This is a genomic window from Rhizobium sp. WYCCWR 11152 (genome assembly GCF_013087615.1).
GTDB lineage: Bacteria > Pseudomonadota > Alphaproteobacteria > Rhizobiales > Rhizobiaceae > Rhizobium > Rhizobium indicum.
Window position 1 is genome coordinate 230,686 of record NZ_JABFCP010000010.1, and the last position, 52,410, is coordinate 283,095.

The 52,410-nt window shown below is 61.5% G+C and carries 55 protein-coding genes and 1 pseudogene (1 of these 56 only partly in view); 21 read left to right on the forward strand and 35 right to left on the reverse strand.

The features are described from left to right. Positions 1 to 520: pseudogene (locus G9X67_RS21250) on the forward strand (protein-L-isoaspartate(D-aspartate) O-methyltransferase) (its annotated part extends 245 nt beyond the left edge of the window); the annotation flags it as partial. Positions 521 to 632: 112 nt separating this feature from the next. On the opposite strand, the gene G9X67_RS21255 reads toward G9X67_RS21250, so the two are convergent. The 7 genes from G9X67_RS21255 to G9X67_RS21285 all read right to left on the reverse strand — a co-directional run bounded on the left by G9X67_RS21255 (position 633) and on the right by G9X67_RS21285 (position 8,159). Further along, positions 633 to 1,397 carry a FadR/GntR family transcriptional regulator gene (locus G9X67_RS21255; RefSeq protein ID WP_027687225.1) on the reverse strand — a complete coding sequence of 255 codons (765 nt, stop codon included), beginning with the start codon at positions 1,395 to 1,397 and terminating at the stop codon, positions 633 to 635. 24 nt (positions 1,398 to 1,421) lie between these two features. Next, positions 1,422 to 2,486 (reverse strand): four-carbon acid sugar kinase family protein, encoded by a 1,065-nt coding sequence (locus G9X67_RS21260; RefSeq protein WP_171599602.1) that lies wholly within the window; start codon positions 2,484 to 2,486, stop codon positions 1,422 to 1,424. Next, complete coding sequence (locus G9X67_RS21265; protein ID WP_025398453.1) at positions 2,483 to 3,475, reverse strand: oligopeptide/dipeptide ABC transporter ATP-binding protein; 993 nt, start codon at positions 3,473 to 3,475, stop codon at positions 2,483 to 2,485. The genes G9X67_RS21260 and G9X67_RS21265 overlap by 4 nt, the downstream gene beginning before the upstream one ends. Continuing rightward, positions 3,475 to 4,482, reverse strand: coding sequence for an ABC transporter ATP-binding protein (locus G9X67_RS21270; protein ID WP_171599603.1), 1,008 nt, complete (start codon positions 4,480 to 4,482; stop codon positions 3,475 to 3,477). Before G9X67_RS21270 ends, G9X67_RS21265 begins: the two co-directional genes overlap by 1 nt. Beyond that, the gene (locus G9X67_RS21275; RefSeq protein WP_129416889.1) at positions 4,479 to 5,435 is read right to left on the reverse strand and encodes an ABC transporter permease; all 957 of its coding nucleotides are present in this window, start codon (positions 5,433 to 5,435) and stop codon (positions 4,479 to 4,481) included. Before G9X67_RS21275 ends, G9X67_RS21270 begins: the two co-directional genes overlap by 4 nt. Positions 5,436 to 5,437: 2 nt before the next feature. Next, entirely contained in the window at positions 5,438 to 6,394 is a 957-nt protein-coding gene (locus G9X67_RS21280) for an ABC transporter permease (protein WP_003549486.1), read from the reverse strand. A gap of 130 nt (positions 6,395 to 6,524) precedes the next feature. Further along, positions 6,525 to 8,159: an ABC transporter substrate-binding protein gene (locus G9X67_RS21285; RefSeq protein ID WP_138334256.1), complete on the reverse strand. Its 1,635-nt coding sequence runs from the start codon at positions 8,157 to 8,159 to the stop codon at positions 6,525 to 6,527. 327 nt (positions 8,160 to 8,486) lie between these two features. Here G9X67_RS21285 and G9X67_RS21290 point away from each other — a divergent pair, with 327 nt between their 5' ends. Together G9X67_RS21290 and G9X67_RS21295 are read left to right on the forward strand one after the other, a co-directional pair. Continuing rightward, positions 8,487 to 9,392 carry a dihydrodipicolinate synthase family protein gene (locus G9X67_RS21290; RefSeq protein WP_171599604.1) on the forward strand — a complete coding sequence of 302 codons (906 nt, stop codon included), beginning with the start codon at positions 8,487 to 8,489 and terminating at the stop codon, positions 9,390 to 9,392. 11 nt (positions 9,393 to 9,403) lie between these two features. Further along, entirely contained in the window at positions 9,404 to 10,591 is a 1,188-nt protein-coding gene (locus tag G9X67_RS21295; protein WP_171599605.1) for an exo-alpha-sialidase, read from the forward strand. Here G9X67_RS21295 and G9X67_RS21300 read toward each other — a convergent pair. Next, complete coding sequence (locus G9X67_RS21300; RefSeq protein ID WP_171599606.1) at positions 10,554 to 10,757, reverse strand: hypothetical protein; 204 nt, start codon at positions 10,755 to 10,757, stop codon at positions 10,554 to 10,556. The genes G9X67_RS21295 and G9X67_RS21300 overlap by 38 nt on opposite strands. Before the next feature lie 192 nt (positions 10,758 to 10,949). Here G9X67_RS21300 and G9X67_RS21305 point away from each other — a divergent pair, with 192 nt between their 5' ends. From G9X67_RS21305 to G9X67_RS21320, 4 genes are all read left to right on the forward strand, one after another. Next, entirely contained in the window at positions 10,950 to 12,083 is a 1,134-nt protein-coding gene (locus G9X67_RS21305; RefSeq protein WP_171599607.1) for an iron-containing alcohol dehydrogenase, read from the forward strand. Positions 12,084 to 12,114: 31 nt separating this feature from the next. After that, the gene (pdxA, locus tag G9X67_RS21310; protein ID WP_171599608.1) at positions 12,115 to 13,101 is read left to right on the forward strand and encodes a 4-hydroxythreonine-4-phosphate dehydrogenase PdxA; all 987 of its coding nucleotides are present in this window, start codon (positions 12,115 to 12,117) and stop codon (positions 13,099 to 13,101) included. Between the two features lie 169 nt (positions 13,102 to 13,270). Further along, a complete protein-coding gene (locus tag G9X67_RS21315) occupies positions 13,271 to 13,525 on the forward strand; it encodes a type II toxin-antitoxin system Phd/YefM family antitoxin (protein ID WP_171599609.1) in 255 nt (84 codons plus the stop codon). Next, positions 13,525 to 13,932 carry a type II toxin-antitoxin system VapC family toxin gene (locus G9X67_RS21320; RefSeq protein ID WP_171599610.1) on the forward strand — a complete coding sequence of 136 codons (408 nt, stop codon included), beginning with the start codon at positions 13,525 to 13,527 and terminating at the stop codon, positions 13,930 to 13,932. Before G9X67_RS21315 ends, G9X67_RS21320 begins: the two co-directional genes overlap by 1 nt. A 187-nt stretch (positions 13,933 to 14,119) precedes the next feature. On the opposite strand, the gene G9X67_RS21325 is transcribed toward G9X67_RS21320, so the two are convergent. Together G9X67_RS21325 and G9X67_RS21330 are read right to left on the reverse strand one after the other, a co-directional pair. Continuing rightward, on the reverse strand, positions 14,120 to 14,602 hold the full coding sequence (locus tag G9X67_RS21325; protein WP_171599611.1) for an RES family NAD+ phosphorylase: 483 nt from the start codon (positions 14,600 to 14,602) through the stop codon (positions 14,120 to 14,122). Further along, positions 14,599 to 15,030 carry an antitoxin Xre-like helix-turn-helix domain-containing protein gene (locus G9X67_RS21330; RefSeq protein ID WP_003552236.1) on the reverse strand — a complete coding sequence of 144 codons (432 nt, stop codon included), beginning with the start codon at positions 15,028 to 15,030 and terminating at the stop codon, positions 14,599 to 14,601. Before G9X67_RS21330 ends, G9X67_RS21325 begins: the two co-directional genes overlap by 4 nt. Positions 15,031 to 15,154: 124 nt before the next feature. On the opposite strand from G9X67_RS21330, the gene G9X67_RS21335 reads away from it, so the two are divergent. Next, positions 15,155 to 16,057: an alanine--tRNA ligase-related protein gene (locus tag G9X67_RS21335; RefSeq protein WP_171599630.1), complete on the forward strand. Its 903-nt coding sequence runs from the start codon at positions 15,155 to 15,157 to the stop codon at positions 16,055 to 16,057. An 88-nt stretch (positions 16,058 to 16,145) separates the two neighbouring features. Here the strand turns inward: G9X67_RS21335 and G9X67_RS21340 are convergent, their stop codons facing one another. The 5 genes from G9X67_RS21340 to G9X67_RS21360 form a co-directional block, all read right to left on the reverse strand. Further along, complete coding sequence (locus tag G9X67_RS21340; protein WP_138334270.1) at positions 16,146 to 16,916, reverse strand: ABC transporter permease; 771 nt, start codon at positions 16,914 to 16,916, stop codon at positions 16,146 to 16,148. Then, the gene (locus G9X67_RS21345; protein WP_138334271.1) at positions 16,913 to 17,701 is read right to left on the reverse strand and encodes an ABC transporter ATP-binding protein; all 789 of its coding nucleotides are present in this window, start codon (positions 17,699 to 17,701) and stop codon (positions 16,913 to 16,915) included. The genes G9X67_RS21340 and G9X67_RS21345 overlap by 4 nt, the downstream gene beginning before the upstream one ends. An 8-nt stretch (positions 17,702 to 17,709) precedes the next feature. Next, on the reverse strand, positions 17,710 to 18,756 hold the full coding sequence (locus G9X67_RS21350) for an ABC transporter substrate-binding protein (protein WP_171599612.1): 1,047 nt from the start codon (positions 18,754 to 18,756) through the stop codon (positions 17,710 to 17,712). A gap of 53 nt (positions 18,757 to 18,809) precedes the next feature. After that, entirely contained in the window at positions 18,810 to 19,247 is a 438-nt protein-coding gene (locus G9X67_RS21355; RefSeq protein ID WP_171599613.1) for a VOC family protein, read from the reverse strand. A gap of 107 nt (positions 19,248 to 19,354) precedes the next feature. After that, the gene (locus tag G9X67_RS21360; RefSeq protein ID WP_171599614.1) at positions 19,355 to 20,218 is read right to left on the reverse strand and encodes an AraC family transcriptional regulator; all 864 of its coding nucleotides are present in this window, start codon (positions 20,216 to 20,218) and stop codon (positions 19,355 to 19,357) included. Positions 20,219 to 20,638: 420 nt separating this feature from the next. Between G9X67_RS21360 and G9X67_RS21365 the strand changes: the two genes are divergently transcribed. The 4 genes from G9X67_RS21365 (at position 20,639) to G9X67_RS21380 (ending at position 25,280) form a co-directional block, all read left to right on the forward strand. Beyond that, complete coding sequence (locus G9X67_RS21365; protein ID WP_171599615.1) at positions 20,639 to 21,652, forward strand: sugar ABC transporter substrate-binding protein; 1,014 nt, start codon at positions 20,639 to 20,641, stop codon at positions 21,650 to 21,652. A gap of 65 nt (positions 21,653 to 21,717) precedes the next feature. Further along, entirely contained in the window at positions 21,718 to 23,268 is a 1,551-nt protein-coding gene (locus G9X67_RS21370) for a sugar ABC transporter ATP-binding protein (RefSeq protein WP_171599616.1), read from the forward strand. Next, entirely contained in the window at positions 23,258 to 24,277 is a 1,020-nt protein-coding gene (locus G9X67_RS21375; RefSeq protein WP_171599617.1) for an ABC transporter permease, read from the forward strand. The genes G9X67_RS21370 and G9X67_RS21375 overlap by 11 nt, the downstream gene beginning before the upstream one ends. 1 nt (position 24,278) lies before the next feature. Continuing rightward, positions 24,279 to 25,280 (forward strand): ABC transporter permease, encoded by a 1,002-nt coding sequence (locus tag G9X67_RS21380; RefSeq protein ID WP_138334278.1) that lies wholly within the window; start codon positions 24,279 to 24,281, stop codon positions 25,278 to 25,280. A 38-nt stretch (positions 25,281 to 25,318) separates the two neighbouring features. On the opposite strand, the gene glpK is transcribed toward G9X67_RS21380, so the two are convergent. From glpK to G9X67_RS21430, 10 genes are all read right to left on the reverse strand, one after another. Continuing rightward, complete coding sequence (gene glpK / locus G9X67_RS21385) at positions 25,319 to 26,821, reverse strand: glycerol kinase GlpK (RefSeq protein WP_171599618.1); 1,503 nt, start codon at positions 26,819 to 26,821, stop codon at positions 25,319 to 25,321. A gap of 150 nt (positions 26,822 to 26,971) precedes the next feature. After that, positions 26,972 to 28,696, reverse strand: coding sequence for an ABC transporter substrate-binding protein (locus G9X67_RS21390; protein ID WP_011649612.1), 1,725 nt, complete (start codon positions 28,694 to 28,696; stop codon positions 26,972 to 26,974). Positions 28,697 to 28,773: 77 nt separating this feature from the next. Next, positions 28,774 to 29,055 carry a DUF2160 domain-containing protein gene (locus G9X67_RS21395; protein ID WP_003549529.1) on the reverse strand — a complete coding sequence of 94 codons (282 nt, stop codon included), beginning with the start codon at positions 29,053 to 29,055 and terminating at the stop codon, positions 28,774 to 28,776. Between the two features lie 13 nt (positions 29,056 to 29,068). Next, a complete protein-coding gene (locus G9X67_RS21400; protein ID WP_138334280.1) occupies positions 29,069 to 29,890 on the reverse strand; it encodes a carbohydrate ABC transporter permease in 822 nt (273 codons plus the stop codon). A gap of 14 nt (positions 29,891 to 29,904) precedes the next feature. Beyond that, a complete protein-coding gene (locus G9X67_RS21405) occupies positions 29,905 to 30,771 on the reverse strand; it encodes a sugar ABC transporter permease (RefSeq protein WP_138334281.1) in 867 nt (288 codons plus the stop codon). A 3-nt stretch (positions 30,772 to 30,774) separates the two neighbouring features. Next, complete coding sequence (locus tag G9X67_RS21410) at positions 30,775 to 31,845, reverse strand: ABC transporter ATP-binding protein (RefSeq protein ID WP_171599619.1); 1,071 nt, start codon at positions 31,843 to 31,845, stop codon at positions 30,775 to 30,777. A gap of 9 nt (positions 31,846 to 31,854) precedes the next feature. Beyond that, positions 31,855 to 32,931, reverse strand: coding sequence for an ABC transporter ATP-binding protein (locus G9X67_RS21415; RefSeq protein WP_171599620.1), 1,077 nt, complete (start codon positions 32,929 to 32,931; stop codon positions 31,855 to 31,857). A gap of 41 nt (positions 32,932 to 32,972) precedes the next feature. After that, the gene (gene glpD, locus G9X67_RS21420) at positions 32,973 to 34,487 is read right to left on the reverse strand and encodes a glycerol-3-phosphate dehydrogenase (protein ID WP_171599621.1); all 1,515 of its coding nucleotides are present in this window, start codon (positions 34,485 to 34,487) and stop codon (positions 32,973 to 32,975) included. A 120-nt stretch (positions 34,488 to 34,607) separates the two neighbouring features. Next, positions 34,608 to 35,381, reverse strand: coding sequence for a DeoR/GlpR family DNA-binding transcription regulator (locus G9X67_RS21425; RefSeq protein ID WP_003549541.1), 774 nt, complete (start codon positions 35,379 to 35,381; stop codon positions 34,608 to 34,610). A gap of 97 nt (positions 35,382 to 35,478) precedes the next feature. Further along, positions 35,479 to 36,396: a DMT family transporter gene (locus G9X67_RS21430; protein ID WP_171599622.1), complete on the reverse strand. Its 918-nt coding sequence runs from the start codon at positions 36,394 to 36,396 to the stop codon at positions 35,479 to 35,481. Between the two features lie 72 nt (positions 36,397 to 36,468). Between G9X67_RS21430 and G9X67_RS21435 the strand changes: the two genes are divergently transcribed. After that, a complete protein-coding gene (locus G9X67_RS21435; RefSeq protein ID WP_138390069.1) occupies positions 36,469 to 37,398 on the forward strand; it encodes a LysR family transcriptional regulator in 930 nt (309 codons plus the stop codon). Between the two features lie 38 nt (positions 37,399 to 37,436). Here the strand turns inward: G9X67_RS21435 and G9X67_RS21440 are convergent, their stop codons facing one another. Beyond that, positions 37,437 to 37,904, reverse strand: a complete 468-nt coding sequence (locus tag G9X67_RS21440) for a GNAT family N-acetyltransferase (protein ID WP_246705442.1) — start codon at positions 37,902 to 37,904, stop codon at positions 37,437 to 37,439. Between the two features lie 97 nt (positions 37,905 to 38,001). Next, positions 38,002 to 38,523, reverse strand: coding sequence for a DUF992 domain-containing protein (locus tag G9X67_RS21445; protein WP_138334286.1), 522 nt, complete (start codon positions 38,521 to 38,523; stop codon positions 38,002 to 38,004). Positions 38,524 to 39,108: 585 nt separating this feature from the next. On the opposite strand from G9X67_RS21445, the gene G9X67_RS21450 reads away from it, so the two are divergent. Together G9X67_RS21450 and G9X67_RS21455 are read left to right on the forward strand one after the other, a co-directional pair. Continuing rightward, positions 39,109 to 39,357 (forward strand): membrane protein, encoded by a 249-nt coding sequence (locus G9X67_RS21450; protein ID WP_003552191.1) that lies wholly within the window; start codon positions 39,109 to 39,111, stop codon positions 39,355 to 39,357. Positions 39,358 to 39,377: 20 nt separating this feature from the next. Next, a complete protein-coding gene (locus tag G9X67_RS21455) occupies positions 39,378 to 39,737 on the forward strand; it encodes an EF-hand domain-containing protein (RefSeq protein ID WP_138334287.1) in 360 nt (119 codons plus the stop codon). A gap of 82 nt (positions 39,738 to 39,819) precedes the next feature. Here the strand turns inward: G9X67_RS21455 and G9X67_RS21460 are convergent, their stop codons facing one another. The 4 genes from G9X67_RS21460 to G9X67_RS21475 form a co-directional block, all read right to left on the reverse strand. Further along, entirely contained in the window at positions 39,820 to 39,984 is a 165-nt protein-coding gene (locus G9X67_RS21460; RefSeq protein ID WP_003549551.1) for a DUF1328 domain-containing protein, read from the reverse strand. Between the two features lie 99 nt (positions 39,985 to 40,083). Next, complete coding sequence (locus tag G9X67_RS21465; RefSeq protein WP_138334288.1) at positions 40,084 to 40,674, reverse strand: hypothetical protein; 591 nt, start codon at positions 40,672 to 40,674, stop codon at positions 40,084 to 40,086. Positions 40,675 to 40,755: 81 nt separating this feature from the next. Then, the gene (locus G9X67_RS21470; protein WP_138334289.1) at positions 40,756 to 41,148 is read right to left on the reverse strand and encodes a VOC family protein; all 393 of its coding nucleotides are present in this window, start codon (positions 41,146 to 41,148) and stop codon (positions 40,756 to 40,758) included. A gap of 101 nt (positions 41,149 to 41,249) precedes the next feature. Further along, on the reverse strand, positions 41,250 to 42,872 hold the full coding sequence (locus tag G9X67_RS21475) for an ABC-F family ATP-binding cassette domain-containing protein (protein ID WP_138334290.1): 1,623 nt from the start codon (positions 42,870 to 42,872) through the stop codon (positions 41,250 to 41,252). A gap of 201 nt (positions 42,873 to 43,073) precedes the next feature. Here G9X67_RS21475 and G9X67_RS21480 point away from each other — a divergent pair, with 201 nt between their 5' ends. Further along, on the forward strand, positions 43,074 to 43,403 hold the full coding sequence (locus G9X67_RS21480; RefSeq protein WP_062941809.1) for a DUF6665 family protein: 330 nt from the start codon (positions 43,074 to 43,076) through the stop codon (positions 43,401 to 43,403). A 104-nt stretch (positions 43,404 to 43,507) separates the two neighbouring features. Beyond that, on the forward strand, positions 43,508 to 44,377 hold the full coding sequence (locus tag G9X67_RS21485; protein WP_171599623.1) for an aldose 1-epimerase family protein: 870 nt from the start codon (positions 43,508 to 43,510) through the stop codon (positions 44,375 to 44,377). Between the two features lie 48 nt (positions 44,378 to 44,425). Here the strand turns inward: G9X67_RS21485 and G9X67_RS21490 are convergent, their stop codons facing one another. Both G9X67_RS21490 and G9X67_RS21495 read right to left on the reverse strand, forming a co-directional pair. After that, entirely contained in the window at positions 44,426 to 46,015 is a 1,590-nt protein-coding gene (locus tag G9X67_RS21490; protein WP_138334292.1) for a DHA2 family efflux MFS transporter permease subunit, read from the reverse strand. Between the two features lie 25 nt (positions 46,016 to 46,040). Further along, positions 46,041 to 47,225, reverse strand: coding sequence for an HlyD family secretion protein (locus tag G9X67_RS21495; protein ID WP_138334293.1), 1,185 nt, complete (start codon positions 47,223 to 47,225; stop codon positions 46,041 to 46,043). A gap of 135 nt (positions 47,226 to 47,360) precedes the next feature. Between G9X67_RS21495 and G9X67_RS21500 the strand changes: the two genes are divergently transcribed. After that, positions 47,361 to 48,008, forward strand: a complete 648-nt coding sequence (locus tag G9X67_RS21500) for a TetR/AcrR family transcriptional regulator (RefSeq protein WP_062941813.1) — start codon at positions 47,361 to 47,363, stop codon at positions 48,006 to 48,008. An 82-nt stretch (positions 48,009 to 48,090) separates the two neighbouring features. On the opposite strand, the gene uxuA is transcribed toward G9X67_RS21500, so the two are convergent. Both uxuA and G9X67_RS21510 read right to left on the reverse strand, forming a co-directional pair. Next, on the reverse strand, positions 48,091 to 49,278 hold the full coding sequence (gene uxuA, locus G9X67_RS21505; RefSeq protein ID WP_138334294.1) for a mannonate dehydratase: 1,188 nt from the start codon (positions 49,276 to 49,278) through the stop codon (positions 48,091 to 48,093). A gap of 44 nt (positions 49,279 to 49,322) precedes the next feature. After that, complete coding sequence (locus G9X67_RS21510; protein WP_138334295.1) at positions 49,323 to 50,045, reverse strand: GntR family transcriptional regulator; 723 nt, start codon at positions 50,043 to 50,045, stop codon at positions 49,323 to 49,325. Positions 50,046 to 50,320: 275 nt separating this feature from the next. On the opposite strand from G9X67_RS21510, the gene G9X67_RS21515 reads away from it, so the two are divergent. The 3 genes from G9X67_RS21515 to G9X67_RS21525 form a co-directional block, all read left to right on the forward strand. Continuing rightward, positions 50,321 to 50,575, forward strand: coding sequence for a hypothetical protein (locus tag G9X67_RS21515; RefSeq protein WP_138334296.1), 255 nt, complete (start codon positions 50,321 to 50,323; stop codon positions 50,573 to 50,575). 56 nt (positions 50,576 to 50,631) lie between these two features. Further along, positions 50,632 to 50,883, forward strand: coding sequence for a hypothetical protein (locus G9X67_RS21520; protein WP_138334297.1), 252 nt, complete (start codon positions 50,632 to 50,634; stop codon positions 50,881 to 50,883). 322 nt (positions 50,884 to 51,205) lie between these two features. After that, on the forward strand, positions 51,206 to 52,410 hold a 1,205-nt coding region (locus G9X67_RS21525; protein WP_171599624.1), incomplete at its 3' end, for an O-antigen ligase family protein.

The following is a 52,410-nucleotide window of genomic DNA, read 5'->3' on the forward strand; positions in this document are numbered from 1 at the left end:
CGAGGTCGGAACGGGCTCCGGCTATGCTTCGGCCCTCATCAGCCGGATAGCAAGGCATGTCTACTCCATCGAGCGCCATGAAAAGCTGGCGCTTCAGGCCAGGGAACGGTTCGAGAAGCTGGGATACCGCAACATTGACGTTCGCGTCGGCGATGGCAGCAAGGGCTGGGCGAAAGCCGCCCCGTTCGATGCCATTATCGTTTCCGCGGGCGCACCCGAGGTGCCAACCGCCTTGAAAGTACAGCTGAACCTCGGAGGGCGGCTCATCATCCCGGTCGGCCGCGGTGAAGGGCAGCGCCTGAAACGCCTCACGCGCACCAGCGCCACCGCGTTCGAGGAAGAAGATCTCGGCGGGGTGCGCTTCGTTCCCTTGATCGGCGAAGACGCCTGGACTGCTACCCATCCGATGTATACGGCGACGGCCCCCTCATTGCCGGGAACTAATGCGTCCAAGCCAAGTTCTCCACAAGACGCACAGGGAGGGGGCATGGGAAAGATAGACAAATTGCCCGCGCTGCCGCATCAGCATCATCAAGAAGCAGAAATCCGGCTGACAATTGACGACGAAGGAGACACCTCGAGGGCATGAACTCGCTGCCATTTTTGAGTTGATAGCCGCCTGGGAATGCGCGTCAGAAGGATAGGTCGAGCACCCTGCCCTCGAACAGACGGTCCCGAGAGCCTTCGAGATGCGCCTTCATCAGTCTTTGCGCATCGTCCGGCCGGCCATCGGCGATCGCTTTGTAGATGGCGTTATGCTCTTCATAGACCTGTTCCAGCCCTTGGCGGGGGCCGAGCAAAGAGAGGCCGTGGAGATGCATGCCGACGGCGATATGGGCCTTCAGCGCATCGATCGAGGCCGTGTAATAATGATTGTTGGCAGCCTCCGTCACCGCGCGGTGGAAGAGAAAATCGGCGTCTGTGCGGTGAAGCTGGTGGCTGGTCGCCTCGCGCAGATCCGCAAGCGCGCTGGCGATCTTCTGAATGGCAGATTCATTGCGGCGCTTGGCGGCGAAATAGGCGGCCGCCGGCTCGATCGTCAGGCGGAATTCGTAGCAGCGCTGAATGTCGGCGATCGTCTTGACCGGCGAATAGGCAAGCTGCGTCGTCGGCGACCCATGCGCGCTGACGAAGGTGCCGGCGCCCTGCCGGGCATAGACCATGCCCTGATCGCGCAGGCGCGCCAGCGCATCGCGGACGATCGGCCGCGACACACCCAGCATCGAGGCAAGCTCGTGCTCGCCGGGAAGACGTGAATCCGGCGGATAGTTTCCGCCGCGGATACGCTCGAGCAACTGGTCGAAGACGCGATCGACCAGCTTGACGGCCTTGCCGCGTTCGGGCTTGCCCGGCGGGCCGGCTTCCGCGTTCAAAGATTCGCCATTCACTTCAGCCACGTCATTCTCCCCGGCGGTATCTTACTATGCCGCCCGATTCCAAAGAACCAGTCTTAACAAACTATCGGGCTTGCCGAAGCCCCCCGACTTCACGGCGCACCGAAAATGCCGTCCATCGGCTGCCGTGACATCGAACCACGGCACGCCGGCCTCGATTTCGCCCTGCGGCGCCAGCACTCTGACCCCGAGCGCCTGGAAAACGGCAAGCGCCGTATCGCCGCCGCCGACCATCAGCATGTCAGGCCTGGTATCGTCGATGACCGATCTGACGCCTGCCGCAAAACGGCGGGCGACCAATGCTGCATCGGCTGTCATATCGCCGGTGCAACGCAGCAGCGCCGGCAGCGCCATGCCCTCCCCGCCTTCAATTTCTCCGCTCGGCGCATCCATCACCATGCGCAGAACGCCCGAGGCTTCGAGCCGGTCCATCTGGATAGCGGTAATCGGGTCGCGCGAGCCAAAGGCGAACAAGGTACGCCGGGTCGCCGCAAACTCCGGCACCGATTGCCGCCCCGTCTCGCCGAGCTGGCGGGCAAGTGCTGCACCCAGACCCCGTGCGCCAACCGCAAGTGCCAACTGCCAGTCCTGATCGGCAACGATCTGGTCGAGATCACTGTCATTCTCCGCATCGGCAATGGTGACGCTGCCTACGCGGCTCTCGAACAGATCGGCGATCGGCAGCGGTTTGTCGACGCCGCGGCCAACGACACAGCCTCGATAGGTCACGCGCTCCTGATCGGGAACAGCGGGCGCCACGAGGATAGTCTCCAGGCCGAGCGCATCTGCCAGCGCCAGGCTTTCCACTGCTACATTGCCCTTCAGCCGGGAGTCGATCTTCTTCATCACGACTGCGGGCTTCACGCCGCGAAGTGCCGCGGTCGCCAAGCGAACCCTCTCGGCAGCTTCCGGTTCGCCAAGCGCACGCGAAGCCGTGTTGATGACGACGACATCACAGCCGGTGGCGATCGCATCCTGCGCGGCCCCGACGTCGACGGCGACCGCAACCGAAAGGCCCGCTTCGACGAAGGGCGTGCCGGTATCGAGCGCACCGGTCAGATCATCGGCGATGATGGCGGCCTTCAGCGTCATGCAGTCTGTCCAGTGTTGACGGCATGGCAGGCGACGAGATGGCCGGGTTTTGCTTCCTGCCACGCGGGGATGACCTTGCTGCAGACATCCATGGCAATCGGGCAGCGCGTGTGAAAGCGGCAGCCGGTCGGCGGGTTCAGCGGGCTCGGCACGTCACCCTGAAGAATCTGGCGCTGGCGGGTGCGCTCATGCTCCGGATCGGTCTCCGGAACGGCAGATAGCAGTGCCCTGGTATAGGGATGCAGCGGATTGTCGAAGAGTTCCTCGCGGGTGGCAAGTTCGGCGAGCCGCCCGAGATACATGACGCCGACGCGGGTGCTGATATGGCGCACGACCGCGAGATCATGGGCGATGAACAGATAGGTCAGCCCGTATTTTTCCTGCAGATCGAGCAGCAAGTTGATGATCTGTGCCTGGATCGACACGTCCAGCGCCGAAATCGCCTCGTCGCAAACAATGAATTTCGGCTGGCAGGCGAGCGCGCGGGCAATGACGACGCGCTGGCGCTGGCCGCCGGAAAGCTCATGCGGGTAACGCTGGGCAAACCGCGTGGGCAGGCCGACATCGGTGAGCAGCGTCGCGACCCTGTCCTTCAGTTCGGCCTTGGTGCAGAGCTTGTGGAAGAGGATCGGCTCGCCGATCGCCTCGCCCACCGTCATGCGCGGATTGAGTGTCGAATACGGATCCTGGAAGACGATCTGCAGGTCGCGGCGGAAGGGCCGCATCTGTTTTTCATCGAGCGTCGCGAGATCCTGGCCCTTGTAAACGACCTTGCCGCTGGTCGCCTTGTAGAGGTTGAGGATAGTGAAACCGGTCGTCGACTTGCCGCAGCCGGATTCGCCGACCAGGCTCAGCGTCTCGCCTTCCATGATGTCGAGATTGACATTGTCGAGTGCGTAGACGGTTGCCGAGCGTTCGCCGAAGGCGCCGAGCTTGACGTGGAAATGCTTGACCAGGTTTTCGATCTTGAGCAGCGGTTGAGCACCCATCACGCGGCCTCCTGCATTCTCTGGACGACGAAACAGGCGGCGCGGTGATTGGCGCTGCCGCTCAACGGTTCGAGTTGCGGCACCTTCTCGTGGCAGATGTTTTCGGCAAGCGGGCAGCGCGGCGCAAACGGGCAACCCTTCGGCCGACGGCCAGGCTCCGGCGGCGTGCCGCCGATCGAGCTCAGCCGGCTTGCCGGCGGGTCCGAGAGCTTCGGAATCGATGAAAGCAGGCCGCGCGTATAGGGATGGCTCGGGCGGGCATAGAGCTCGTCGACCGGCGCATCTTCGACCACCGTTCCGGCATAGAGCACGGCGACACGATCGACGAGGCCGGCGATCAGCGCCAGATCATGGGTGATCCAGACAACTGACATGCCGAGCTTGGTCCTGAGGTCCTTCACCAGATCGACGATCTGGGCCTGGATGGTGACGTCGAGCGCGGTCGTCGGCTCGTCGGCAATCAAAAGCTTCGGATTGCAGGCAAGGCCGATCGCGATCATCACGCGCTGGCGCATGCCGCCGGAAAGCTCGTGCGGATAGGCCTGCAGGCGTTCCTCCGGGCCGGGAATGCCGACAAGCCGCAGAAGTTCGACAGCGCGGGCGCGGGCCGCCGCCTTTTTCATTCCGCGATGATAGACCAGCGGCTCGCAGATCTGATCGCCGACGCGCATGACTGGATTGAGCGAGGTCATCGGATCCTGGAAGACGAAGCCGATATCTCCGCCGCGCACCTTGCGCAGTTCTCTATTCGACATCGTCTGCAGGTCGCGGCCGTCGAATGTCGCCGATCCCTTGGTGACTTTGATCTTGTTCGGCAGGAGCCGCATCAGGCTCAGCATGGTCAGGCTCTTGCCGCAGCCGGATTCACCGACGACGCCAAGGGTCTCGCCCCTGTCGACATGGAGATCGATGCCGTCGACGACGATGGCGGGGCCGTTGCGGCCATCGATTTCGACGGTGAGGCCCCTGACATCGAGCAGGCGGTTGGTGCTTTTCGTATCCATCATTTGCTGCCCCGCGGATTGAGCGCGTCGTTGAGGCCGTCGCCGAGGAAACTGAAGGCAACCGAGGCAAGGCCGAGCACGGCCGCCGGAGCGGCGAGAAGATGCGGATAATGCTGCCAGACGCGGAGGCCGTCCGAGATCATGTTACCCCAGCTCGGCGTTGGCGGATTGACCCCGACGCCAAGGAAGCTGAAGGCGCTTTCCAGCACCATCGCCGTGCCAAGACCGGCGCTGACCGAGACGATCAGAGGGCCTAGCGCATTCGGAATGACATAACGCTTGATGATGATCCAGTTCGAAAGCCCGAGCGCCTGGGCCGCGGTGATATAGGGCCGGCTGCGGATCGACAGCACCTGGGCGCGCACGAGCCGAGCGTATGGCGGCCAGGAGATCAGCGCCATAGACCCGAAGACGAGGGCGAAATCCACCCACATGGTTTCGCGATAGAAGGGATTGAGGGTCTCGAGATAACGCGCTTCCATCCATTTGCTGATCGGCGATTTCAGCGAGGCGTTGATGACGACGACGAGCAGCAGGTTGGGAACCGACATCGTCACGTCGGTCAGCCACATGATGATGCGATCGAATGGATTGCCGAAGAAACCGGCGACGGCGCCGAGCACGAGACCGATCACCACGGCGAAGACGGTGACGATGACGGCGACGAGGAAAGCGGTGCGCGTGCCGAAGACCACGCGGCTGAAGACGTCGCGACCGAGATCGTCGGTTCCGAAGAGGTGGCTCATCGACGGCAATACATTGCGGGCGTTGAGATCCTGGCTCAGATAGTCATAGGGCGTGAGATAAGGCCCGAAGATCGCCGTGAAGCCGAGGATCACGACGATGACGAGACCGAAGACGGCGAGCTTGTTGCGCTTCAGCCGATACCAGGCGTCGCGCCACAGGCTGACTGGCTCTTCGACGGTTTCGATGGTCGAAAGAGGGATTGCGGACATGGTCAGCGGCTCCTTCTTGAATCATTGGCGCGCGGATCGAGCAGCGGATAGAGCACATCCACCAGGAGGTTCGACACCATCACCAGAAACGATCCGATTAGCGTGATCGCCAGAATGACCGGATAATCGGAATTGATCAGCGCCTGCACCGTCAACCGGCCGAGACCCGGCAGGCCGAAAACGAGTTCGACGAAGATCGCGCCATTGACGATGGTGATCATGATCAGGCCGAGCTGCGTGACGACGGGCGTCAGCACCGGCCGCAAGATATGGCGCAACGCCACCATGATCTCGGGTACGCCCTTGGCGCGGGCGGTCCGGACGAAATCCTCCGATAGTACCTCGATGACGGCGGCACGCGTCTGACGCACGATCAGCGCGATCGGCTGGAAAGAAAGGACGAGCAGCGGCAGCAGGATACGGACATCGAGGATGCCACCCCAGCCATAAGGCACGCTCGCACCCGGCAGCAGCACGATGAGGCCGACCATCAGCAGCGGGCCGGCGACATAGGCCGGGATCGCCCAGAGGAAGAGTGCGGAGCCCAGAATGGCATAATCGATGCGTGAATTCTGGTTGAGCGCAGCGATCATGCCGAGCGGGATCGCGACGACGGCCGTCAGGATGATGGAACAGATGGCAAGCTGGAAGGAGACAGGTGCCGCGGCTGAGACCATCGCCCAGACGGAGCGGCCCGAGGTCAGCGAATTGCCGAACTGGCCGTGCAGTAGGTTCCAGATGTAAAGGCCAAACTGGACGATGAAGGGTTTGTTGAGGCCGGCGCTTTCGCGAATGGCTTCGATGCGCTGCGGATTATAGGCGACGTCGCCAGGCGCGCGCAGAAAGATCAGCTTGATCGGATCACCGGCGCCATAGAAGGCCAGCGCGTAGACCGCCAGCATCACCACCAGAACGGACGGAATCCAGATGGCAAATCGGGTTAGCACGTAGCGCAGCATGGCCACCTCTCACCTGTTGTTCGATGCGTTCCCGCTTTTGGCTGCGATCGCATCTCTTCTTCTTGAAACTTGCGCGAAGGCCTTGCGGCCTTCGCGCGGGTTATTGCCGATTGGGACGGTTTCCGCCGGATCAACCGATGGAAATGTTCCAGGGTTCGACGACCTGCCAGTCAAGGTTCTTTTCCAGGCCCTTGACCTCTTTGGTGGCCCAGCGCGACATCGCCTGAGAATACCATGGAATGAAGGCCCAATCCTCGCGGAACGCCTTCTGGGCCTCCTGGGCGAGAGCAATACGCTGCGGATCATCCGCAGCCTTGGTCGTGGCCTCGGCAAGGGCACTGTCGACCTTGTCGTTCTTGTATCCGCCGAGCTTGTTCTGGGCGTTCGACGAGGTTGAGGCGATGCTGCCCGCCAGATAGGAGACGGCATCGGGAACGCGGGTGCCGACGTCGTCGCGGAAGATCTGGACCGAGTTCTGATCCGGACCCGCATAGGAATCCTGCTGCGGCTTCATGTCGACGGCGGTGATGCCGAGATTCTGGCGCCACTGCTCGGCAATGAACTGGGCGGCGGCCTGAATGGCTGGCCCCGAGATGCCGACGAACAGGATCTTCGGCAGGCGCTCCGGGCCGCCGTAGGTCGATTCCGCAAGCAGCTTCTTGGCAGCCTCCGGATCATAGGGATAGGGCTCGAAGCCGGAATTCTCCGCGCCCGGGACCGAATTGAGGATCTGGTCCGCCTTCTTATGCGGCCCGTCGGGATAGGACGCCTTGAACAGGCCATCGCGATCGACCGCCATGATCAGTGCCTGGCGGACTTTCGGATCGTCCATCGGCGCACGGGAAATGTTGAACCAGAAGTGCTGGCTCGTCGGGATCAGCGGGCCGGCCGAGAATTCCGGGCCGAGATCCTGGATGATGGTCGAGGTGATCAGTTCGGTATGGGCGTTGAACTCTCCCGACTTGATCAGCGACGTCGCGCTGACATTGTCCTCGATCGAAGTGACCTCGATGCGCGCAAGCTTTGGCTTCGGTCCGAAGAAGTTCTCATTCGGCTCGAAAGTGAGTTTACCGGCGTCGATATCGATGCTCGTCAGCTTGAAGGGACCTGAGAAGACCGGCTTGCTATCGGGCTTATACCAATCGATGATCTCCTCGCCGTCGCTGCCGCGGGACTGCGATGCCTTGGTGATCGGCGCGATGTGGTTTGCCAGGCGCATGAAGAAGATCGGGTCGGCGGCACCAAGCGTCACGACGACCGTCCCCTCGTCGGGTGTCGCGACACCCGTCAGCTCGTTGCCGGAGCCGGCGGAGATTTCGGCGTAACCCTTGACCTTGCTCAGCACCTGGTCGGCGCGCTGGCTCTTGGTGTTCGGCATCGAGGCGACTTCCCACGATCCCTTGACGTCGGCCGAGGTGATCTTGCTGCCGTCGGAAAAGACGGCCTTGGGGTCAATTTTGAAGGTCCAAACAGTGTTGTCAGCCGATTCCCAGCTGGTGAAGACGTAGGGTTTGATATTGCCTTGGCTGTCGAAATACATCGGCGATGCCCACCAGATCGAATTCCAGCGGAACGTCCTGCCGCCGCCGCGCAGCGGCGACCAGTCCTGGTCGAAGGCCGGATGCGCGACCTTCAGGACCTGGCCTTCATCGGCCATGACGATGCGGGCATTCATCCCGAAAACGGTGAGTCCGACGCCGGCTGCAAGGCCGAGCTTCAGCGCGTTACGACGTGATATATTGGTTTTATCCGATTGATCAGACATGGCATTCCTCCCAGAGTGAATTCGGCAGCGCTCTCCCTGCACCTGCCAGGCGCAGCACAATCCGTTCCGTATCGTTCTCTCGTTATTGTAAATATGTCAACAAAAAATCGCAATTTCCATTCGAACAAAATTTTCTACTGCAAATATATAAGTTATAACAGATAGATAACTTTTCGCGTCGGCTTCACGGCATTTTGTCTTCTTGACAAAAGCGCGGCAATATAAAAGTTCTTTGCACTCCATCGCGACGGACGGATGACAATTGCAATGCGCAGCGCCCCGGTTCGAATACGGATCGGCAAGACAGGACGCGCCGAGGAGGGCGGAATGAGCCATCACAGGATTACCGGCGTTTTCAGCGCCTCCGCAACGCCGCTGACGGCGGACAACAGGCCGGATTTCGCCCTTTTCACCGATCACTGCCGGCAGTTGCTGGCCGAGGGATGCCATGGCGTGGCGCTGCTCGGCACGACGGGCGAGGCCAATTCATTCTCCGGCGCCGAGCGCCGCGCCATTCTGGAAGCGGCACTGAAGGCTGGCATTCCCGCCGACAGGCTTTTGCCGGGCACCGGCGTCGTCGCCATCCCCGAGACTGTGGAATTGACCCGGCACGCGCTGTCGCTTGGCGTCACCAAGGTGGTGATGCTGCCACCCTTCTACTACAAGGGCGTCTCCGACGACGGTCTCTTCGCCGCCTATTCGCAAGTGCTGGAAAAGGTCGCCGACACCCGCCTGCAGGTCATCCTCTATCATATTCCGCAGGTCTCCGGCGTTCCGCTGTCCATTCCGCTGATCGGACGGCTGATTGCGGCCTTCCCGGAAACGGTCGTCGGCATCAAGGAATCCGCCGGCGATTTCAACAACATGCAGGCGATCATCGCTGCCTATCCCGGCTTCTCGGTGCTGGCGGGCGCCGATCCGCTGTTGTTGCCGCTGCTGAAGGCGGGCGGCGCCGGCTGCATCACCGCCACCTCCAATCTCGTGGCGAATTCGCTGCGCACCGTCTACGACCATGTCCATGACGAAGCGCGCGCCACTGATGTCGAGGCGGCGCAGGCCCGCATCAACGCCTATCGCACGCTTTCCAATTCCTACGTCCAGATCCCGACCATCAAGGCGATGGTGGGACTGAAGACCGGCAATCCCGCCTGGAAGCGCACACGTGCGCCGCTGATGCCGCTCGGCGATGCCGACTATGCCGCACTCGCCGAAAGCTACGCCAAGCTGCCTTGAGGAGATCCGTCATGAGTTTTACCGGCCTGCCTCCGGAAGCCGTTCCGGCCCTGATGACCGGGGCCATCGCCCCTCACCCCACGGTCGAGGGTCGAGCGGATGCCTATCTGCCCTCCCCCTGCATCCAGAACCATGCCGCAAATCTCGCATTTCTGCCCGATGGTACGCTGACCTGCGTCTGGTTCGGTGGCACGATGGAAGGCATGGGTGATATCTCGATTTACATGTCGCGGCTGGCGCCGGGCTCCGAGCGCTGGTCCGTGCCGGAAAAGATGAGCGACGATTCGGAGAAATCCGAACAGAACCCGTTGATTTTCAAGGCTCCAGACGGAAAAATATGGCTGCTCTATACCTCGCAGACTTCCGGAAATCAGGACGGCTCGGTTGTCAAATGCCGGATTTCAGGCGATGGCGGCCAGACCTTCGGCCCGGTTCGTATCCTCAGCGACAGTCCCGGCACCTTCGTTCGCCAGCAGATCGTCGTGAACGGCAGGGGCGACTGGCTGCTTCCGGTCTTCCGCTGCGTTGGCCTGAACGGCCAGCGCTGGAGCGGCGATGCCGATACGGCTGCGGTGCTGATGTCGCGTGATGGCGGCGCGAGCTGGCAGATGCGTGATATTCCAGACAGTATCGGCGCGGTGCACATGAACATCGTGCCGCTTGGCGGCGACGAGATGATCGCCTTCTACCGCAACCGTTTCGCCGAAAACATCCTGTTCAGCCGATCCTCCGATGGCGGCGAGACATGGAGTGCGCCCGAGCCGGCCGAATTGCCGAACAACAACTCCTCGATCCAGGCCACGATCCTGAGTGATGGAGCCATCGCAATGGTTTACAACCATTCGAATGCCGCCATGTCGGATGCACGGCGCCAGTCTCTCTATGACGAAATCGAGGGTGGCGAGGCTGGAGGGACCGCCGTCTTTGCCGATAGCAGCGCACGCAAGGCTGTCTGGGGGGTTCCGCGTGCGCCGCTGAGCCTGGCGATATCAAGGGATGGCGGCAAGAGCTTTCCGCATCGCATCGATCTCGATACCGGCGACGGCTTCTGCCTCAGCAACAATTCGAAGGATTCGCTGAACCGCGAATTCTCCTATCCCTCGATCGTCCAGGGCGGCGACGGCACGCTACATATCGCCTACACCTACTACCGGCGCGCCATCAAATATGTGCGCCTCGCCCCGCAATCCCTGCCGTAAACAAAGCGGCGGCCGGAAAATTGTAAACCTGCATCCGATCGCATGCGGAAAGATTCAGGATGACAACGGCTGTGGGTTTAGTGACGGGAGAAATTGACAACAGGGTCGGATTATTCGCCGCCGTGGCAAAGATGATGGCCAGCTGTGCCTGAAATGCCGTTTTCATCGATGCAGTTCCTATAACGCATTGATATTTTTGTCGATATTTGCGCGTCAACGCTAACTTGAAGCGCGACAGATCGCACATCGAAAGATAAAAAATTCCGCCCCCTGGAATGCCGGCTTGACATTTATCTTACAACTTTACATTAAAGAGGGCGACGATAGTGCCGCAAGATCTTGCAGGGAGGACCGGTTCATGGCCAGCTTGGATTCGCCGATCACGATAGTTCGGCCGCATCTGATCGAATTCGGCGTCGGCACGGCGGGAAAGCTCGGCAAATGGGCGACCGAAAAGGGCTATCGGCGCACGCTCGTCATCTCCGATGCTTTCAACGCCTCGCGCATCGACGTGCTGGAGCTGAAGGGCGAGGTATCCGTCTTTGCCGAAGTGACGCCCGAGCCGGATACGGCCAATCTCGAAAAGGTCCTGGCGGCGGCAAATCGCGCCGATGCCGAGCTGATCGTCGGCTTCGGCGGCGGCAGCGCCATGGACCTGGCAAAACTTGCCGCCGTGCTTGCCGGCTCCGCCCAGACGCTGCACGAGGTCGTCGGTCCGAACAAGGTGCATGGGCCGCGCAAGGTGGCGCTCGCCCAGGTGCCGACGACATCGGGCACCGGCAGCGAGGCCGGCATCCGTGCGCTCGTGACCGATCCGGCGACGATGGCAAAGCTTGCCGTCGAAAGCCTGCATATGCTGGCCGATATTGCCGTCATCGATCCGGCCCTGACCTTCAGCGTCCCTGCCCGCACGACGGCCGCCACCGGCGTCGATGCCATGGCCCATTGCGTCGAGGCCTTCACCAACCGCAAGGCCCATCCGATGGTCGACATCTATGCGATCGAGGGAACGCGCCTCGTTGGCAAGTATCTCGCTCGCGCCGTCAGGGACGGCAATGACGCCGAGGCGCGCGCCGGCCTCTCACTCGCCTCGCTTTACGGCGGCTTTTGCCTCGGCCCGGTCAACACCGCCGGCGGCCATGCGCTCGCCTATCCCCTCGGCACGCGCTGGCATGTCGCCCACGGCGCGGCAAATGCGTTGATTTTTCCGCATGTTCTCGCCTTCAATACACCGTCCGCGCCTGAAAAAACCAAGGCGGTGATGGAAGCGCTTGGGCGTGAAACCTCCGGAAACGTCACCTCCGTCTTCGATGCGGCTTACGCTTTCTGCGCCGAACTCGGTATCGAGATGAAACTTTCCGGCCTCGGCGTGCCGGAAAGCGATCTCGACGCCATGGCCGACGACGCCTTTGCCATTCGCCGTCTGCTCGATAACAATCCGCGCGATCTCGCGCGCGCCGACATCCGCGCGATTTACGCGGCTGCTTTTTAAGCGGTAAGGTTTTTTAGAAGGGACTCGATCGATGGACAGGAATGCGAAAGTCGCTGTGACGCTCGGTGATCCCTCTGGCGTCGGCCCCGAGGTGATCGTCAAGGCGCTCGCAGCCCTTCCAAGAGAAGAGCGCCGCGATTTCGTCATTGTCGGCAATGTCGAAGCGCTGGAGCGCGCCGACCGCGTCACCGGCACCGGACTGCGGTTCGGGCCTGCCGATGCACCCGGTGACGACAGGATCGCCGTCGACGAAGTCGCGCTCGCCGCCGCCCTGCCCGAGATCGGCAAGGTCAGTCCCGTCGCCGGCGATGCCTCGGTGCGCTATATCACCCGCGCCGTCGATCTCGCCATGTCTGGTCATGCCGATGTCATCGTCACCGCGCCGATCAACAAGGAGGCGATGAACCTCGCCGGCCATCACCATGACGGCCATACCGGGCTGCTTGCGCATCTCACCGGCTCGAAGAGTTCCTTCATGCTGCTTGCCTCCGAGCGGCTGAACACCATCCACGTCTCCACCCATATCTCGCTGAAGGGCGCGATCGAGCGCGCCAAGACCGAGCGCGTGCTCGCCACCATCGAAGCTGGCCATCGCCACTTCCTGCGCCTGGGCAAGACAGCGCGCATCGCCGTCGCCGGCCTCAATCCCCATTGCGGCGAAAACGGCCTGTTCGGCACCGAGGACACGGAATTCCTGGCGCCCGCCGTCGAGCAGGCGCAGGCAAAGGGGATCGACGTCGTCGGCCCGATCTCGGCCGACACGGTGTTCGCCCGCGCCTATAACGGCGCCTTCGATCTGGTCATCGCCCAGTATCACGACCAGGGCCATATCCCGATCAAGCTCGTCGCCTTCGACACCGCGGTCAACGTCTCGCTCGGCCTGCCGATCGACCGCGTCTCGGTCGATCACGGCACCGCCTTCGACATCGCCGGCACCGGCAAGGCCAACCACGTCAACATGCTCTCGGCCATCGCCTATGCCCGGCTGATGGCCCGCTCGCCGCGGCGGGAGGTGTGATTGCGGCTTCTAGAAGGGCCGACTGGCGCCGATCGCCGACACAACGATTTCGAACTTCGTTATGACACCTAATAGCAGCGCCGGACTCTGTCGTTCAGGAACGTCCCGCCATTGACGCACCAGCATTCCGCGCGTACATAGCTAGACAGTCTAGCCAGGAGCAGAATCGATGGAATGGCAACTGCAGGACGCCAAAAACCAATTTTCGAAGGTCGTGCAGAAGGCCCGACAAGAAGGGCCGCAGGTGGTGACCGTGCGGGGCGAACGCACGGCCGTCGTTCTGTCCGCCCGCGACTACGACACCCTGCGCGCCGGCAGGCCGACGCTCGTCGACGACCTGCTCGGCGGCCCCGCCTGGGACGATGAGTTCGCCGATGCGGTCGAAGCACGCAACAAGACTCCAAGCCGCGACGTTGCCTTCTGATGTATCTGGTCGATACCAACATCGTCTCGGAGGCGCGACGCGGCACGCCGCAGGCGGTCTTCTGGCTGCGCTCCGTCGATCCGCTCACCATCCACCTGAGCGCGCTGACGCTTGGCGAGATCATGCGCGGCATTGCCCTCAAACAGAAGTCGGATCCGAAGACCGCGGCCCATCTCACCGAGTGGCTGCGCAAGCTGCGTTATGATCATGGTGACCGGATCCTGCCGGTGACCGACGAGATCGCCGTCGAATGGGGCCGCATCGCCGCCATCCGGCCGCGTGGCGATATCGACGGGCTGATCGCCGCAACCGCAATCGTTCATGATCTGATTGTCGTCACTCGCAATGTCGGCGATTTCGACGATACCGGCGCAGCGGTGATAAATCCATGGGAGACGGACGCGTGAACAGTCGAGGCCGCCACCTCCTTGTTTAAAATGGCCTCCTGTGCCTTTGGACAAGGGCCTTGGCTACGTCGGGCCGAGAATTATTGTCGGTTGCGTTTGGTGGCAGCATCATAGTCTGCTGACCAAGCCTCATCTGGCCGGCGTTTTGATCTGCTCTGCGGAAAACGTTGATTGCACCGCCAACCCGTCACATGCCGAACAAGCGACGATCCCAGAAGACCGGTTGGTGGAGGCTTGCCGTGATCGACGGGAATTCCGGGTGGGCCGGATTGATCAATATGTTGTTGTCGACGCGGGCGACGACGCTTGGCACCAGCAGGATGGCGCTGCGTTTTTCCTGGCACCATTTTTCGCCGAAAGCCTTGCTGACGTTTGCCGGCATGCTGTCCCAGCCGGGCAGCGCGGGTTCGGAGAAGACCTCGTAGCTTAGCCCCCGCGGTAGGGTGATCGTGACATAGTGCTGGTTGGGAGGCAGTCGCCCGCTGCCATGGACGAGCTTTTCGAGTAGTGCCGTCGAATAATGCTCGCTCGTATAGATGATCGGGCTGCCCGACGTGTTCCACCGCCCCGGCGCGATGGTCGAGCCGGTGGCGTCGAAGATCGGATAGTTTCCATGGGGATCTCCGATGCGAACGGATGTCAGCGTACGATCAAGAACCTGTGCGCTCACGCAGCACTGCCGTATTTCAGGCTTCCGAGAATATCGAGCACGAGCTCGCCGCCGATCTCGCTCTGGATGACCACGTCGATCGGCCGCCTGTCCTCAAGCATTGCATGCGGCCGAAACAGGAAATCGCGGGCCTCGATCTCGGTCTGCCAGACATCGAGCGCCTGACCCCAGACACGCGCGAGACGGGCAAGCTTTATGCCTTCATCTGAGGAGAGCCGATGCTTGGACTTGCGCCGTTCATAGGTGGCCTTCGGAACCAGCCGGTATTTGAACTGGGCGTCATCAGGCGCCAGAAGCAGCGCCATGCGGTCGAGCGCCTTGACCGGCAATCCTTCCTCGATGCTGGAGAGCAGGCCGAAGGCCGAACGCGATACCGGCTCCCTGGCGGGCAGCCCGAGAACATCGGCGATACCGGCAAATCCCATCATGGTAACGGCTCCTTTTCACTTGAGGCTATATTTAGCCTCAAGTGATCCTGTTATCAAGTGCACCGTTCCGGTTTTTGATCCTCGCCAGCCGAGCAGCGGATTGCCGCAGGCGCACTAGATCGCTATCTTCCCCGAAGGCACACGAACAGCAAAGGAGGTTGCCTATGTCACCGCGGGACGCCTGATCCAGCAATATCAACACTTCTGCCTTTCCAAGGGCATCGATTTCATACGCATCGAATCCGTACGGCCGCATGATGCTACCACGCTCTTCTGCAGCGCTGGAATGCAGCAGTATAAGCCCCTCTTCTCCGATCCCTCCCATAGTGGAACAGTCGCAAACAGCCAGGCTTGCCTGCGCATGGGCGACCTCGACGAGATCGGCGACGGAACCCACCTTCTCCACTTCACCATGCTCGGCCTTTTCTCCTTCAGGGAAATGACCGTCGGCAACGCCATCGATTTCTGGCTCGAGTTTCTGGGAACGCTCGGACTTATGCCGGATCATGTGACGATCCATCCCGACCGTCTGGTGGAATGGACGCCGCTCTATGGCGGGTGCGTGCCCATCGCGCCGGATCCGGAATGCATGTGGAGCGATGGCAGCATCAGCGGATACTGCACCGAGTTCTATAAAGATGGCATCGAGATCGGAAACATCGTCAATCCGCTCGGAACCTGCATCGACGTCGGCTTCGGTCTCGAGCGTCTCGACATGATCATCAACGGCACGCCGCAAGACGATGCGCTTGGGACACTGTGCGAGACGGTCATGACCATCGTGGAAAGCGGCTACCGGCCGGGCAACAAGGAGCAAGGATACGTCTTGCGGAAACTGCTCCGTCGCATCCACAAGATGGGCGGCACGCTCGATCACCCCTTCTTCACGGAAGAGGTCGAACGCCAGAAGCGGCTGCGCGCCAAACATCTGCGTCTGCGTGACCGCCATTCCGAGATGAGTCCCGACTGGTGGTTCGACACCCATGGTATCGATCTCTCCGACATCCGTGAAAGCATGGAGGAGTAGCAACAGGCAAGGCCTCCCGCAGATAACATCCGGGGGCCTTGTCATATCCTGGAAAGCGTCAGCGTTTCGGCGCCCGCATTGAACGCTTTCAGCTCTGCCCCGGCTGCAGCCGACGGAAAATCCGCTCGATCTGGGCAACAGCGGCAAAAAAGACGATGCCGGAGAAAGAGGCGAGCACGACGGCGGCAAAGAGCCTTTCCGCCTGATAGTTGAATGTCGACTGGATGATGACGGCGCCCAGCCCCTGGTTCGAACCGATCCACTCCCCGACAATCGCGCCGATCACACAGGTGGTTGCCGAAATGCGCAGCGACGCAAAGAGCAAGGGGGCAGACCGTGGGGCGCGCAGGCGCCAGAACGTCTCCCACCGGCTCGCCGAAAGCACATGCATCAGGTCAAGCTCGCTCGCAGTCGCCAGATTGAGGCCCCGGGCCGTATTCACCAGGGTTGGGAAGAAGCAGATCAGAGCGGCGATGATGACCTTTGGCAGCATGCCGAGGCCGAAGATGAGGATGATAATCGGCGCGAGCGCCAGCACCGGGATGGTGTTGAAGAGCAGGACAACGGGAAAATAGGCGGCCTGGAACCGCGGATTATAGACAAAGGCAACCGCCAGGATCACAGCGAGACTATTGCCCAGGAGGAAGCCGAGGCCCGCCTCACCCCATGTCGGGACGGCGTTCGACAGCAGGAAGCGCCATTCGATGCCAAGCGTACGCAGGATCGCCAGCGGCGTTGGAACGATATAGGACGGAACGCCGAGGGCCGGCACCAGCCATTGCCAGGCGAGGAGCAGCGAAAGGGCACCGATCACAGGAAGGCTGATCGCCTCGGTGAGGGATAGCGGACGGTGCGTCATGCAGCCGAACTCCCCTGCTGCAACAATTGGCGCAGATGGGCGGCGGTCTCCTGGACATCGAGACTCTCGCGCCGACAGAGCCCACGCTCGTCTTTCAGCGGTGCAAGGTCGATCAGCGCCTGGACGCGGCCCGGATTGGCCGCCAGGACCAGCACGCGTCCGCCGAGATAGATCGCCTCGACGACGCTGTGGGTGACGAACAGGATGGTCGTGCCGGTCCGGCGCCAGACGTCCAGAAGCTCGTCGTTCAGTCGTTCACGGGTGATCTCGTCGAGCGCACCGAAGGGTTCGTCCATGAGCAGGATATCCGGCTCGCATTGAAGCGCGCGCGCTATGGCGACGCGTTGGCGCTGGCCCCCGGACAATTGATGCGGATAGCGGTCGGCCAGATGCGACAGGCCGACCAGTTCGATCCAGTGGTCGGGCCGCGGATCGACCGATCGCGAGACGCTGTTCTTCCCCACCTGCAGCGGCAGCGCGACATTCTCCCTCACAGTCCGCCACGGCAGCAGCGTTGCGTCCTGAAAGACGAAGGCGACCTCGCGCCGCCGGCGCGCCTCCGAGGCTGTCCTGCCGAGCACCGACAGCCGCCCGTCGAGCGGCGGGAGAAGATCCGCCACCGCACGCAGCAAGGTCGACTTGCCACAGCCGGAAGGACCGAGAATGGTCAGAAACTCGCCCCTGCCGACGCTGAGATCGACGCCGGACAGAATGCGGGTCGTCTCGGCGGTGCCGGCATAGCCGACAGCCAGATCCTTGGTTTCGATGGCCGCTGCTTCAGGCAAATCCGCTCTCACGCAATCTTCGGACGGTCGTCCGCCGTCATGTCGAGTATCTCAGTCGTATAGCAATCCTCCAGCTTCGGCGCGCCGCTCTTGAACTGACCGATTTTGTCGTAGACGGAAATCTGCTCGGCAAGCGCGGCCGGATCGAAGCTGCCCCAGCCATCCCTACCGGTCGCCGTGTCAAAGCTCAGCGACAGGATGCGCGACACCGTCTTCAGCTCTACGGCAAGATCGAGCTGCGGATAGGCTTCCACCGTCAGTTTGACTGCCTCTTCAGGATGTTCATGCGTCCAGGCCCAGCCCTTGGCGACGGCACGCAGCACCTTTGCCAGTGTCTCGGCATGGCCGCTCACGGCATCGTCGGTGGCAAAATAGACGTTGGCGTAGGAGGGCAGGCCCGTATCCTTCATCATCAGATCGATGCGGTCGGGGCCGATGATGGAAAGGGCCTGCGTGTTGGTGATCCATCCGGTGACGGCATCGACCTGGCCGGTCATCAGCGGCGTCATGTCGAAGCCGATATTGGTGATGGTCAGGCTCGAGGGATCGATATTGTTCTTCAGCAGGATGGCATCGAGCACATAACGGGCCGTCGGCTGGATGCCGATGCGCTTGCCGATCATATCCTTGACGGTGCGGATCGGCGCCTTGGGCAGCGAATAAAAGGCGAAAGGCGCCATGCGGAAACCGCAGGCGAAGATCTTGATCGGCACGCCGGATGACCTCGCAAGAAGAAGCTGTGCCGAATCCGAGAATTGGCCGAGCTGCGCATCACCCGTGATCACGGGCGGCACCGTTGCAGAATTGGGACCGCCGGGGGAAAACTCGACGTCGAGACCCTCGGCCTCGAACAGGCCCTGCTTGACTGCGACGATATCGCCGATCTGTCCGTTGCTCATCAACCAGTCATATTTGATGACGACCTTGGATGCGGCGGCATTCGAGTGACGCGGTACGAACACGCTGATCCCTGCCGTCGCTGCAGCAAGGGCAAAGGCTCCGCCCTTCAGGACGGTACGCCTGCCGACCACGATCTGTTTGTCATCCCCGTTCATTTTGCTTGCCTTTCCCCTTGTTGGATTGTTAGACGACCGGCCGATTGCGCTCGCTATTGCGGGTCGATGTCGCCGGTCGGGCCGCCTGCGGCCCATGCATAGATCTCCCAGAGATTGTCATCGGGATCGGCGAAATAGACGCATCGCGCGTTCCAGACATAGTCCTGCGGCGGCGCGTGGAAGAGCACGCCCGCAGCTTTCAGCTCCGCATAGGCAGCATCGACCTGCTCTGGCGAGGCGAGCTCGATGGCCGCGCAGGCCTTGTGCGCACCTGGAGGGGCGCGGCGGCTTGAGACACCGGTATTCTCGGCGATATGCTCGATCTCCCAGAGCGCCAGCGTCACGCCCGCCCCTTTAAAATCGGCAAAGCCGGGAGCACGGCGGCGAGGTTTGAAGCCAAGACGCTCGACATAGAAAGCCGATGCTTTGTCGATATCCTCGACCAGGAAGCAAATGTCGGTAATCGGATTGGTTTGGGCAAAAGCGGTCATATGGGCCTCCTGATGGGAAAAGCCTCGCAGACCGCAGCCTCAAGAGATTTCAAATTCGTGCGGTTGTCTTTCGCAAAGCTGCTGATCTGTCATCGGCAAGAGCCGGCTCAAAGACGGACCGAACGCTGGTATTCTTTCGGGGACGCCCCCATCAGACGGCGAAAGACGCTGGAGAAATGCGCCTGGCTTGAAAAGCCCGTGGCATAAGCGATGTTTGCGAGCGTCTCCTTGCCATCGGCGAGGTAAAGCCGTGCTCGTTCGATCCTGCGTTCGAGAACGAAGCGATGCGGCGCCAAACCCGCCGCCCGTTTGAATTCCCGGCTGAAGTGAAAGGGGCTCATATGGGCCACCCCGGCCAGCTCCTCGACACTCAGATCGGATTTGCCAAGCAGGTTCTCGATGTAATCGATCACACGCCGGAGATTGTCCGATGTCAGCGGACGATCGCCGGTTTCAGGTTTGGCGCCCAGCAGTTTTATGACGCAACAGGCGAGCGCCATCCCCAGATGCTGCATCAAAAGCAGGTCGTCGCGCCCGGTCTTCTCGGCGGCAAATGCGAGGGAGAGCGCGACCTGCAGCGTTGTCGGATCAGTCGTCGCGCTGAGCGCGTCACTATCCCAATGCTCGGGATCGAAGCGAGAGCCCCCGATGCCGCTGTAGAGCGCAGGGGACTGGAAGATCGAGATATAATCCGCCGCATCGCCCTCGACTTCAAGGACGGTGGCGGCCGGTTGAAATCCCAGAGTGAACGGCGGCCTCTCAACTTTGCGGAATGCCCCGCTTCCAAGCCGATAGGCATATTTGCCGTGCGCCGTGCGGTTGATCGAAATTCTATGAAGGGAGCCCCTCGACACCATTTGCCCTGCGGCGCTGCGATAGGTCTCGACGATCATGTCGCGTTGTACGAAGGCCTTGTAGCCTCCAAGGGATGGCCGGCTTATTGAGAAAATCTGCGGGTCGATATCGGGCATTGTTTCATTCTCCCTGGCAGCAGAGAGGCAAGTTGCGCGCCAAGTGGAAGCCAAGCTTCTCGCTAGATATCAACGTCGCAGCATAAAACCCGACGGTGCCCATGAAATCGTGACTTTACGCCTGCTGTCGCGCCACGCGGCACCGCGGCCTAGCAGGAGTTCACCTTCGGCAAATTTGGTCGCATGCGCAAGAATTATGCAGTGCATATTCTTCTTGATCGGTGGCTGCAGACTCATCTGACCGCTCTGAAAACCGCCGAGGCATCCGAAATCATTCCCGGTCGCGGGAAACCGCGGCCAGGGATGAGCTTTCGTTCCGTCCACTCTTTCCCCCGGAGATCGTTCTTTTGGAAATTCGTTCCTATCCATCCGCATTAATCTATTTAATCTATAGACATAATTAATTGGAGAGAAATTGCGATGAGTATCGAAAAGTCTGAAAAGGGTCTCGGAAGACGAGATCTGCTGAAACTGTCTGCCGCGGCCGGGGTCGCCGTCGCCGGTGCATCCCTCATCGGGCAGAAGCCGGCTTTTGCCGCCGGCGAAGAACTGTCGCTGAAAGGCAAGCGCATCGCCATCAGCGCAACCGGCACCGATCACTTCTTCGATCTGCAGGCCTACAATGCCCAGATCGAGGAGGTAAAGCGCCTCGGCGGCGAGCCGATCGCCGTCGATGCCGGACGCAACGACGGCAAGCTGGTCTCGCAGTTGCAGACGCTGATTGCTCAGAAGCCGGATGCGATCGTTCAAATCCTCGGCACGCTCAGCGTCATCGATCCCTGGCTGAAGAAGGCGCGCGATGCCGGGATCCCGGTTCTGACCGTCGACGTCGGTTCGACCAATTCGATCAACAACACCACCTCCGATAACTGGGGCATCGGCAAGGATCTGGCGGTGCAGCTCGTCTCCGATATCGGCGGCGAAGGCAATATCGTCGTTTTCAACGGCTTCTACGGCGTAACCCCCTGCGCGATCCGCTACGACCAGTTGGTCAATGTCGTCAAATATTTCCCGAAGGTGAAAATCCTCCAGCCGGAACTGCGCGACGTCATCCCGAATACCGTGCAGGACGCCTTCACGCAGATCACGGCCATCCTCAACAAATATCCGGAAAAGGGGTCGATCAAGGCGATCTGGTCAGCTTGGGACATTCCGCAGCTTGGCGCGACCCAGGCCTTGGCGGCAGCCGGGCGGACAGAGATCCGCACCTACGGCGTCGATGGCAGCCCGGAAGTGCTGCAGCTCATCGCCGATTCGAATTCGCCGGCTGGCGCCGATGTCGCCCAGCAGCCGGCGGAAATCGGCCGCACCGCCATTCGCAACGTCGCCAAGCTGCTCGCCGGCCAGACACTACCGCGCGAGACCTATGTTCCGGCACTGCTCGCCAACAAGACCAATGTCGGCGAAGTCACCAAGAAGCTCGGCATCGGCTGACATTGAACCCGAGCGATCCGATCATCGCCGCATCGCTCGGAATCTGCTCGCCCGGAGAGATCGACATGACGGCCATTTCGTTGAAGCAGCCGGTGACGGCACGCGACGACATCATCCGCTTTGAAGGCATCGTCAAGCATTTCGGCGGCGCGCAGGCGCTTGCCGGTGCGTCGCTGATCGTCAGGCGCGGCACCATCCACGGTCTCGTCGGTCAGAACGGCGCCGGCAAGTCGACGCTGATCAAGCTGCTGGCAGGTCGTCACCAGCCGGATGGCGGCCGGATCGAGATCGAAGGGCAAACATTCGACAGGCTGACGCCGCATCTTGCCGAAGAGCTCGGCATCCACTTCATTCACCAGGACCGGCTGCTGGTGCCGACCTTCACCGTCGGCGAAGCCCTGTTCCTTGGCCGGGAACCACGCATCGCGGGCACACCGTTCCTCGACCGGCGACTGATGCAGCGCCGCGCATCTGACATTCTCAACGACTATTTCGGCATCCGGTTGCCGAACGCCGCCTTGATCGGCGAATTGTCGACCGCCGAAAAGCAGATCGTGCAAATCACCCGCGCCCTCCTCAATCAGCCAAAGGTGCTCGTCTTCGACGAGCCGACGGCCGCATTGGTGCGCCGCGAGGCCGATATCCTCTTCCGGCTGATCCGCCGTCTGCGCGACGAAGGCGTCACCATCATCTATATCTCGCATTACCTGAACGAAATCGAAGAGCTCTGCGACCACGTCACCGTGCTACGCAACGGGTTGGACGTCGCCTCCCTGCCGATCGGCGACACCTCGGCCGGCGCGATTGCGCGGCTGATGGTCGAACGCGACATCAAGGAGATGTTTCCAAAGCCGGAAGTGACGCCGGGCGAAGAAATCCTCAAGGTCGAGCAGCTGTCGGCGCCGGGGAAATATAGCGACGTGAGTTTCACGCTTCGCCGCGGCGAGGTGCTCGGCCTCACCGGCCTGCTCGGCTCCGGCGCAAAGGAGCTGGTCCGCGCTCTCTTCGGTCTGGAGACCCCGGCTTCCGGCCATATCGAGATCAGCGGCAAGGCTGCCCGTTTCACCAATCCCACCCAGGCAGCCGGCCGCGAGATCGCCCTGGTGCCGGAAGATCGGCGTCGCCACGGCGTCGCGCTCGACCTCAGCGTCGCGGAAAATATCAGCCTTTCGAGCCTTGGCCGCTTCACGCGTTTCGGCTTTCTTGATCGCAGACGCGAACAGAGAGAAGTGGACGGTCTGATTACGCGGCTGCAGGTGAAGACCAATGGGCGGGATGCCCTGCTGCGCACGCTTTCCGGCGGCAACCAGCAGAAGATCGCCATCGCCAAGTGGCTGAGCCGCCGCTCCGAGGTCTATCTCCTCGACGAACCAACAGTCGGCGTCGATATCGGCTCCAAGGTCGAGATCTATACGCTGATCGGCGAACTCGCGTCGCGCGGCGCCGGCGTCATCGTGCTGTCTTCGGATCTGCCCGAACTGATCGGCATCACCGATCGCATCCTGGTGCTCTTCCGCGGCCGCGTGGTGCGGGAATTCATATCGTCGGAGACCACGGCGGATGCGGTGCTCGCTCAATCGACCGGATCATCCGAGGGACATCGCCATGTCGGCTGAAGTGGAATTCGCGCCTTCCAGTTTTTCCGCTGTGGAACCGCCTCCCCGGCCGGCCGGCAATATTGCGGCCGCGGCATTGCGCTTCGGATCGCTGATCGCTTTCGCCGCCATCCTGATCATCTTCTCGCTGACCGCACCCTATTTTCTCAGCATCGGCAATATCGGCAACGTGCTTGGTCAATCGGCCATCTCCGGCGTGCTTGCCATCGGGTTGACGATCGTGCTGATCGCCGGCGGCTCCAATGTCGTCACCGGTGGCATCGACCTGTCGCTCGCTGCCAATATGGGCCTCAGCGCCGCCGTCTATGCGAGCCTGACACAGCTCGGCTACAGCGATGCGACGGCGATTGCCGCGACAATCTTGACCGGCGCCCTGATCGGCTCGGTCAATGCAATCGCCGTCGTCTATGCCGGCATCGTGCCGCTGCTGGCCACGCTTGCCGTCATGAATGTCGTCGCCGGCCTGGAGTTGGTGCTGACCGGCAATACCGTCCTGCCGGCCTCGACACCTTTCCTATCGGCGCTCTCGGCCTCGGATCCTTTCGGCATCCCGGTTCTTGCCTATGTGCTCCTCGGCTTCACGGCGATCACCACGGCGATCGTGCAATATACCCCGCTCGGCCTGCGTCTCTATGCCGTCGGTGAGTTCCCGGATGCGGCGCGTGCCGCCGGCCTGCCGCTTCGCCGGCTGCTCGCCGGCGCCTTCGTCGCCAGCGGCGTCTCCGGCGGGATCGCCGGCATCCTGTCGGTTTCCTATCTGAGCGGCAGCACGACCGGCGCCGGCGAGATGCTGTTGCCCGTCGTCGTGACGGCCCTGCTCGGCTCGGTCTTTTCGCGCCGGCTGGTTCCGACGATCACCGGGACGCTGCTTTCGGCCCTTTTGGTCGGCTTCCTGGTCAACGGTTTCCAGCTGCTGAACATTTCGAGCACGCTGGTCAGTGGCGTCCAGGGTGTGCTCATTCTCATCGTCGTTTCCGCAACCACGCTGCTGCGCCGACAGGAGGCCTGACATGTCGCTCCAGACCCCTCCCCTCGCCAGCATCGGCTTGCCGCGTCTTATCGCCGGCGGCCTGGTGCGCTATGGGCTGATCCTCGCCCTGGTTGCGGTATTTGCCGCCTTTTCCGTGGCAACGCCGACGTTCCTGACGCCTGCGAACCTGCAGAGCATCCTGGTCAACAATTTCACGCTGCTTGCCATCGTCTCCGTCGCCATGACCTTCGCCGTCGCGTCGGGCGGCATCGATCTTTCGGTGGGAACGGCGATGGATTTCGCCAGTTTCGCCTTCGTTTCGCTCGTCCTCGCCGGGCAGCCGGTGGCAGTCGCCGCACTCGCGGGACTGGCCGCCGGAGCGTTCGTCGGTGCCTTCAACGCGCTGCTGATTTCAGGGATCGGCGTGTCGCCATTCCTCGCCACGCTCGGCACGCTGTTCATCGGCCGCAGCGTTCAGCAGCTGCTGACCAATGGCGGCAATCCGGTCTATCTGCCGCCGAACGGCGTGCCGGAAGCCTTCCGTTTTCTCGGCCATGGCACGATCGCCGGCTTCCCGGTGCCGCTTGCCGCTGCCATTGTCGTCATTGTAGCCGCTGCGGTCGTTTTTGCCCGCACGCGTTTCGGCCGCGTCATCCTGTCGATCGGCATCCAGCCGGGGGTCGTGCGCTATTCCGGCATCGCCGCGCCGGCCCATGTCGCGGTGACTTTCATCCTGGTCGGGTTGATCGCGGCAATCGCCGGCCTGATCCTGACCGCAACCGTCACCACCTACATTCCCTCCTCGGGCAATGCCTTCCTGCTGAATGCAATCGGCGCGACCTTCATCGGCACGACGCTCAGCCCACTCGGGCGGCCGAATGTCGGCGGGACCGTTCTCGGGGCGCTGCTGCTCAGCATCGTCGCCAATGGCCTGCTGCTGACCGATCTGAACTTCTACTGGCAGCAGGTCGGCACGGGAACGTTGATCTTCGCCGTGCTCGCCCTGAGCTTCATCAACAGAAAGACCGCCGGCGCCGCTTAAGAGAAGTCGCAACTGCGGTGGTATCCTCGGAAGCGGTTCTATCCCGCCGAGGCGTCCGAAATCATTCTGGTTACGGCATTCTTCCAGCCGATGATCTTGCCCTGCCGCTCGGTCTCATCCATTGAAGGGCTGAAGCGGCGGTCGCAGGCCCAGGCTTTCGCAAAATCCCGCTTGCCGGGCCAGATGCCGGCTTTCGAGCCGGCAAGCCAGGCTGCGCCCAGCGCTGTCGTCTCGCGGATCGCCGAGCGATCGACAGGGTTTCCCGTCATGTCGGCCAGGCACTGCATGGTCCAATCCGAATCCGCCATGCCACCATCGACGCGCAACACGGTTTCCAGCTGGTTGGCGCCCCAGTCTTTCTTCATCGCCACCAGCAGGTCGAGCGTCTGGTAGGCGACGGATTCAAGCACGGCGCGGGCAAATTCCGCCGGCCCGCTGTTTCGCGTCAGGCCGAAGATCGCGCCGCGCGCCGCTGGATCCCAGTAGGGCGCGCCGAGGCCGGTGAAGGCTGGGACGATATAGACCTGCTGTCCGGGATCGGCCTTGGCGGCAAGCACTCCTGCCTCGGATGCCTGGCCGATGATGCCGAGGCCGTCGCGCAGCCATTGCACGGCAGCACCGGCGATGAAGATCGAGCCCTCGAGCGCATAGGTCGTCTCGCCGTCGAGCCGGCAGGCGATCGTCGTCAGCATCCGGTTGGAGGAGGAAACACGATCCCGGCCGGTGTTCAACAGGGCAAAGCAGCCGGTGCCGTAGGTGGATTTCATCATGCCGGGCTCGAAGCAGGCATTGCCCACGGCCGCTGCCTGCTGGTCGCCGGCGACCCCGAGGATCGGAAGTTCCGCGCCGAACAGAGCCTTGTCGACGCGGCCGAAATCATCGGCGCATTCCCTGACCTCAGGAAGCATGGCGGCCGGAATGCGGAGAATGCCGAGAAGTTCCTCGTCCCAGGCACCGTCGTCGATATTGTAGAGCAGAGTCCTCGATGCATTGGTCGCATCGGTGGCATGCACGCGCCCATCAGTCAGATTGTAGATCAGCCAGCTGTCGATCGTGCCGAAGCAGACATCGCCGGCCTCGGCCTTCTCACGCAGGCCATCGACATTGTCGAGCAGCCAGCGCAGCTTCGTTCCGGAGAAATAGGGGTCGAGCAGCAGCCCTGTCTTGGCGCTGAACAGCTTCTCGTAGCCGTCTGCCTTCAGGCTCTCGCACATTTCTGCGGTGCGCCTGTCCTGCCAGACGATCGCGCGGTGAAGCGGTTTTCCTGACCCGCGGTCCCAGACGACCGCCGTCTCGCGCTGGTTGGTGATGCCGATCGCGGCAATGTCGGCCGCATCAAGTCCAGCATCGACAATCGCCTTACGCACTGTGTCGACGACGGACTGCCAGATTTCGGCGGCGTCGTGCTCCACCCATCCAGGCTGCGGATAATATTGGGTGATCTCCGCCTGCGCCGAGCCGGCCATTTTCATGTCGCCATCGAAGATGATGGCGCGCGACGACGTCGTGCCCTGGTCGATTGAAAGAATATAGCCGCTCATATCCGTCTCCGGCTCGCACGAAGCCGCTCCGCCTGCAGAGGACAGCAGGACGCGGACGTTTCATGAGAGAAAGATTGTGGGTGCCACCGGCTTGCTGCCGGTGGCAGGAAGTGATGGCCGGAAGCCTCGTCGCCTCCGGCCGGGTCCGCCTTACTTCTTCTGCCAGCTCTTGACGAGTTCGTCGTAGTTGACAGTGACCGGCTTGTCCTTCTCGTTCTCGATCTTCAGCTGCGGGGCAAGGTTGCCGTTCTTCACCGCATCCGCGTTCCAATAAGCGAGATCATGCTCCTCGGCGAGTTTCGGGCCGATGTCGCCCTGGACCTTGGCGCGTTCCAGGCGCTGCAGCACCTTTTCCTGCTCGGAGCAAAGCGAGTCCATCGCTTCCTGTGCCGTCTTGGCGCCGGAAGAAGCATCGCCAATCGCCTGCCACCAAAGCTGAGCGAGCTTCGGATAGTCAGGAACGTTCGTACCGGTCGGCGACCACTGAAGGCGGGCCGGCGAACGATAGAATTCGATCAGACCGCCGAGTTTCGGCGCACGATCGGTGAAGGACTTGTGATCCAGCGTCGACTGGCGAATGAAGGTCAGACCCATATGGCTCTTCTTCACGTCGACAGTCTTCGAGGTGACGAACTGCGCATAGAGCCAGGCCGCCTTGGCGCGGTCGTCAGGCGTGGACTTCATCAGCGTCCACGAACCGGCGTCCTGATAGCCGAGCTTCATGCCGTCCTTCCAGTAGACGCCATGCGGGCTCGGTGCGAAACGCCATTTCGGCGTGCCGTCCGCGTTGACGACCGGCAGGCCTTCCTTGACGAAGTCGGCGGTGAAGGCCGTGTAGGTGAACATCTGCTGGGCGACTTCACCCTGCGACGGGACCGGGCCGGATTCGGAGAAGGTCATGCCCTGGGCGGCAGCCGGTGCATAGGCCTTCATCCAATCCAGATATTTCTGGATGGAATAGACCGCGGCAGGGCCGTTGGTATCGCCGCCGCGCGCCACGCACGAGCCGACCGGACGGGAGTTCTCGTCGACCTTGATGCCCCATTCATCGACGGGCTTGCCGTTCGGAATGCCCTTGTCGCCGTTGCCGGCCATCGACAGCCAGGCATCGGTGAAGCGCCATCCGAGCGATGGGTCCTTCTTGCCGTAGTCCATATGACCGAAGACCTTCTTGCCGTCGATCTCGCGGCCGGTGAAGAACTCGGCAATATCCTCATAGGCCGACCAGTTGACCGGCACGCCGAGATCGTAGCCGTACTTCGCCTTGAAGTCCGCCTTGTTCTTCTCGTCGTTGAACCAGTCGTAACGGAACCAGTAGAGGTTCGCGAACTGCTGGTCAGGCAGCTGGTAGAGCTTGCCGTCAGGCGCCGTGGTGAAGGACTTGCCGATGAAGTCGTCGATGTCGAGGCCGGGATTGGTGACATCCTTGCCTTCGTTGGCCATCCAGTCGGTCAGCGAGCGCGCCTGCTGATAGCGCCAATGGGTGCCGATCAGGTCGCTATCGTTGATATAGGCGTCATAGATGTTTTCGCCGGACTGCATCTGCGTCTGCAGCTTCTCGACCACGTCGCCTTCGCCGATGAGGTCGTGAGTGATTTTGATGCCGGTGATCGCCGTGAAGGCGGGCGCCAGCACCTTCGATTCGTATTCATGGGTCGTGATGGTTTCGGACACAACCTTGATGTCCATGCCGGCGAAAGGCTTCGCAGCATCAACGAACCACTGCATTTCCTTTTCCTGGTCGGCGCGTGGAAGCGTCGAGAGATCGCCGACTTCCTTGTCGAGGAACGTCTTGGCCTCGTCCATGCCGGCATAGGCCGAAGCTGTCATTGCCAGCAGCAAGCCTGCTGTCGTCGTCAATAAGTGCCTTCGCATAATATCCTCCCAGGGTTTGCGATTGCAGTTACGTCTCAGGCGGCCAGTACCCCCGGCCATCTGTCTTCTCCTTGCCGTCACACGTAGCGGAAGACGCCGATGGCGTAGACCACGGAGATGGCAAGAGCCCACCACAGGTTGGGCCCACCGAGCCCAAGCCATGCAAGATGAATGAAAGCGCTGCCCAGCAGCGAAATGAAGAGCCGGTCGCCGCGCGTCGTCTCGAACCGCAGCACGCCCGTGCGCGGCGAGCCGCCCGGCGAAAAATATTCCCAGACGCTCATGGCGATCAGAAGCGCCAGGATCGTCAGGAAGAACAGCGTCGTCGGCAGCGTCCAGGCCATCCAGGAAAAATTCATGACCGTCTCCTCCTCAAACGCGCCCGAGCGCGAAGCCCTTGGCGATGTAGTTGCGGACGAAATAGATGACGAGCGCGCCCGGAATGATGGTGAGCACGCCAGCCGCCGCCAGCACGCCCCAGTCCATGCCCGAGGCGGAGACCGTTCGCGTCATGATCGCCGAGATCGGCTTTGCCGCCGTCGTCGTCAGCGTGCGGGCCAGCAGCAGCTCGACCCACGAGAACATGAAGCAGAAGAAGCCCGCGACGCCGACGCCGCTCGCAATCAGCGGAATGAAGATCTTGATGAAGAAACGCGGGAAGGAATAACCGTCGATATAGGCGGTTTCGTCGATCTCCTTCGGCACACCGGACATGAAACCTTCGAGGATCCAGACGGCGAGCGGCACGTTGAACAGGCAGTGGGCAAGGGCCACGGCGATGTGCGTGTCGATCAGGCCGAAGGCCGAATAGAGCTGGAAGAACGGCAGCGCGAAGACCGCCGGCGGCGCCATGCGGTTGGTCAGCAGCCAGAAGAACAGGTGCTTGTCGCCGAGGAAGCGGTAGCGCGAGAAGGCATAGGCTGCCGGCAGCGCCGCCGCGACCGAGATCACCGTGTTCATCACCACATAGATGATCGAGTTGATATAGCCGTTATACCAGGATGGATCGGTGAAGATGACCGTGTAGTTGCGCAGCGTCGGGTTCGTCGGCCAGAGCGAGAAAGCGCCGGTGATCTCCGAATTCTCCTTGAAGCTCATATTGACGAGCCAGTAGATCGGCAGGATCAGGAAGACGATGTAGATCGTCGGAACGAGCCAGGAGAGGCTGCCTGCAGGTTTGTATTTGTTGCTCATATCTCGCCTCCCTTTCAGCTCGCGTCGTCGCTGCTGGTCATCACGGTGTAGAACACCCATGAGAGCAGCAGGATGATGAGGAAGTAGATGATCGACATTGCCGCCGCCGGGCCAAGATCGAACTGGCCGACTGCCGTCTTCACGAGGTCGATGGAAAGGAAGGTCGTCGAGTTGCCAGGCCCGCCGCCGGTGACGACGAAAGGCTCGGTATAGATCATGAAACTGTCCATGAAGCGCAGGAGGACGGCGATCAGCAGCACCCGCTTCATCTTCGGCAGCTGAATGTAGCGGAAGACGGACCAGCGCGAGGCGCCATCGATCTTGGCCGCCTGGTAATAGGCATCGGGGATCGAGACCAGGCCGGCATAGCAAAGCAGCACGACGAGGCTTGTCCAGTGCCAGACGTCCATGACGATGACGGTCACCCAGGCATCGATCGGATCGCGGACATAATTATAGTCGAGGCCGATCGCTTCGAGGGTGTGGCCGAGCAGGCCGATATCGACGCGTCCGAAGACCTGCCAGATGGTGCCGACGACGTTCCACGGAATGAGCAGCGGCAGCGCCATCAGCACCAGGCAGACGGGAACGCCCGGTCCTGATTTCGGCATGTTGAGCGCGATGAAGATGCCAAGCGGAATCTCCAGCGCCAGGATGATGAAGGAGAACAGCAGATTGCGCTGCAGCGATTCCCAGAAGCGGTCGGAATGCAGGGTCTGGACGAACCAGTCGGTACCAGCCCAGAAGAACTCGTTGTTGCCGAACGTATCCTGCACCGAATAGTTGACGACGGTCATCAGCGGGATGACGGCCGAAAACGCCACGAGCAGCAGCACCGGCAGGACCAGAAACCAGGCTTTGTTATTCCACGTCTTCTGCATGGCTCAGGCCTCCCTGCCGACACGCCAACTGTCGGCGTAGATGCTGATGGCGGACGGATCGAAGGTGACGCGGGCATCCGCGGGAATGTCGGCGTCTTCAGGCACGACGATGGCGATCGGCTGGCCGGCAAAGCGGGCGCGCACGATCTTCTGCCGGCCGATATCCTCGACCTTGCTGATCGTGACCTGCATGCCCTCCCGTCCGAGACGAATGAATTCGGGGCGGATGCCGAGCTCGGTTTTGGCGGTGCCTGACGTCTTCGGCGCGTAATCGAGCGTCAGGGTCTCGTCTCCGACCGCCACAGTGCTGCCCTCGATCCTGGCCGGCATGAAATTCATGCCCGGCGAACCGATGAAATAACCGACGAAAGTATGGCTCGGCCGCTCGAAGAGCTCGGCCGGCGTGCCGATCTGGACGATCTGGCCGTCATACATGACGACGACCTTCTCGGCGAAAGTCAGCGCCTCGGTCTGGTCGTGGGTGACATAGACCATGGTAAAGCCGAACTGCTTGTGCAGCCGCTTCAGCTGCGAACGCAGCACCCATTTCATATGCGGATCGATGACGGTCAGCGGCTCGTCGAACAGGATGGCGTTGACGTCGTTGCGCACCAGTCCGCGGCCGAGCGAAATCTTCTGCTTCTGGTCGGCCGTCAGGCCCTGCGCCTTGCGCCTGGCCCAGCTGGCAAGATCGATCATTTCGAGGATGTCGCGGACACGCCGGTCGACATCCGCCTCGGCCACACCGCGGTTGCGCAGGGGAAAGGCGAGATTGTCGTAGACGGTCATCGTGTCGTAGATGACGGGAAACTGGAACACCTGGGCGATGTTGCGGCTCTGCGTCGAAAGGTTCGTGACATCGTTGCCGTCGAACAGGATGCGGCCATGCGAGGGCTGCAGCAGGCCGGAGATGATGTTGAGCAGCGTGGTCTTGCCGCAGCCGGAGGGGCCAAGCAGCGCATAGGCGCCGCCATCGTTCCATTCGTGGTCGACTTCCTTCAGCGAATAATCCTTGTCGGACTTCGGATTGGCGCCGTAGGCGTGGCGGATATGGTCGAGCGTGATGCGTGCCATTGTGCTCTCCTATACCTTTCCGGCCGCAGCGATGGCGCGGCCGTCGCTGCCGAAGGCCATCAGATGGCGGGTGTCGAGAAAAGCTTCGACCTCCATGTCGGGATCGATGTCGTGAATGCCATGCGCCAGCATGACCCAGCGCACACCGTCATATTCCAGGTGAACGAAGCTCTCCGAGCCGGTGATCTCGGAAACCAGCGTGCGCGCCTGCAGGCGAGCCGCGTCGCCGGTCTGCGGCGCAAGGCCGAGATGGTGCGGGTGAAAGGCGATGGTGACAGGACCATCCGGCACGACGGCCAGATGCGAGGGAACCGAGATCGTGACCCCGCTCGGACGCGTGAACACGTTGCCTGATTTCGTCACGTCGAGGGTGTTCAGCGGCGGATCGGCGAAAATGCCGGCGGTAGCGAGATTGACGGGTCGGCGATAAACCTCGATCGTCGGCCCGAACTGAGTCACCCGGCCCTGGTTCAGCGTTGCGGTATTGCCGCCAAGCAGGAGCGCCTCGGAAGGCTCGGTCGTCGCATAGACGAAGATCGCGCCGGATTGGGCAAAGATCTTCGGCAGTTCCTCGCGCAGTTCCTCACGCAGCTTGTAATCGAGATTGGCGAGCGGCTCGTCCATCAGCACGAGGCTGGCATTCTTGACGAGTGCGCGAGCGAGCGCGGTGCGCTGCTGCTGGCCGCCGGACAGATTGAGCGGGGTGCGGTCGAGATAGGGCGTGAGCTTCAACAGCTCGGCCGCCTTGCGCACCTCACGGTCGATCGTGGCACCATCCTTGCCCGATATGCGCATCGGCGAGGCGATGTTGTTGTAGACGGTCAGTGCCGGATAGTTGATGAATTGCTGGTAGACCATGGCGACGTTGCGCTTCTGCACCGGCATGCCGGTGACGTCAGTGCCGTCGAAATGGATCGAGCCGCCGGTCGGCCGGTCAAGCCCCGCCATCAGCCGCATCAGAGAGGTCTTACCCGCGAGCGTCGGCCCGAGCAGGACGTTCAGCGTGCCTCGCTCGAGAACCAGATCGGTCGGATAGATATGATAGTCCGCGCCCACCATCTTGGCAGCGTTTCGCAGTTCCAGCATTCCGATTCCCGTGCCTCCACGCATCGGGGACCACATGACTCCTACCCGGCCATCGCCGGCATGGCAGCCATGTACTCCTCCAGTGACTGGGCCTGCTCCTTCGAAAGGCGCAGACCATCCTTTGTTCTCCTCCACAGCACGTCTTCGGCGTGCCGGGCCCATTCATGTTCGACGAGATACGTGACCTCTGCCTCGTAGAGATCGCCGCCGAACAGCCGTCCGAGATCGTCGATGCCGCTGGCATCGCCAAGCAGCGCCTCGGCCCTGGTGCCATAGCGGCGCACCAGCCGGCGGGCATGCCGATCGGCGAGGAACGAATAACGCCGTTTCAGCTTGGCGACCTCCGCTTCGTAACCCCTGACCGCGAAGTCGCCGCCCGGCAGATGGCTTTTGGCCGTCCACGGGGCGCCTTTGGCGCCGATCGAAGCACCGATCTTCTCCAGCGCATGTTCGGAAAGCCGGCGATAGGTGGTGAGCTTGCCGCCGAAGACGTTGAGCAGAGGCGCAGCGTCACCTTCGCCTTCCATCTTCAGCACATAGTCACGCGTCGCCTCCTGCGCCTTCGAGGCGCCATCATCATAAAGTGGCCTGACCGCAGAATAGGTCCAGACGATATCCTCCGGCCTGACCGGCTCCTTGAAATATTCAGACGCTGCATTGCAGAGATAGATGGTCTCCTCCTCGGAGATCCGGACATCCCGGGGATCGGCGGTATAGTCGCGATCCGTGGTGCCGATCAGGGTGAAGTCGCCCTCGTAGGGGATGGCGAAGATGATGCGGTTATCGGGATTCTGGAAGAAATAGGCTCTCACATCGTCGAATTTCTTCTTCACGACGATATGGCTGCCCTGGACGAGGCGGACATGATGGGCTTCGTTCTGGCCGATGGCGGAACGAATGACATGGTCGACCCAGGGACCGGCGGCATTGACCAACATGCGGGCTTGATGGTTGTCATTGCGACCGGTGAGGGTATCGGTGGTCTCGATATGCCACAGGCCATTCTCGCGCCTTGCCGACACCACCTTGGTGCGCGGCATGATCAGCGCGCCCTTGTCGGCGGCATCGCGGGCGTTCAGCACCACCATGCGGGCATCGTCGACCCAGCCGTCGGAATATTCGAAGGCCTTGGAAAACAGCGCCTTCAGCGGCTTGCCGGCCGGATCGCGGCGCATGTCGAGCACGGCTGTCGGCGGCAGCAGCTTGCGACCGCCGAGATGATCGTAAAGGAAGAGGCCAAGCCGGATCAGCCAGGCCGGACGGATACCGCCCTTGTGGTAGGGCAGTACGAAACGCAGCGGCCAGATGATGTGGGGCGCCATCGCCCAGAGGATCTCGCGCTCCATCAGCGATTCACGCACCAGGCGGAACTCGTAATGCTCGAGATAACGCAGGCCGCCATGGATCAGCTTGGTGGCGCCCGACGAGGTACCCGAGGCGAAATCGTTCATTTCCGCCAGCGCCACCGAATAACCGCGCCCGACGGCGTCGCGCGCAATGCCGCAGCCGTTGATGCCGCCACCGATGACGAATATGTCGTGAATATTTCGGCCCAATTCCCCCTCCGAGCCCGCCGTCGATTTCGCATCGCACAAAACTTGCGCAATTGCGAAAGTAACAACAGTTAAAACGAAAGGAATACGAATGTCAAACGAATGTTTGCGAGGGACCGCTGTCTAGCGAAATCTGCCGTTCGTTTCGATCAGTTTCACATTGTTTTCGAGGCAGAGATTGCGGATCGACGGCACCGGACAGTGATCGGTGATGAAGGTATGAACCTGGGAAAGCTGGCCGATCCTGACTGGTGCGGTGCGTTCGAACTTCGTCGAATCGGCAACGAGAATGACATGTCGGGCATTGGCGATGATGGCCTGGGCGACCTTCACTTCGCGAAAATCATAGTCGAGAAGCGCGCCGTCGATATCGATCGCCGACGCGCCGATCACGGCGTAGTCGACCTTGAACTGGCGGATGAAATCGACGGCCGCCTCGCCGACAATCCCGCCGTCCGAACCCCGCACGACGCCGCCGGCAATGACGACCTCGATCGCCGGGAAAAGACGTAACCTATTGGCAACATTGATATTATTGGTGATGACCATCAGCTCGTGATGGTCGGCGAGCGCCTCGCCCACCGCCTCGGTCGTCGTTCCGATATTGATGAAGAGCGAGGCCCCGCTCGGGATCAGCTCGACCGCGGCAATGCCGATCGCCTGTTTCTCGGAAGCGGCGATCTGGCGGCGTGCTTCGTATTTGACGTTCTCCGTCCCGCTCGGGAATGTGGCGCCGCCATGGATGCGTGTCAGCACCTGCGCATCACAGAGATCGTTGAGGTCCTTGCGGATCGTCTGCGGCGTCACCGAAAAGCGGGAGGCGAGCTCCTCGACCAGCACCCTGCCGCTCGACTTCGCAATCGCCACGATTTCAGTTTGCCGGTCGGTCAAGAACATGAGCGCGCGCCTTTCGATCTGCTTTCGTTTTAAAGAAAGCGAACGGCTGCGCAATGCCTAACTGTTACCAGGCCGCCTTCACGGCCTGAATTCGACGCTACCGCTTCCGCATCACGTTGACGACGAGCACGCCGAGGATTGCCATGACGCCACCGACCGCGCCCAACGCCGTCGGCGTTTCGCCCAGCCAGACGAACCCGATCAGCGTGGCGACCGGGGGAACGCCGTAGAGGAAATTCGAGGCACGGGCGGCCGTCAGCCGCTTCAGGGCGATTGCCCAGGTGAGGTAGCCGATCGCGGTCGGAAAGATAACGAGATAGGCAACGCCCCAGTTCACCTCCGCCGGTGCGGCGGCCAGCGCCTGAATCGTCGCCGGGACGGCCGGAAACAGCGGCACGGAACCGATGAGCAGGATCCATGCAGTGACGGCAAGCGCCGGCAAGCGCCCGAGCAGCGGCTTCTGCAGCACGCTGGCGATCGCCGAGCAGAGCGCTGCGCCAAGGATGAGGACGGCATTCGGATCGAGCTTGAAGCCGCCGTCGGAAGCGACCGCAATCAGCGCCACGCCGCCAAAGGAAACCGCGGTGCCCACCCAGCCCCAGCGGCCGAAGCGCTCGCCGAGCGCGAATGTGGCAATGAGGGCGGTGAAGACGGGCATGGTGTTGATGATGAAGCTCGCCGGTCCTGCCGCAACGGTCTGCTCGCCGGTGTTCAGCAGAACCGCATAGGCGGCGATGAAGAGCACGGCGGCAACGGAGAGGCGGAAAAAATCGCGTTTTTCCGGCATCGGCCGATAGATGACGAGATAGACGAGGGCGATGACGCCGGCTGCCACATAGCGCGCCGTCGCCAGTTCGATCGGCGTCAGTGGTCCGAGACAGATGCGGATCACCACGAAGGAGGAAGCCCAGGAGAGGATGGTGACGACGATCGCCGCAAAGGCCACCAAATCGAACCCGCCTTGCTGTTTCATCGAAACCGGTACGCTTGCCGCCATGCTCATTTTCGCCTCCATATGTTCCTGCGACAGTGATTAGGCCTTCGATGCGTGCTTGAAAAGCATCGCAATCGATGATCAAATGTGCGTATGGTTCACAGCTCGCCAGTGCTTCCGCCGCTCGATACGCTCGAGACCTTTGCCCGCGCCGCCCGGCTCGGATCGTTTTCGGCTGCGGCCGAGGAAAGCGGCATCACCCACGGCGCAGTGTCGCGGCAGGTCTCGCGCCTGGAGCGCTGGATGGGCGTGCGCCTGTTTGCCCGCGAAGCCCGAGGCGTGCGCCTGACGCCGGAAGGCATGCGGTTTTTCGCGCGGGCGGAAGAAGCACTTACGCTGCTCGGCAATAGCGGCGAACGCTGGCTGCCTCGCCGCAACAAGGCGGTGGTGCGCCTTTCGGTGACGCCCTCTGTCGCCTCGCTATGGCTGTTTCAACGCCTGCCGAAGCTCGAAGGAAACGAGCTGCATGTCGAGCTGACGCTCGAACACCGGCTGGCGGATTTTGGCGAAGGCACGGATCTTGCCATTCGCTGCGGCAAGGGACCATGGGCCGGCGTGCGCGCCCTGCCGCTCTGGCAGGAGAAGTCGTTTCCGATCGCCGCACCGGCGCTGGCGGAGCGGCTCGGGCAGCGTTCCGATGCCTTGTCGCTGCTCGATCTGCCGATCCTGCACGATTCGAATATTGAAGGCTGGCGGCGCTGGCTCTCCCGTGAGGGCGTCGACTATATACCACGCGGCCATGACCGGCGCTTCGAGGACTACAATCTGGTGATCGATGCCTGCGCCCAGGGCCTCGGAATCGCGCTCGCGCGGCCGCCGCTGTCGGATGCCGCGCTGGCCACCGGGCGCGTCGTCGCCGTATCCGAGCGGACGCTCGATTACCATGTGGCCTTTCACCTGATTAGACCGGACGAGGCCCTGAGAAGCCCTGCCATCGAATTCGCCAGCCGCTTCCTGCGCGAGGCCGGCCATGACGAGACGACGATCGCTACTTTTATCGCACCCGGCCGAGCGAAAGCGTAGGCGGAAAGCTCGGCGGCGGCTCCGGCGATCGCCGGTCACTACTCCGCCGAAAACTTCAGGCGCATTTCCTTCGCCAGTTCGAAACCAGCGGCGCGATAGACGGGTTCGCCGACATCGGAGGCATGAATGACAGCAGTCGTACAGCCGATCGATTTCAGATAGTCGACAGCCTTGTTGGTCAACGCCAGTGCGATACCGCGCCGACGAAAGGCGTCGGCAACATAGACGGAGCAGATGTAACCGTGCAGCCGCTGTTCTGGCCGGATAACCTCCGGAAACGGCGATTGGTGCAACTGGCAGGAAGCGGAACCGGCGATGTCGCCATCAATGATGGCAAGGAACGAGCTCAGGCGGCGCTCTTCGCGACCGCTTCTGATAAAAGACAAGATCCGCGCCCGCGCATCAGGCCTGTAGTGTTCCGGTGGTGTGCCGTAGCTGTCCCAGATCTTCAGATAGTGCCCGACCAGGATCTCGTCCTCGCCGGGCATTGCCATTCGAATATTCATCATGTCGTGATCCGGCTTGGGCATGCGAGGGTGCGAAACCGCGCCTCAGACGAGATGACCCCTGCCGCGTCGCGGCAGGGGACGTCAAAAGGCCATATCAATTCGCTGGTGTGAGCGTCATCGAAGCGCTGCCGGCCGCAACATTGAGGCCGAGCTGACCGGTCAGGCTGACCGTCTGCAGATGGATGGAACCGGAGGTGCCGCCAACCAGGAGATTGGCGCCGACACCGGCGCCGAGCGTCGCTTCGGCGGTGGCGCCGACATAGAGGCCGGCGAGCGATCCGCGGTGATAGCCGGCCGTCGGCGCGAACACGGCCCAGATCAGCCGGCTGCGCGTGGTGAAGCCAAGGTCGATGCCGAGCTTTCTCATTTCACCCGTATAACGATCCGAAAGTTCGTTGCCGACGGTCGACTGGAAGATGCAGTCGGCCTCTTTGGAGGAACCGAGCACGTAACCCGTGCCGCCGCCGATATCGCAGGTGAGGTAACCGATCTTCACGCCATTGCGCAGGTCCGGCTCTTCATATGTCCTGGTGCCGAGATCGGCGGCACTGACCGCCCCAGCGCCGACAAACGTCAACGATACCGCGGCAAACGCCGTCGCAAGAATTTTGTTCATAAGTCTCTCCTTCTCAAATCGTGACGGGAGCATACCCGGCTACTCGCCACCAGATTCGGCAACAGATAACGGACGGAACCGCAAAACGATCCCGAACCGGCATCATTTACGCATCGCATGTTAAAGCGCCTGGGAGGGCGCAAGCGACAAACACGCTTACGGTTCAGCTCCCATTGGGACATTTCGAAGGCACATTTTCGCGTCATCCGGTTATTTCACGATGTTGTCAGGGATGGTTGCTGGAAAGGCACGATCCTGATCGCCGTCAACTCTCAACGAGCATCATGCACATCGCAGGCGCCTATTTGGATAGGCGATCGATGATCGCGCAGGTTGCCATGCCGTATAGATAGCTGTACTATTCGAAGATACTCTTCATGCAGCACTGCAACTGGAGAGGAAACGGCATGATTGCTTGGCATTGCCGCAGAATTTCCGCTTGTTTTTCGGAATTCTGCTTCTGTTCGAACAGAAACTAAGTCTGAATTTGAGAAATATAATCAGGCGATATTTTCGCGGGGGCCGGACAATCGTACGCCCGCCGATCTCTATTGGAGATAACGGGTAATTTATCGGGAGGGAAAGATGCGTATACGCAGGACAAACATCATACTGGCGGGATGCCTTGCCGTCTCCGCCTGCCAGTCCGGCCCGACGTCGCAGGCCGTCTCGGATCGTAATTCCGAATTCGGCTGCATCGCGGGAACCGTCGGCGGCGCGATTGTCGGTGGCTTGATCGGTAGCACGATCGGCGCCGGAACCGGGCAGGTGCTCGCTGTCGGCGCCGGCATCGGCGGCGGCGGTTACGTCGGCAACCGTCTGGCTTGCCGCTAATTGGGGAGGGATATCAAGCGATGAAGGCCTTGGCTTTGGTGACCACATTCATACTGTGCCAATGCGTTGGAGCAGTGGCGCAACAACCGCAACAGCCCGGATCGATGTATCAGGGCCAGATGGATCGGCTTGACGCAAATACCAGCAAGACCGTCGACCGTTCGGAATACGAGACCTTCATGGGCACGGCTTTCGGAAGTCTCGACAAGAACAAGGACGGCAGCCTGCAGTCCGACGAGACGGTGCAGATCCTGACGGTCGAGCAATTCACTTTGACCGACGCGAACCACAATGGCCGCATCAGCCGAAGCGAATTCATGCAGCGTGTGATGGCGGATTTCGCGACAGCCGACCACGACAGGGACGGAAACCTTCAGTGATGGAGACGTCAAACCGACTGTAGAAATAAAGAAAAACCCGGCAATGTGTTTCGCCGGGTTTTTATACTTTAATCTGTCCGCACTATACTTTTCGCATCAGTCGCATGACGAGCGATACGACGAACAGCACCAGGAAAATGAAGAACAGAACCTGGGCAATGGAAGCTGAAGCCCCTGCGATGCCGCCAAATCCGAGGACGCCGGCAATCAAGGCCACGACGAGAAACACCAGAGCGTAGTAAAGCATCGCAATCTCCTTTTACGTTGCTGCGGAGATAACGGAGACCGCCCTATTTGGTTCCCGTCCGTCTCACGTCCGGGACATGCAACGTCGCATCGGCTTCATTCAACCGACGTGAAAAACGCCGCTGTACATCCGGTCGCCTTCATTCGGCTCGGGAGGTTCGGCTGCGTCGAGATAGGCCTTGAGCGGCCCGGTCAGGACGAACCAGATGCTGGCTCCCAGCATGAAACAGGCTCCCACCGGATCGTCGATGCGGGCGATGAACGGAAGGCAAACCGATGCGAAGAGGACGATGATCCGCACCGACCACTCAGCCTCACGTTTGGCGATGGCGCGCGCCCTCAGCGACTTGTATTCCCGAGCGCCGTAACCGCCTTGCCCTGCCTTCACAGCCAAAAGCAGCTTTCGCGCGGACGGCAGCGCCAGCATGACCAGTGCGGCAACACTGAGCGTGAAAGTCTGACCGGCCATGACCTGCCCGCTCGTGATCAGGAGAAAGGAGAGCACAACGAGATTCCACGTCGGCTCCAGCAGCTCCGGCGGTTGCCGCGTGCGGAGATGCCAACTCCGCAGCAAACCCGCCGCGCCGTGCAGTAGCGGCTGATCGATATAACGATTGATCCAGTCCATGCCGATGCGCCCGTCCCCGATTGCATGAAGAGGCCTCCGAACACCACGGAATTTGGTCATCATCGTGGCAATAGCCGCCGAATCCGTTCCTCGCGTGGAAGAAGCGGCATGTCCCTACGGCCAATGACGGCAAGCAACAGCCGCCTAGCGCAATTCCTGCGCGACCTCCCAGACATGGCCCGACGGATCGGCAAAGGCCGCGGTGCGGCGGCCCCATGGACGATCGATCGGACCGTTGAGCAGCATGACCCCGAGTTTGCGCAGTTCTGCACAAACCGCATCGACGTCATCGACCTTGATCGTCAGCAGCACGCGTGCGCCCGAACCGGTTGCTGACACTGCGACAGGCTGGACCAACTGAGGCGCCTGCGCTGCATCGAGCAGGTTGATCATCGTTCCCGAAAATTTCAGGACCGCCGATACCGCGTCCTGATAGACGACCTCTGGCGCAAAGACCTTTTGGTAGAACGCGTTGGCCGCGTCGATATCATCGACGAACAGGGTGACGACCTCGATCCGATCCAACAGCATGGGCATGTTCTCCTCCGTTGCTTCGAGCGGCCAACCGATATCGCTGGCCGGCTCTCCACTGGTCGCTTCGACGCTGACGGTTTCGACATGCCGCGCAAAGATAATCGTCAGCTTCGCAGACCGGGCGCCTCGTGGCCGGTGCGCGCCACATATTCGGTATAGCCGCCGCCATATTGATGGATGCCCTCGGGCGTCAGCTCCAGCACCCGGTTGGAGAGTGCGGCGAGGAAATGCCGATCGTGCGAAACGAACAGCATGGTGCCCTCATATTGCGACAGCGCCTTAATCAGCATTTCCTTGGTGTCGAGGTCGAGATGGTTCGTGGGCTCGTCGAGCACGAGCAGGTTCGGCGGGTCGAACAGCATCATTGCCATCACCAGCCGCGCCTTCTCACCGCCTGACAGCACCCGGCACCGCTTCTCGATATCGTCGCCGGAGAAGCCGAAACATCCGGCCAGCGCACGCAAAGGCCCCTGCCCTGCCTGGGGAAAACGGTGTTCCAACGATTGGAAGACGGTGTGCTCGCCGTCGAGAATATCCATGGCGTGCTGGGCGAAATAGCCCATCTTGACGCTGGCGCCGAGAGCGACGCTGCCTTCGTCAGGCTCGGCGGTGCCCGTCACCAGTTTCAACAGCGTCGACTTGCCGGCGCCGTTGATGCCCATGATGCACCAGCGTTCCCGGCGCCGCACCATGAAATCCAGCCCCTCATAGATGCTGCGGCTGCCGTATTTCTTGTGGACGCCCTTCAGGCTGACCACGTCCTCGCCGGAGCGCGGTGCGGGCTGGAAATCGAAGGCGACCGACTGGCGGCGCTTGGGCGGCTCCACCCGGTCGATCTTCTCCAGCTTCTTGACGCGGCTCTGCACCTGCGAGGCATGCGAGGCGCGCGCCTTGAACCGCTCGATGAACTTGATTTCCTTGGCGAGCATCGCCTGCTGGCGTTCGAACTGGGCCTGCTGCTGTTTCTCGTTCTGCGCCCGCTGTTGCTCGTAGAATTCATAGTCGCCGGAATAGGTCGTCAAGGCGCCGCCGTCGATCTCGATGATCTTGGTGACGATGCGGTTCATGAACTCGCGGTCGTGCGAGGTCATCAGCAGCGCGCCCTCGTAACCTTTCAGGAATTCCTCCAGCCAGATCAGACTTTCCAGATCCAGATGGTTGCTCGGCTCGTCGAGCAGCATGACGTCGGGGCGCATGAGCAGGATGCGGGCGAGCGCCACGCGCATCTTCCAGCCGCCCGACAGCGCGCCGACATCGCCATCCATCATCTCCTGGCTGAAGCTCAGGCCCGCGAGCACTTCGCGGGCGCGCCCCTCGAGCGCGTAACCGTCCAGCTCCTCGTAGCGCGCCTGTACCTCGCCGTAACGCTCGATGATCTCTTCCATGTTATTGGCCTGCTCGGGATCGGCCATGGCCGCCTCCAGATCACGCAATTCGCCGGCAACAATGCTGACAGGCCCGGCGCCGTTCATCACCTCGGCGACGGCACTGTGGCCGGCCATCTCGCCGACGTCCTGATTGAAGTAACCGATGGTGACGCCCTTCTCGCAGGAGACCTGGCCTTCATCGGGCTGCTCTTCGCCATTGATCATCCGGAAGATCGTCGTCTTACCGGCACCGTTCGGGCCGACGAGACCGATCTTCTCACCTCTGTTGAGCGCTGCGGACGCCTCGATGAAGAGGATGCGGTGGCTTAGCTGCTTACTGATATTTTCGATACGGATCATGTTGCGAGGCGCCTGGAGAAGGAGATTTTGGCGCGCTTATGCCATGCGGGGAAACCGCAGGATAGCCCTGTTCCCACCCTCTCGATCAAGAGTACCATGCCGAAAGGCGCGAGCGGTTTTCGAACGACATCATGCTCACCTTCTTTAATTTGGAACAGGATCGGATAATATCGCGGCTCACGCCAACGGAGACCTGTGCCAATGAGCGTTCGTCCGCCACAGTCCTTCAGACAATCCGAGCAGGATAGAAACGGCTTCAACGTCCTCGAATACGAGCTGATGTCGGAACGAGCCGATTCTCTCGGACGTCACGGGCTGAAGGTGGAGGCGGCGCTTGCCGCTCTGAAGGCATGGACTCCCGACCGCCAAAGCGCCGAAGACCGCGAGAAGCTTCTCAACGAAGCGTCCGATGCCGTCTGGGCGTTCTTCATCCAGCGTGAGATCTGCGGGTTGCGGAACAACCGCGACGCCATTCAGCGCTACGGCATCCCGAACGAAGTGATAGCGAGATTGGGCGCAATGCGGAAATAACGAGGGCGATGGCTGATGTGGCCGCCGGCACGCCCTCTATTCTGTGGAAATCCCCGGTTCGGAACGATATGGCTTGCTGCCGAACCAATGCCAAAGGAAACGCGATGCCAATCTCCATCCGGATCGGGAACGAGGATCTCACCGTCGATGTCTCCTCCCTCGGCGCCGAGATGCAGGCGCTCACGTCAAGGGAAGGACGCTCTTGGTTATGGACCGGCGACGCAGCCTTCTGGACCGGGCGGTCGCCGATCCTGTTTCCGATTGTCGGCAAGGCGCCGGATGACAAGATAACGATCGACGGCACGGTCTATCCGATGGCCCAGCATGGCTTTGCCCGCCGCAGCGAATTCGTGCTTGCGGCCTCCACTGAGACGATGTGCCGGTTCGAACTGGCCGCCTCGGATGCGACGCGGACGGTCTATCCTTTCGATTTTCAGCTGGCCGTGGTGCATGCGGTCGAGGGCCGCGCGTTGACTGTCACGGCCGAGGTTACCAATCGCGACCAGAAGGCGATGCCGTTCGGCCTCGGATTCCATTCGGCCTTCGCCTGGCCGCTGCCCGATGCTGCCGGGCGCGACCATATCGTCATGCTCGACAATAAAGGCGAGCCGGCGCTTGTGCGGCTGGAAGGCGGTCTCATCAATCCAGCGGCCCTGCCCTCGCCATTCGCTGCCGGCCGGCTGGTGCTGGATCATCCGATGTTCGAACAGGATGCAATGATTTTCCCTGATGGTGCGGGCGAAGGTTTGAGTTACGGCGCCGAAGGCGGGCCGACCATGCAATTCCATTTCGAAAACCTGCCCAACCTTGCGCTATGGACCAAACCGGGCGCGCCCTTCCTCTGCATCGAGCCCTGGCACGGGACGGCCGCGGAAGCTGGGAGTTCGAGCGAGCTTTCGAGGAGGCCGTCTACCACGATCCTGGCGCCGGGCGCGGTGGCGAGCTTCGCCTTCACGGTCAAAATTCCGGAATAGGGACAGACAGAAGCGCTCGCCGGGAAGCCGGGCGAGCGCCAGGGATCTTCAATGAGCGCCGACGCCACCACCGGCTCGCGGTTTTTGGGTGAGCAGCAGGGCGACGGCTGCAACGGCAAGAACCACGCCGATGACGGCGAATGTATCGGCAAAACCCAGGATGAGGGCCTGGCGTTTAACGACCTGGCCAAGCGCCACGACGGCCTTCTGGGCTGCGACGGCATGGTCGGAGACACCATGCTGCACGAAGTAGGCTGTCAATTGGTCGAGACGGGTGCGAACTTCATCGCGGCCGAGCGTCACCGACTGGCCGATGATGTTCGAGTGGAACTGCTCGCGTTTGGTCAGCACCGTGCCGAGCATCGCCGTGCCCACGGCGCCGCCGAGATTGCGCAGCATGTTGGTCAGGCCCGAGGCAGCGGCCGCATCTGAAGGCGCGATGCCGGCGGTGGTGATGGCGGTGATCGGCGTCAGCACCAGGGCCTGGCCGATGGCGCGGATGATGTTCGGAATCCAGAACTGGTCACCGGCGGTATCGGCTGACAAGGTGATGTTCATGAAGCAGCTGATCGCAAAGATCGAGATGCCGAGGAAGCCGATATACCGCGCATCGAAGCGCTTCATCATCATCGGGACAAGCGGGATCAAAAGCAGCTGTGGCAGGCCGGTCCAGGCCAGCACGTTGCCGATCTGCTCGGCATTGTAGCGCTGCACCTGGCCGAGATATTGCGGCAGGATGTAGACGGTGCCGAAGAGGGCGACGCCGACCAGCACGTTGACGGCAACGCCGATGCCGAAATTGCGCTGCCTCAGCAGGCTGAGCTTGACCAGCGGCTTCTTCACCGTGAGCTCGATCCAAATGAAGGCGACGAGGAAGGCAAAGGCAAGGATACTGAGCTTGACGATGAAGGGCGAGGAGAACCAGTCCTCCTTATTGCCTTCCTCGAGCACCGTCTGCAGCGCCGACAGACCAATGGCCATGGTGAAGATCCCCGCCCAGTCGCCTTCCCTCAGCAGGCCGAGCTGCATCGGCTGCTTGTCGAGCGTCAGGGCAAGGGCGACCGCCATGATGGCGCTCGGAATGGCATTGATGAAGAAGATCGTCTGCCAGCCGTAATTTTCGGTGAGGTAGCCGCCGATGGTCGGGCCGATCGCCGGTGCGAAGGTCACCGAGAGCGCGAAAATCGCCAGGCCGAGCGGCTGCTGCGACTTCGGCAGCTTGGTCAGCACCATGGTGAAAGCCATGGGGATCAGCACGCCGCCGGCAAAGCCCTGCAGGCCGCGCAGCACGATCATCGTGCCGAGATCATGGGCGAAGGCGCAGGCGATCGAAAACAGCGGAAAGAGGACGGAATTGACGAGGATATAGCGGCGAAACGAGAAGACGTTGCTGAAATAGGCCGTCAACGGGATGACGACGATCTCGCCAATCAGATAGGAGGTGGAGATCCAGGCGCCGTTGTCGACGCCTGTTCCGATGCCACCCTCGATGTCGAGAAGCGAGGCATTGGTGATCTGGATGTTGAGGATCGCCATGAAGGCGCCGATCATGCCGGCGAGAACGGCGATCCAGTCTCTGGTGCTGGCGCCGGTATTCGGCTGCGGAACGGCGATGGCTGTTGCTGCGATGGTGGACATGACACGAACTCCTCGTCCCCCGGCCCTAGCTGCGGTCGTTCTTGGTATCGATGCTTGGCTGTACGGACATGCCGGGGCGAAGGTCGCCGTTTGCGGCGGCGTCACCGTCGAGCACGATCTTCACAGGAATGCGCTGGACGACCTTGGTGAAGTTGCCGGTGGCGTTGTCAGGCGGCAGCAGCGCGAATTCCTGGCCGCTTGCCGGCGCGAGGCTGTCGACATGGCCGTGATAGGTGCGGCCCGGGAACATATCGACCTCGATATCGACAGGCTGGCCGGCCTGGACGTCGGTGAGCTGGGTTTCCTTGTAGTTGGCGATGACATAGGCAGCCGTCGTCGGTACGACCGACATCAGCTGAGTGCCGGCCTGGACATATTGGCCGACGCGCAGCGTCCGGTTGCCGACGGTGCCGTCGACGGGCGCGGTGATCGTCGCATAAGAGAGGTTGAGTTCGGCCTGGTGCTGGACGGCCTGGCTGCGTGCAAGGGCCGCTCTCGCTTGGGCAAGCTCGGCGTTCAGCAGGTCGACCTGCTTGACGGCGGCATCGAGCGAGGCGCTGTCGCGCACGATCGAGGCCTGGGCGGCAGCGATCTGCGCGGCGGCCTGCTGCGCCGTCTGAACCGGGGCATAACCGCTGGTGGCGAGGTTCGAATAACGCTTGTTGTTCTGCTCGGCAAAGGTCTCATTGGCGCGGTCGACGTCGACGGTCGCGCGGGCGGCGGCAATCGTCGACTGCTGGATATCGAGAGAAGCCTGCTTGGCGTTGACGGTAGCTTCGGCCGCGGCGACATCGGCCTTGGCCTGATCGAGGGCCGCCTTGAAGTCGCGATCGTCGATGCGGGCGAGCGACTGCCCGACCTTCACCGTCTCGTTGTCCATGACCAGCACCTCGGCGAGATAGCCGGAAACCTTGGGGGCGATGGTGCTGTTGTCGGCCTTCACATAGGCATCGTCTGTCGAGATATGGAAGCGGCCAACCGTCCAGTAATCATGACCGTAATAGGCGCCGGCGGCGATCAGCACCAGCGCGGTGGCGCCGAGAAGCAGGGAGCGGCGGCCGCGCCTGCGCGTGGGCTTTTCCTCGGCAACGGCGGCGGCAGCTTCCGCGACGCGCGGCGGCTGGCCGGCGTCCAGGCTTGCCGGTACGGCTTCGGCAGTGTTTTCGACGGCAGTATTGTTGTTCAAGGCATGCAGCGACTTAATGGTCATTGTCTTTCTCCTAATGACGGTCGCCGTCACTTGGGCTGCGGCCTCTGAATTCGAATGAAATGCACTTTAGGAAACTTGATATTTTCCAAAATATGCATTAGAAAATAGATGTCAATAAGAATTTGGAAAATTGCCATGGTCCAAAATCACGAAATCGAGAAGAAGCCGCGAGGACGCCCGCAAGTCCGCTGCGACGAGGATACGAGAAGCGTGATCATCGAGGCGGCAAACAGGCAGTTCCACGAGAATGGCTATGCCGCGGCTAGCATCGCTGCGATCGCACAGGAGGCCGGCATTTCGACCAAGACGCTCTACCGCCTGTTTCCGACGAAAGGAGATCTCTTTTCAGAGATGATCACGGAGCGCACGGAGCGTTTTTTGTTGGCGCTTGACCCCGGCACACTCGCCGTGGCCGATCTCAGGCAAGGGTTGGAACGCATGCTGATGGCCTATGGCATGCTGACGCTTTCGGTCGATACGATCACCATGACCCGGCTGGTCATCAGCGAGTCTGATCGATTCCCCGAGATCGCCAACGCCTTCTACGAAAAGGCAGTCGTCAGGACCAATACACTGATGGAGAACTGGCTGCACAAGCAGATCGATCGTGGACTGATTGCCCTTGATGATCCGCATGCGGCCTGCGGCATGCTGCGCGGGATGATGATCATGGAGCCGCAGCGTGCCGCGATGCTGCGCCAGGAGCCGCCGCCGAAGATCGAAACGATTGCGGCGCGGGCGAAGATGTGCACCGATCTGTTCTTGAAGGGTTGCGCGCTCTGAAGCATCGCTCGGGCTTCAGAGCGCGATGATTTTCGCTGGAGCAATTCCAGCAAAAATGCGCGGCAGTTTTTTGCGTCCACCCTCAGTTTGGCGGAGCGCCCAGCGCATGCAGGATGCCGCGCAGTTCGGCGAGGCCGCGCATGCGGCCGATGGCCGGGTAGCCTGGTGTGACGACCTTGTCGAGGTCGTCGAGCATGCGATGGCCATGGTCCGATCGGAACACGATGGTGTCTTCGGGACTGCGGCGGCGGTCTTCCGCGACCAGTTCGCTGAGAACGGCGACCATATCGACGTCGCCTTCCAGATGCGCGCTTTCATGGAATGTCCGGCCGTCACCCTCGCGCGTCGTGGCACGCAGATGGGCGAAGTGGATGCGCGAGGCAAAGCGTCGGGCGATCGCCGGCAGGTCGTTTTCGGCGCGCACGCCGAGGCTGCCGGTGCAATAACACATGCCGTTCGCCGCCGATGGCACCGCATCGAAGAGAGCGGCATAGTCGTCCGCCGTCGAGGCGATTCGCGGCAGGCCGAACAGCGAACGCGGCGGATCATCGGGATGCAGCGTCAGCTTGACACCCCGGGCTTCGGCAGCCGGCGTCACCGCCTCCAGGAATTCAATCAGGTGCCGGCGCAGTCTTGCGGCATCGATGCCACTATAGGCGACGAGTTTGTCGCGGAAAGCCGGAATGGTCAGAGGTTCGGTGGTCGACCCCGGCAGAGCCGAGGTGATGATGCGGGTGATATCGGCGATCTCGTCGTCTGTCATCGCTTCGAATACGATACGCGCCCGTTCGCGGTCTTCGCTAGAATAGTGCTGCGCCGCATCCGGCCGTTCCAGGATGAAGAGATCGAAGGCTGCAAAACGCTCGTGATCGAAGCGCATGGCGGTGGCGCCGGTCGGCGTCACGAAATCGAGTTCGGTGCGGGTCCAGTCCACCACCGGCATGAAATTATAGCAGACGATCGGAATACCGCAGGCGGCGACCGCTTCGAGGCTGGCGATCCACGCCTCGATTTCGGCCTTCGCCTCCCCGCCCTTGCGCTTGACGGCATCGGGAATCGGGATGCTCTCGACGACCGACCAGACAAGCGGCGAGCGGTCGCCGGGCGTCGTCTCGATCAGAGCCTGGCGTTCGCGCACTTCCTTCTCCGTCCAGGCCCTGCCGATCGGCACCTGATGCAGCGAAGAGACGATATTCGTCGCGCCCGTCTGGCGGACATCATCCAGCGTCACCGGCGCTTCCGGTCCGAACCATCTCCAACCCTGTCGCATCCTTCTTCCTTCCCTCTCGCTTTTCGTTTCGTGTTGGCCTGCCGTCAGCAGAAATAATCGGGGTAACGCGCGCGCAATTCGTCGACATCGGGAATGACGGCACTCAGATGATGGGTCATGGCGCTGCGTGCAGCCGCCGCATCATGGGCGGCGAGCGCATCGCGGATGATCATGTGTTCCTGCACGACATTATCCGTGCGCCCAAGCACCGGCAAAGTCAGGCGCCGCGCCCGGTCGATCTGCACCTTGACCGTTTTCAGGATTGCCCAGATGCCGGGATAACCCGATATCTGCGTGATCGCCTCATGGAACGCCTCATCCTCCTCATGGAAGCTCGAGGCATTGCCGGTCGCGGCATGGGCCTGCTGGCGGGCAATGATGGCGTCGAGACGGGTGATATCGGTGGCCGTCGCGGTCAAAGCCGCAGCCTCGACGGTCGCGCCTTCAAGCGCCTTGCGCACGACGACCGCCTCAGGGATTGCCGAGACCGGCACCCGCGACACGACGGTGCCCGACTGCGGGTAGATATCGACCAGTCCGCCTTCGGAAAGCCGGAGCAGCGCCTCGCGCACCGGCGTGCGACTGACGCCGAAATCATCGGCGATCCGCTTTTCCTGCAGCAGCATGCCGGGCGGCATCCGCAGCGACACGATGTCGGCATAGAGGCGATCGTAGATGGCGCCAGCCGTGGTGATACGGCGCAGCCTGCCCCCGGCCTCCCGCGACGTCGGGACGACCAAAACTTCGACTTCTGATGCTTGCTGCATGGATATACCGGGACGCTGAAACTCAGTGGCATACTAGTATATCAATTTTATCGCCGTGCCAAGACATGCCGCTCAAGGTTCGGCGCTTCGCGAATTGAGCAAGTCGACCCGCGGGCCGCGGACTCGAGGCAAAAACATCGAACGGCAATTACCGTGTGAAAGCGCGGGTGAACGGCATAAACCTCGCGGAAATGGAAAGCCCATCTCTACGCCGAGGCACTCTTTGTTTGGAACTTAGATCGTCCAAGTTGGTTGAGATCCGCAAGGAGACCCTCATGAAAAAACCAGCACGACGCAAGACAAGCGAAAATACGACTGACGGCGCCCAGCCGAAAACTCCACCTGCCGCGGACGCAGGCAGACGGAAGATGGTTCGGCGAGCCGCAAAGCAGGGCGAAGCCGACAATCCTCCAAACCTCGCAGCATTGCGAGAGGCCTCGCGCGAACATACGGATGCATTCCTCGTCAAGACCGATCTCGAGGACGCCGATCAACGCGAAGCCTCCCCCGGCACACGCGAGCAGGATTGAACTTTCCGCCTCGCGCCAATTTCAGACCGCGCGCCAATTTCAGAAAGGTCCCCGACATGGTCGACAAACAGAACTTGAACGCTGGCTTCACCGGCACACCCGGCGAGCAGCCGGAGGGACTGACCAAGGTCGCGAAGTCGGCGGCCAAAGAGATGAAACGTGAGGCTTATGCCGTCGCCTTTGGTGCCAGAGAGCACCCGCATACCGCAAGCGCATTGCTGCTCACCACCGGCATTGTCGCATTCGGGCTTGGCTATCTCCTTGGTCGATCCTCGGCGGAAGGTTCGACACGGCCATATTGGCGATAGCGGCAGCCGCGTCATTTCAACGAGGCGCATGCATCGGTCTTCGCCGATCCCGATGATGCCGCCTTCTTTCTTTCGGTGCGCTCGTCGGCTGCTGGCTATCAAACCTTCACATCACGCCCGCACCTCAGACGTGTTTTCTGTTGAAGCCGGCCTTACCGTCGTACCTATTTGCCCCCCATCATCGAACAGAACCAGGTCTGGCCAGACGCCTGTTGCCGGAATACCACGTCGAATGAAGCCATAGATTGCACCGTGATCACAGCTTGACAGCTGTGATCACGATCCTTAGCGAGGCAGCATCGACACGGTCAGGACCGGCAACGTGAATTATTTCAGACAACTCAAGATGGCAGTGCTTTATCCGGGGGACGAGGCCGGAAGCGCACTCGACCGAAACAACCGCATTGCCGTCTTTCTCTTTGCAATCCTTCCAGGGCTTTCGCCGAACTTTAACTCCTTCATCCTCCTCGCGTCGATGGTGTGGGGCATCTACTGTCTGGCGACGGGCCGCCTCGTCTTGAACCTCTCGAAATCCGACCGGCTGGTTGCCATTGGCATGTCGATCTACCCGCTGGTGATGATCGCCAGCATCTTCATCAATCCGCCCTACTCCGAAGTACCGGACTGGATATTCCGGCTCCTGCCTTTCTTTTCCATCTGGCTGATATTGCCGCGGATGCGGCAATCTCCCGATGGCCGTCTCGTGCCGCTCTTTATCCTCGGCGCAGGCATCGGCATGATCGTCACCTTTCTTTTCAGCCTTCTGCAGATCATGTTTCTGATGGACAGGGCAGAGGCTGGAACGTCGAACGCTGCACTCCTCGGCGTGATAGGCATTCTGTTCGGCGGCATTGCGCTTCTCAACATTCAATCTCCCAGAAGCGTGGAGCAAAGAATTGCGATATTGGGATATGCCGCGGGTCTAGGCTGCGTTCTGCTTTCCGGAACGCGCTCGGCCTGGCTGGTCATTCCCGTCCATATCGTCATCTTTCTCTGGTATTTTCGCAAACACAGCTTCCATCTGAGTTTGCGCAGCCTGGCTATTACCAGCTCCTTGCTGTTGGCGGGACTTATCACCCTGGGCAGCGGCCAGATCCTCCATCGCATCCAGGCGCTTCAGGAAAATCTGACATCGCTCGAACGCACCGACGGCGAGATCACGTCGCTGAGTGCCCGGTTTGCCTTGTACAAAGGCGCACTATCGGCAATTAGTAAGGACCCGTTGACGGGTTATGGCCCGCAAAACCGGATGGCTTCGGTTTTGGCAGAGCTTCCCGATAATATAAGGCCGCAGCTGCCTTACTCGCATGTCCATAACGGCTTTCTGACCGCGGGAATCGACGCCGGCGTTTTCGGCATTGCAGCGCTTTCGCTGATGCTGCTGACGCCCGTGATCGGCGCGTGGAGAAAAGAAGCGGGACCGGGCCGGGATTTAGCGATTGCGCTCGCTCTTCTACTTGTCAGCAGCTACGTCATAACAGGCAGCTTTGGCATCATGTTCAATCAGAAAGCTTTGGATCCGATCTT

Coding starts and splice junctions, on each gene's coding strand:
- G9X67_RS21430 (WP_171599622.1), bottom strand. CDS start 36,396: ATGGAGGCGAAAATGAGCATGGCGGCAAGCGTACCGGTTTCGATGAAA.
- G9X67_RS21415 (WP_171599620.1), bottom strand. CDS start 32,931: ATGCTGGAACTGCGAAACGCTGCCAAGATGGTGGGCGCGGACTATCAT.
- G9X67_RS21410 (WP_171599619.1), bottom strand. CDS start 31,845: ATGGCACGCATCACGCTCGACCATATCCGCCACGCCTACGGCGCCAAT.
- G9X67_RS21275 (WP_129416889.1), bottom strand. CDS start 5,435: ATGTCCGCAATCCCTCTTTCGACCATCGAAACCGTCGAAGAGCCAGTC.
- G9X67_RS21475 (WP_138334290.1), bottom strand. CDS start 42,872: ATGATCCGTATCGAAAATATCAGTAAGCAGCTAAGCCACCGCATCCTC.
- G9X67_RS21465 (WP_138334288.1), bottom strand. CDS start 40,674: ATGATGACCAAATTCCGTGGTGTTCGGAGGCCTCTTCATGCAATCGGG.
- glpK (WP_171599618.1), bottom strand. CDS start 26,821: ATGAGCGGCTATATTCTTTCAATCGACCAGGGCACGACGTCGTCGCGC.
- G9X67_RS21290 (WP_171599604.1), top strand. CDS start 8,487: ATGAGCCATCACAGGATTACCGGCGTTTTCAGCGCCTCCGCAACGCCG.
- G9X67_RS21405 (WP_138334281.1), bottom strand. CDS start 30,771: ATGCAGAAGACGTGGAATAACAAAGCCTGGTTTCTGGTCCTGCCGGTG.
- G9X67_RS21395 (WP_003549529.1), bottom strand. CDS start 29,055: ATGAATTTTTCCTGGATGGCCTGGACGCTGCCGACGACGCTGTTCTTC.
- G9X67_RS21390 (WP_011649612.1), bottom strand. CDS start 28,696: ATGCGAAGGCACTTATTGACGACGACAGCAGGCTTGCTGCTGGCAATG.
- G9X67_RS21425 (WP_003549541.1), bottom strand. CDS start 35,381: ATGTTCTTGACCGACCGGCAAACTGAAATCGTGGCGATTGCGAAGTCG.
- G9X67_RS21340 (WP_138334270.1), bottom strand. CDS start 16,916: ATGACGCACCGTCCGCTATCCCTCACCGAGGCGATCAGCCTTCCTGTG.
- G9X67_RS21315 (WP_171599609.1), top strand. CDS start 13,271: ATGGAATGGCAACTGCAGGACGCCAAAAACCAATTTTCGAAGGTCGTG.
- G9X67_RS21435 (WP_138390069.1), top strand. CDS start 36,469: ATGGTTCACAGCTCGCCAGTGCTTCCGCCGCTCGATACGCTCGAGACC.
- G9X67_RS21260 (WP_171599602.1), bottom strand. CDS start 2,486: ATGACGCTGAAGGCCGCCATCATCGCCGATGATCTGACCGGTGCGCTC.
- G9X67_RS21360 (WP_171599614.1), bottom strand. CDS start 20,218: ATGCCCGATATCGACCCGCAGATTTTCTCAATAAGCCGGCCATCCCTT.
- G9X67_RS21305 (WP_171599607.1), top strand. CDS start 10,950: ATGGCCAGCTTGGATTCGCCGATCACGATAGTTCGGCCGCATCTGATC.
- G9X67_RS21400 (WP_138334280.1), bottom strand. CDS start 29,890: ATGAGCAACAAATACAAACCTGCAGGCAGCCTCTCCTGGCTCGTTCCG.
- G9X67_RS21380 (WP_138334278.1), top strand. CDS start 24,279: ATGTCGCTCCAGACCCCTCCCCTCGCCAGCATCGGCTTGCCGCGTCTT.
- G9X67_RS21285 (WP_138334256.1), bottom strand. CDS start 8,159: ATGTCTGATCAATCGGATAAAACCAATATATCACGTCGTAACGCGCTG.
- G9X67_RS21280 (WP_003549486.1), bottom strand. CDS start 6,394: ATGCTGCGCTACGTGCTAACCCGATTTGCCATCTGGATTCCGTCCGTT.
- G9X67_RS21455 (WP_138334287.1), top strand. CDS start 39,378: ATGAAGGCCTTGGCTTTGGTGACCACATTCATACTGTGCCAATGCGTT.
- G9X67_RS21270 (WP_171599603.1), bottom strand. CDS start 4,482: ATGATGGATACGAAAAGCACCAACCGCCTGCTCGATGTCAGGGGCCTC.
- G9X67_RS21365 (WP_171599615.1), top strand. CDS start 20,639: ATGAGTATCGAAAAGTCTGAAAAGGGTCTCGGAAGACGAGATCTGCTG.
- G9X67_RS21490 (WP_138334292.1), bottom strand. CDS start 46,015: ATGTCCACCATCGCAGCAACAGCCATCGCCGTTCCGCAGCCGAATACC.
- G9X67_RS21450 (WP_003552191.1), top strand. CDS start 39,109: ATGCGTATACGCAGGACAAACATCATACTGGCGGGATGCCTTGCCGTC.
- G9X67_RS21320 (WP_171599610.1), top strand. CDS start 13,525: ATGTATCTGGTCGATACCAACATCGTCTCGGAGGCGCGACGCGGCACG.
- uxuA (WP_138334294.1), bottom strand. CDS start 49,278: ATGCGACAGGGTTGGAGATGGTTCGGACCGGAAGCGCCGGTGACGCTG.
- G9X67_RS21295 (WP_171599605.1), top strand. CDS start 9,404: ATGAGTTTTACCGGCCTGCCTCCGGAAGCCGTTCCGGCCCTGATGACC.
- G9X67_RS21495 (WP_138334293.1), bottom strand. CDS start 47,225: ATGACCATTAAGTCGCTGCATGCCTTGAACAACAATACTGCCGTCGAA.
- G9X67_RS21355 (WP_171599613.1), bottom strand. CDS start 19,247: ATGACCGCTTTTGCCCAAACCAATCCGATTACCGACATTTGCTTCCTG.
- G9X67_RS21470 (WP_138334289.1), bottom strand. CDS start 41,148: ATGCCCATGCTGTTGGATCGGATCGAGGTCGTCACCCTGTTCGTCGAT.
- G9X67_RS21445 (WP_138334286.1), bottom strand. CDS start 38,523: ATGAACAAAATTCTTGCGACGGCGTTTGCCGCGGTATCGTTGACGTTT.
- G9X67_RS21515 (WP_138334296.1), top strand. CDS start 50,321: ATGAAAAAACCAGCACGACGCAAGACAAGCGAAAATACGACTGACGGC.
- G9X67_RS21330 (WP_003552236.1), bottom strand. CDS start 15,030: ATGATGGGATTTGCCGGTATCGCCGATGTTCTCGGGCTGCCCGCCAGG.
- G9X67_RS21265 (WP_025398453.1), bottom strand. CDS start 3,475: ATGGGTGCTCAACCGCTGCTCAAGATCGAAAACCTGGTCAAGCATTTC.
- G9X67_RS21375 (WP_171599617.1), top strand. CDS start 23,258: ATGTCGGCTGAAGTGGAATTCGCGCCTTCCAGTTTTTCCGCTGTGGAA.
- G9X67_RS21460 (WP_003549551.1), bottom strand. CDS start 39,984: ATGCTTTACTACGCTCTGGTGTTTCTCGTCGTGGCCTTGATTGCCGGC.
- G9X67_RS21510 (WP_138334295.1), bottom strand. CDS start 50,045: ATGCAGCAAGCATCAGAAGTCGAAGTTTTGGTCGTCCCGACGTCGCGG.
- G9X67_RS21300 (WP_171599606.1), bottom strand. CDS start 10,757: ATGAAAACGGCATTTCAGGCACAGCTGGCCATCATCTTTGCCACGGCG.
- G9X67_RS21500 (WP_062941813.1), top strand. CDS start 47,361: ATGGTCCAAAATCACGAAATCGAGAAGAAGCCGCGAGGACGCCCGCAA.
- G9X67_RS21440 (WP_246705442.1), bottom strand. CDS start 37,904: ATGAATATTCGAATGGCAATGCCCGGCGAGGACGAGATCCTGGTCGGG.
- G9X67_RS21350 (WP_171599612.1), bottom strand. CDS start 18,756: ATGAACGGGGATGACAAACAGATCGTGGTCGGCAGGCGTACCGTCCTG.
- pdxA (WP_171599608.1), top strand. CDS start 12,115: ATGGACAGGAATGCGAAAGTCGCTGTGACGCTCGGTGATCCCTCTGGC.
- G9X67_RS21485 (WP_171599623.1), top strand. CDS start 43,508: ATGCCAATCTCCATCCGGATCGGGAACGAGGATCTCACCGTCGATGTC.
- G9X67_RS21480 (WP_062941809.1), top strand. CDS start 43,074: ATGAGCGTTCGTCCGCCACAGTCCTTCAGACAATCCGAGCAGGATAGA.
- G9X67_RS21370 (WP_171599616.1), top strand. CDS start 21,718: ATGACGGCCATTTCGTTGAAGCAGCCGGTGACGGCACGCGACGACATC.
- G9X67_RS21520 (WP_138334297.1), top strand. CDS start 50,632: ATGGTCGACAAACAGAACTTGAACGCTGGCTTCACCGGCACACCCGGC.